Below are 55,711 nucleotides of genomic sequence, written 5' to 3' on the forward strand. Positions count from 1 at the left end.
TCGGAAAGGGCGAGAAGAAAGAGCCTGCGCTGGAGATCGAGGCTCATCAGGCCAGGTGCGGTGTTGAAGGCGACCAGCCCGTCATGCAGCTCCTCGCGGCGATAGAGGCCGCGAAAGTCGGTCGTGTTGTGCGTGACGAGCACACAGCCGTCATCGACGGCGCGCCGGGTCACCATATGGTCCTTGGCGCCGACGAGGCCCAGCCAGCGCACATGGCTCGACTCGGGGAAACGCGGTTCGCGCGCCAGTTTCGCAAGCTCTGGGCTCAGGCATTCGTCGATCAGGAATTTCACGAAACGGCCGGCAGATCGTCGAGACGGATCGTGCGTGTCGACTTCGCCGCCGTGCTGCGCCACGCCGGCTTGACCGGCGGACGGCCACGCCGCGGATAGGCGAGCGCATAGTCGGCCGCGAGCCTGATCCGGTCGAGAGTCAGTTGCGGATAGGCGGCACGGATCGTCTCGGGAGTATCGCCATTGGCGAGCATGTCGGCAACATCATGAACAAGCACGCGTGTTCCCACAAAGGCCGGCTGACCGCTAAGTACCGCTGGATCGCGCGCCACCATGGCCTTGGCTTTCCTCAGCCGGCTGAGGCCGGTCCTTACCCCGGCAGTGATCGGCTTCAGGTCGACCTTAAGCGGATCGTCCGCGACTACGGGCGCAGCATCATCGGCAATGGCGTGCTCAACGATCCGCCGCCGCGCGGCCGGCGTCAGCGTCTCCGCCGTCAGCCAGGCGAGGCGTAGGCCGACGAGACCCGCTCCGATGATGACGCGGCTGCCGCGGCGTGTCTCGACACGGCCGCGTAGCAATCCGGCATCGATGATGCGATGCACCTGCTTGAGCGGCACCTGCGTTACCGCCGCCGCCTCATTGGCGGTGAGCACTTCGGTACTAAACCCTGGCATGACAATAATCCTTCCACGTTCATGGAAGATATATAGTCACTCTGCCGTCCGCAGTCCAGCGAAGCTTTGCGGCAGGCGGCCGGCGCCGGCGCGAGGCCTGGAGGCAGAGGGGGGAGGGGAGATTCCTGACGGGCTTGGAGGTTCGGGGAGAGGCCCCGGGCCGCCCGTCATGGAGAACCTGACCATGGCAAAGAACGCCATTCAGAAGATCGCGATGAACGCCGCGGAGAATATTCCCTATGACAAGCTAATGCTGTCGCAAAAGAATGTTCGGCGCATCAAGGACGGCGTGTCGATCGAGCAGCTGGCCGAAGACATCGGACGGCGAAAGCTCATCCAGAGCCTGAACGTCCGTCCCGTGCTCGACGGCGAGGGCGAGGAGACCGGCATGTTTGAGGTGCCCGCCGGCGGGCGGCGTTATCTGGCGCTCGGCATCCTCATCAAGCAAAAGCGCCTGGCCAAGAACGAGCCAATCCCCTGCATCGTCAACCGCAGGCAGGAGACCTCGGCCGAAGAGGACTCGCTTGCCGAAAACCTGCGGCGCGCCGACCTGCACCCACTCGACCAGTTCCGGGCCTTCAAGACGCTCCGCGATCAGGGCCTCGATCCGGAGGAGATCGGCGCCCGCTTTTTCGTATCGCCGGCGACGGTGAGGCAGCGCCTGCGGCTGGCATCGGTGTCACTGAGGCTGCTCGATCTTTACGAGAAGGACGAAATCCGGCTCGAACAGATCATGGCGTTTTCGATCTCGGACGATCACGCGCGCCAGGAGCAGGTCTGGGAACGGATATCCGGCTCGCACACGCAGGAACCCTATTACATCAGGCGCCTGCTGACGGAGACGACGGTCCGGGCGGATGATCGCCGGGCCGTCTATGTCGGCGCCGAGGCCTATGAGGCGGCCGGCGGCGTCATCCTGCGCGACCTGTTCGACCAGGATTCCGGCGGCTGGTTCCAGGATGCCGCACTTCTTGAGCAGCTTGTCTTCGACAGGCTGACGGCCGACGCCGAGGCGATCCGCGCCGAAGGCTGGAAATGGGTCGAGGCGGCAATCAGCTTTCCCTATGGCCACACCTCCGGCATGCGGCGCATCTACGCCGAGGCGCAGGAGCTCAGCGCCGAGGAGATCGAACGCTACGACGCGCTAAAGGCCGAATACGACAAGCTGGATGCGGACTATGCCAAGGCCGAGGATGCTGACGAAGCAATCGAGGCGAAGCTCGAGCAGCTGGGTGCCGATCTCGATGCGATCGACGACCGGCCTCAAAGCTACGATCCCGCCCAGAAGGCCATTGCCGGAGTGTTCGTGACGCTTGCCGCGGACGGCAAGCTCCAGGTCGACGCCGGTTTCGTGCGCTCCGAGGACGAGCCGGGGACCGAAGCCGGCGACGTCGATGAGGGCGAGGAAGGGGGCGCCGACGGCGGAACCCGATCCAATGGCGACGACGATGGCGATGGTGTTGTCGTCAACGGCAAGCCGGTGAACGACGCCTCTGGCGACGACGGCGAGGACGATGGCATCAAGCCACTGCCCGATCGGCTCGTCTTCGACCTGACCGCGCAGCGGACGCTGGCACTGCGCAACGCGCTCGCCCGTGACTTCGACATCGCCTTCGTCGCCGCACTCCATGCCTGCGTCCTGCAGGTCTTCTATCGCTTCGCGCCGGACACGTGCCTGGAGATCAGCCTGAAGAGCGGCAGCTTCAGCCAGGCCGACGGTCTTGCCGAGACATCCTGGGCGAAGGAGATCGCCGAGCGCCACGAAGCCTGGGATCGCGATCTGCCCGATGAGGCGGATGGCCTGTGGAACTTCCTTCTCGGCCTCGACGAAGCAAGCCGCAAGGCGCTGTTCGCGCACTGCGTCTCGCTGACCCTCAATGCGGTGGTCGAACCCTGGAACAGGCGACCGAAGGCGCTCAAGCATGCAGACGTGCTTGGCCGTTCCCTCCAGTTCGGCATGGTCGACGCCGGCTGGACGCCTAGGGTCGAGTTCCTCGGGCGGCTCACCAAGGCGCGGATTCTACAGGCAGTCCATGAAGCTCGTGGCGCAGACTCCGCGCAGCTGATCGACCACATGAAGAAGGACATCATGGCGCGTGAGGCCGCGCGTCTTCTCGAAGGGTCGAACTGGCTGCCCGAGCCGCTGCGTCTTGAGGTCGATGAAGTGGCTACCGATGCCGGCGACGCGGTCGCCGGCGATATGTCGGACGAGGCGGCTCGCGACGGCGATGCCGCCGAGCTGCCGGCCTTTCTCGCCGACGATGCGGATCCGTCCTCCGATGAGCCGGTGACCATCGACGGCGACGAGGCGGACCACCTCCAGGCCGCTGAATAGTCGGCCTCACGCTCGCACCGGGCCCGGCACTCGCGCCGGGCCCTTTTTCGTTTTCCGCATGGAGAAATCCACATGTCCGCACATATCGTGTACGAATCCGCCCCATTGGGGAGCGTTATCCGGTACCGCTCCGGCGCGGCGAAGCCGCCGCCTCGCTTCACCAAAAAGCTCGCCGCTTGGGAGAGCCGCAACGGCGTCGGTCGCCTGGTCAGGAAGGAACCGCCGCGCGAGCGCGCGACCTATAGCTCGCCGGCTTACTTCACCCTGCATGAGGGCGATTTCGGGCAGGGCGGCATCATCGTCGTCTCGGTCAGGCGCACATGGTCCGTTGAAAGCGACCTGCGTTTCGAGGTCATGGAGCGTTCCATGATCGGCATGGTCCGCGTCCTGCAGGAACTCGGGGACAGCCCGGAACTGCTCTATCTCGCCAAGGATCGCGAGGCGGCCGAACGCTGGCTCGCCAGCAATTCGTACAGCCGAGCCTATCTCGAAGAGGTCTCGGCCGATGAGGTCGGCGCCGACGTCATTGAGGGCCGCGCGGCCGCCTGATCGCCTCACCGCATAGAACCACCCTGACGAACGGGCCCGGGATCGCGCGAGCGATCGCGGGCCTGTTCCATTTCATGGAGATCGACATGTTCGACTGGAACAGAAGCTGCTCCTATGACGAGCAGCACAAGAGACGTTTCCACGCGACAGCCCGTTCACGGCTGAAGAAACTCGCCGCCGAACTAAACCTGCCCTCGGGCTGCTTTGACCTGCGCTCGAACAAGGCGGGCATAGCGGTTTCCGATGAAATTATCCTGCACCACGACCGTGCCTACATCCAGGTCGGCCAGTTCGGTTTGTCCTCAGGTCACGGCATCCTGATCCGGACCTGCAAGGGGCGCATGGACTATACCGGCGGAGCCAATCACTTCGTCGCGCTCGACATGCTCGACGACATTCCGGCCCTCGCCGCCGCCTCCGCGCCATCACTGGGGTTGGTCGAGACGGTTCGCGTTCCTCCGAACGGCGCGCCGCCTGAACCCTGCAAAAGCCATCACCGCCGGTGCACGCACCGGCCGCAGGGTCGGCCCGTCGCCAGCCACAACACCACCAAACAGTTGCGACGACGCGGTTCATGCCGCGCGTGGCCGACCCGCGTTTAGGAGAACCCCATGACCGCACATCCACCCTTCAGGAAGGTGCTCGACGGCGTCGCCACCCGCGAGCAGATGTTCCAACTGTTCAGCCGACACAAGGACACTCCCGGCATCGATCCGCTTTCCGGCACTCCCTATTCAGGCGAGTGGTTCCAGATCACCGCGTCAGAAGACCACTTCATGCTCGATTTGCTGCCGCCGGTGTTCAAGCGCACCGGCATGTTCGGCATGTCGGAGTTCAAGGCCGGCAACGTGACCAGCGTATTCTTCGCGATCCGGATCCGGGGCCGCGAACGCTGTTTTCATGGCTTTTGCGACCTCACGGATCGGCAATCCCCGGACACAAGATGCGCACCGCAATCATCGCCCACGAGACCGGCGCGAGCGACAGCATGTCCGCGCGGAAAAGCTCGAGGCGATCTGGAACGCGACGCATCCCGACTTCAGGGGGATCGGCGGCGAGATCAATCCCCACACCTGGCCCGCGGACCACCGTGGCAAACGCGTCGTTCTCGTCAACAACGGTGGCCACGAACGATCCTGAAACTGCTCGAAGACCTGTCGGACGACGAGATCGACAGCCGCTTGCCGGCAACTCGCGCACGAGGCGCCAGGAGGGGAGGAGACAACGATGCGGCCCCCCGTAAACACCCGCCAGGGGCCGGCAAGGACACCTATGGCGTACTCGACCTACACCGCAAGCCTCGGTGCCCCAGATCGCCGCCAATACCGGCGCACGCCCCCAGGAGCGCTAACGGTCGCCGATCTCGTACGTCCCGGCGACACGGTCGCCACCTCCTACAGCACCGGCGGGGTCGTCATCGAGATGGAAGAGCACTTCTATGCGGCGCCGACGGGCGAGACGCTGTCACACTTCACGATTGTCTATGTGCCGCCCGATCGAACTACAAGGTACTGCGATTCCGATCGTCGCTGGATCAACGAATGTGTCGCCATCGGCGACCGCATCCTAATGCTGTTCGAGGCCAACACGGACGAGGTCTTCGTCCTCAGCCGTGCCCGACCGTCCCAACCTCCGCGATCCAGAACCATCCCAGCCGATGGGCCTTTCCAACGTAGAGTTCGAGCGCTGGCTGCCGAAGGCGATCGCGGCAGTCGAGAAGGCCAGGGCGATTATCGAAGAACGCCGCGACCCGCCGGATGACTCGCCATAACAGCTAACATCCGACTTGATCTTCGTCAGCTCCCGCGCCGTTTCCGCGTCGATCGCAGCGAGATCGAGATTTCCCTAGATCGAACGCTGCCGCGCGGATTCGCCACGCTTCTTCTTCACCTCGACGATGAAGGGTCGGCTCTGCCGCTTCATTTATTGCACCACCTTCGGATGGGAATCGGTCCGTTGCGGGATCGGGTCACATCTACGCTGGCCAAGGCCTATCGTCCACCCAACGCAACCATCGACCGCGGTGCCGCCCTGGACGGAGGCCGATGCGAAAGCCAACTCTCCAGCGTCTCGCTCGCCGATGCAACGCGGGGTTCGGACAGCTCGAATGGCATGCCGAGTTCAACGCTGACAACGATCAGGCGCCCACTGTGCTTACGCGCGGATCTTCGCAAACCCACAGCATGGTCACCGAAAAAGACGATCGCTGGTCACCCCTCACCATACCGTCATGGTCCAAGACAACGGGGATCCTTGTCCAACGCATGTCTGAATTGATGGCCGCCAATCGATTCACGGCATTGATGGAAATCTGAGATGTCGTTCCCAGCCTATGGAAGGGCCGGCATCTCCCCGTCACCGACCCGCCAGGTCCACGCACCCATCTCCGGCCGGTTCGCGACCATATCCTGCAACGAAGCCTCGAATGTTTCGTCCGCACCGGCGGGGACGACAAAGAGCGCGATCGGCTGCTGCCTGTTCTGGAGCAAAGCGTTGGCGATCGGCTGGTCGGTTTGCAGGTCGTAGCGCAATCCCTTCACGCTCTTCTCGTGAAGGCGGGCGAGCGCGTCGACCAGCCGCTTCTCCGGAACCGTCTCGTAAGGAATCCAGTTCTCGGATACCACCATCAACGCGACCTCCTCGACAATGGCGAGGCCGGCCGGGTTCAATCCGAAGGTCGCGATCACTATCAGATGTGAGCTGGAATCCGCTTCCCACAGCGACAATTCTTTCTCGAAGCGCCCCTGCAAGCGGCGGTGCAATGCATCGTCGATCATGAAGGGAAAACCGGGCAAATGTCTGATGACGAGTTTCTGACCCGATCTGGCGGGCATGATTTCCTTCACCTCGCCGACCAGAACCAGTAGCTTTCGTGGGCCGGATTTCGGCGGGAGCGCCATGCCGAGAACCGCGTTGCGACGATGTTCGATCGCTTGCCTGTTCTCGGCGCGAAACGGCTCGGGCACAAACAGGATATCCGCGAGCGGCCCGCCCCTCACCGTCATTTGCCCGGCAGCCTCGAGCAGATGCCAGCGGACATTCCACCAATGTCGCTTGCCAGCCCATCGGGATGTCCAGACCGTCAATTCGGCCTCGTGCCACAGATAATGGAGGAGGCCACGCAGCGACATCCTCCTGGGGTCGGCGGCTACACTGGCGGAGCTCTGGCCAGCAGGCGCGGACGCTGCCCGGCTCCCCGTCTTCGACAGGCTGAAATCGAGTTTCAAAGCCGCCAAGCCGCTTTGCGGATCGAGCTGTATCGCGCTGCCCATCAAGGCGCCCAGGCCGGACAGTTCGTAAGGCGATTCATATGAATCACAGGATGGATCATGCCCGCCGCCGCTCAGCGGCATGCGCTTGACCAGGTGAAGGTCGCCGATGCGGGCGATGTACATCGGGCAGCCCGGCTCGCGGCACAGGCATAGCGGACGCTCGGTGCGGGCATAGGCGTTCGCCAGCGCCGCCTGCAGGTCAGGCGCTCCCTCCTCGTAGACCTCACTGCCAATTCTGAACCGTCGCATCACCTCCGCAGCTCCAGGTCGCCGCCGCATCCCTGTCCGCGCATCAAGTCATGGCTTTGCGCAGAGCGCAACCCGTTTGGTGCATCGCGCCAGAGGCAAAGGGGAGCCGGAAGGAGTGCGGCCCGGCTGGCGCGGAGAGAGTGCCGGCGCGGGCGCCACTCCCTCTCGCAAAGGACATCTCCATGAACATTGTTTCGACCACATCTGCCGTTGCCCGGACGGCCGCTCCCCTCGGCGCGCCGACGCAGGCCCCCATCAACAACGCCCAGGCGATCTATCAGGCGGCAATGCGGCTTCTGCCGTTCCTAGAGCAGGGCAAGCCTGTCACCACCGCCGCGCTGCGCACGGCCATGACGACAAGTTTTGGCGGCAGCGACGCGCAAGGGTTTTGGGTCTGGAAGGACGCCTATGAGGCGCTCGAAGTCGCCCAGGTGCTGTTTCTGCGCCGGTTCGGCCCTGCGATCCTGTCCCGGTCCACCACGCCGCAGGCAACGCTGGCGATGATCAAGCGCCTCGCCGAACTTCTTCCCACCCATACGCGACGGTGCGACGAGAGCCAGGCCATGCAGCAGCTCTCCACGCCCTTGCCGCTGGCCTTCGTCACAGCGCACGCTGCGGCGATCGCATCTTGCGACCTCGTTCTCGAACCCTCGGCCGGCACCGGTCTGCTCGCCGTCCATGCCGAGATGGCGCGCGCCTCGATCGCCCTCAACGAGCTTGCCGCGACGCGGGCCGATCTCCTCGGCCTGCTGTTTGCGCGCATGCCCGTCTCTCGGCGCGACGCTGCCCATATCGACGATCATCTCGAACCTGCGATCAAGCCGTCCGTCGTCTTGATGAATCCGCCCTTCACCGTCGGCGCCTATGTCGACGGCCATGTCACCGATGCGGCATGGCGGCACCTCTCCTCCGCATTCGCACGCCTGCGTTCGGGCGGGCGCCTGGTCGCCATCACCGGCACCGGGCTGTCTCCCGAGAACCCGAAATGGCGGCGCGCCTTTGAGCGGCTGCGGCAGCAGGGCACCGTCATCTTCACCGCTGCGATCGACGGCCGTGTCTATGCCCGCCATGGCACCACCACTGAGACCCGCCTGACGGTAATCGACAAGGTGCCGGCCACTGACCCGACCGGCTGCGTCCGGTCACCCGGCAAGGCCGCTGACGTCGAGACGCTGCTCTCCTGGATCACGGATCTGCCGCCCCGCACACCGGGCGGCTTTCCGGATTCGATCGGCGCTCTGTCGCACGGGATCCTGAGGAAGGCAGCAGCGCACATGGCCGCCCGATGCGCGGCGAGAGCGGCACCCGTTGCTGGGTCAAAGGCTGCTCCAAAGGCAATTCAATCGGTCCGTCCGATTGCGCCGGCGAAGCCCGCTGGCCAGGTCATGGCAAATAGTATGCCTGCCGTTCCCCTTGCTTATGAGCTGCGCGACTGGATGCCAGAGGAGGGCGGCCGACTCACCGACACGATCTACGAGCCCTATGCGCTCCAGTCGATCCACGTCCCCCGCGCCAAACCGCATCCGACGCCGCTCGTGCAGTCGGCCGCAATGGCCGCCGTCGCGCCACCAAAACCTTCCTATCGGCCGCTTCTTCCTGACGCGATCATCGACAAGTGCCTGCTGTCGGACGCCCAGCTTGAAAGCGTCATTTATGCCGGCGAAGCCCATTGCGGCCATCTCGCCGGGACCTGGACGATCTACGAGACCTGCGACGTCGTCTCGGCCGCACCAGAAGGTGCTGCGAACGCTGTGCGCTTCCGCCGTGGATGGTTTTTGGGTGACGGAACCGGCTGCGGCAAGGGCCGGCAGGTCGCCGGCATCATCCTCGACAATTGGCTGCAGGGCCGCCGCCGTGCGATCTGGATTTCCAAGTCGGATAAATTGCTGGAAGACGCCCAGCGCGATTGGGCAGCACTCGGCCAGGAAAAACTCCTCGTCCAGCCGCTGTCGCGCTATCGGCAGGGCACACCGATCCGCCTTGCCGAAGGCATCCTGTTCACGACCTACGCAACCCTGCGCTCACAGGAACGGGAGGGCAAGAAATCGCGGATCGCTCAGATCCTCGACTGGGTTGGCCAAGAGGCGGGGAGGGCCGAAGGCCCGACAGGGACTGGAGAGAAGCCGGCGAGGAGGGACGAAGGCCCGACGGGGAACAGAGAAAACTGGGCGGGAAGGACCGAAGGCCCGACGGCGATTAAAGAAAGCCAGACAGGGCTTGGAGAAAACCAGTCGGGGGCCAAAAAATCTTTCGATGGCGTCATCGTCTTTGACGAGGCGCACGCCATGGCCAATGCCGCTGGCGGCAAAAGCGAGCGTGGCGACGTCGCGCCCTCGCAGCAGGGCAGGGCGGGACTGCGGCTGCAGCACGCGCTGCCCGATGCCCGCATTGTCTACGTCTCCGCGACCGGTGCGACCGCCGTCGAGAACCTCGCCTATGCGCAACGTCTCGGCATCTGGGGCAGCGAGGATTTTCCATTCGCCAACCGTGCCGAATTCGTCGCCGCGATCGAGGACGGCGGTGTCGCGGCGATGGAAGTGCTCGCCCGCGATCTCAAGTCGCTCGGCCTCTATACAGCGCGTTCGCTTTCCTATGACGGTGTCGAATACGACCTGCTCGAGCACGCGCTGACCGAGGAGCAGATCCGCATCTACAACGCCTATGCCGACGCCTTCCAGGTCATTCACAACAACCTGACCGCCGCACTCGAGGCGACCAACATCACCAGCGAGTCCGGCACGCTGAACCGCAACGCAAAATCGGCGGCGCGCTCGGCCTTTGAAAGTACCAAGCAACGTTTTTTCTCGCATTTGATCACCTCGATGATGACGCCGACTCTGATCGGCGCGATTGAGCAGGATCGGCTCGAAGGTCATTCGGCAGTCGTGCAGATCGTTTCGACCGGCGAGGCGCTGATGGAACGACGCCTTGCCGAGATCCCGACCGAGGAATGGTCGGACCTGCATGTCGACGTCACGCCGCGGGAGTATGTCGGCGGGTACTTGATGCATTCCTTCCCCATCCAGCTGTTCGAGGAATACTCGGACGCCGAAGGCAATGTGTATTCGCGGCCTGTGCACGACGAAGATGGCAACCCGGTCCAGTGCCGCGAGGCAGCTCGGCGGCGCGACGAGATGGTCGAGCGGCTTGCGTCGTTGCCGCCGGTCGGCAGTGCCCTTGACCAGATCATCCATCACTTTGGCACCGACACGGTTGCCGAGGTGACCGGCCGCTCGCGCCGCATCGTCAAGAAATCCGGCCGCGACCGTATCGACCGGCTGGCCGTGGAAAACCGCCCCGGCTCGGCCAATCTGGCCGAGACCCAGAGTTTCATGGATGACGACAAGCGCGTTCTGGTCTTCTCCGACGCCGGCGGCACTGGCCGCTCCTACCACGCTGATCTCGGTGTCAGGAACCAGAGGCTGCGCAAGCACTATCTGCTCGAGGCCGGCTGGCGCGCCGACAACGCCATCCAGGGTCTCGGTCGGACCCATCGCACAAATCAGAAGCAACCGCCGCTGTTCCGGCCCATGGCCGCCAATGTAAAGGCCGGCAAGCGCTTCCTGGCGACGATCGCACGCCGGCTCGACACGCTGGGCGCGATCACGCGCGGTCAGCGCCAGACCGGCGGGGCAGGGCTGTTCCGTGCCGAAGACAATCTCGAAAGCGCCTACGCCCGAGCGGCGCTGCGGCAGTTCTATCATCTGCTGCACCAGGGCAAGATCGAGGGCTGCTCGCTCACGACCTTCGAGACGGTGACCGGGCTGTCGCTGACGAGTGACGACGGCGGATTGCGGGACGAGCTGCCGCCAATCACGACCTGGCTCAATCGCCTGCTGGCGTTGCGCATCGAAACCCAGAACCTGCTGTTCGAGGTGTTCGAGCAACTGATGGCAGCAAAGATCGAAGGCGCCATCGCCGCCGGCAATTATGACAAGGGTCTGGAGACGATCACGGCGGAGAGCATCGTCGTCACTGATCGTAGGACCGTCTATACCCATCCGGTCTCCGGCGCGCAGTCGCACGTGCTCACCGTCGCGCGCAAGGACCGCATCCGGCCGCTCGGGCTGGTCGACGCGCTGGCCATTGCCAATGCGGAGCCCCAATCGGTTCTGCTGGTCAACACACGTTCGAGCCGCGCGGCAATACAGCTGCCGACCGCGAGCCTGATGCTCGATGACGGCGCGATAGAGCACCGCGTGCGCTTGCTGCGGCCGACGGACGAGCTGCGCTTCGGTCTCGACGCCCTTGCCGAAACACACTGGCAGCCGGCCGACCGGAAACTGTTCTGCGAGCTTTGGCAGGCAGAAATCGACGCCGTCCCGGAGTTCACCACCAGCACTTTCCACATCATGACGGGTCTGCTGCTGCCGATCTGGCGTCGGCTGCCGGACGACGACTGTCGAGTCTATCGTATGCAGACCGATGCCGGCGAACGCATCATCGGCCGCCACATCGCGCCGACGCTGGTCGCGACCATGTTGCGCAATCTCGGGGTCGACCATGTTCCGACACTCGCTCCGGACGAGGCATGGACCGGCTTGATCGAGGGGCGGATCGGGTTGCAGCTTGCCGACGGCCTGATTCTGCGCCGCAGTCGGGTCATGAACGACTATCGTGTCGAATTGATCGGCTTCACCGACGCGATGGTCCCTCGGCTGAAGGCGCTGGGACTGATCTCCGAGATCATCTCCTGGAAGCTGCGGCTGTTCATCCCGACAAGCGACGAAGGCTCCGCCATCCTCGCCGCGCTCCTCGACCGCCATACGCTGGTTGGCGTCACCGACCGTACAGCAGCGGCCTGAGGGGGAGGCGGTCATGTCCGGCTCGGCATCCGAGCTGGCACGCCGCCTTGGCGAACACGCCGAGGCCGTGTGCCGCGAATATCTCTCCAACGGCCATCGCTCCGGCAATTACTGGATGGTCGGTGATGCCCGCAACACGACCGGCCGCTCCATGCATGTTCGGCTCAAGACCAGTACCAAGGGCCCTGCGGGTAAGTGGGTCGATGAGGCGACCTCCGAATTTGGCGATCTGCTCGATGTCATCCGCGAAAGTTGCGGCCTCGTCGACTTCCGTGACATCGCGGATGAAGCGCGTCGCTTCCTCTCCATGCCGCTGCCACCGCCCCAGCTCCCTGGCCGCCAGCCAGCCGCGAAACGCGGCTCTCCCGACGCCGCGCGGCGTCTGTGCGCCATGTCCCAGCCGATCGCCGGCACGCTGGCCGAACGATACCTCGCCAGTCGCGGCATTCTGCTCTCCACGCATGAGCGCGCGCTGCGCTTCCATCCCGGCTGCTACTACCGGGATCTCGTGACGGGCGAGACGCAGACTCTTCCTGCGCTGATTGCCGCTGTGACCAGCCTCGACGGGCAGATCACCGGCCTGCAACGCACTTACCTCTCCCCTGGGCTCGACCCGAGCGGCAAGGTCGGCAAGGCGCAACTCGCGGATCCACGCCGCTCGCTGGGGGATCTCCTTGGCAACGGCATCTGGCTAGGCCACCAGCCCGGTGCGCCCGTCCCGGTCATGGCCGCGGGCGAGGGGTTCGAGACGATGGCGTCGCTTAAGGCGGTGATGCCGGTGCTGCCGGTGGCCGCCGCCACCTCGGCCAATCACCTTGCCGGCTTGAGGCTTCCGCCCGGCTGCCGCCGCCTCTACATCGCGGCCGATGCCGACGCCGCCGGCCGGCACGGCATCGAGCGTCTCAGCCAGCGCGCAGGCGAGGCCGGGATCCTCGCCCTGGCGTTGCGGCCGCAGCTCGGCGATTTCAACGACGATCTGCGTCATCTCGGCCCGGCCCATCTCGCCACATGGCTCAGCGATCAGCTCCTCCCGGAGGATGCCCGTCTCTTCCTGCCGGCCGGATGAACGGGTCGGGCTGGCAGGCGGGCAGGGGCGGCATCACCGGAAGCCTTGCAGGCATCGCGGTCCGCCGGAGAGCCACGCCGGCGGCCTGCCCGAGAGGCGACCCCTGCCACCCCCCGGACGCGGCCGGGATGCGCTGTCAGGCCGCGATAGGCGCGGCCACAACCGATGGAGACACGCCATGACCTACGAGCTTCCTTTCGACGAGGCCTATGAGCCCTACCACGCCTCCTCGCCGACCGATCGTGTCATCCTCGAACTGCAGATGTACGGTCATCGCCCGCATCAGGACGAACCCGATCCTCGGCCACTTCCCGACGACGAGGTGATCCGGGCTGGCCTCGCCGGGATCGTCGAGAGCTTCGCCGGCATGCTCGGCGATACCAGGCTCGAACCCGATCTTGACGACCTGCTCTGGTCCTTCGCAAACGTCTTCCACCGCGCAGCCGAGCGCGTCGCCCGCAACCTCGACCGCAATGAGGAGGCGCAGCGTTCGAGCCAGCAGGAGCAGGACGGCTCGGAGGTGAAGTCCGTCGAGCTGGAGCGGCTGACTGCGGAAGGCATCACCTATATCGAGCGCCGCAACGTGCTCGAAATCATGCGCGATGAGGCTGCCGACCTCTACGAGGCACAAACCGGATCGGCATGGCGGCCGCGCACTGGCTCCAAGGTCTCCCACCAGGCGATGACCGCTTCGGTGATCGACAGCCGCGACTTTCTCGCCGCCCGCCGCCACGCCGAAACCGAGGTGCTCGTTCCTGCCGGCACCAAGATTGCCTTCGCCGGTGGTCTCGACTGCAACGATCACGACCGGATCTGGAACGCGCTCGACAAGGCCCGCGAGAAGCATCCCGACATGGTCCTGCTCCACGGCGGCAGCCCGCGTGGCGCCGAACGCATCGCCGCCTGCTGGGCCGAGAACCGCAAGGTCACCCAGATCGCCTTCAAGCCGGACTGGACCCGACACGCCAAGGCGGCTCCGTTCCGCCGCAACGATCAGCTTCTCTCGGTGGTGCCCTACGGCCTGATCGTCTTTCCCGGTTCCGGCATCACCGAGAACCTGGCCGACAAGGCGCGTCGGCTCGGCATCCCCGTGTGGCGGTTCGCGGAGGACGGCGCGTGAGCGCCGTTTTCTTGCAAATCAAGAAAATCCAGATAATATGGAGATCGATAAGGAGTCCAGCCATGCGCCAGTTCACGACGGGGGATCTCAACAAGCAGGTTGGCGACGTCACCGACGTTGCCAGCCGCGAACCCGTTATTCTTACCAAGCACCGCAAACCCCGGTTCGTGTTGATGAGTTACGAGCACTACGAACGGATGCGCATCGGCGGCGATCCCCGCCGCGCATACCATGTCTCCGAGATGCCGGAGGAACAGACGGAACTCTTCGTCGCCGAGATCGACCGACTGGCGCGCGGGGAAGGATACGATGAGCGGTAGATTTCTGCCTGGTCAGGTGATCTCCTACCCGTATCTCTGGGCATGGCAACACGAGCGCGGCGAAACGGAAGGCCGCAAGAGCCGGCCGACCTGCGTGGTCATTGCTGTCCGCGGCGCAAGAGACGGCCTGACCCATCTCGCGCTCCTGGCGATAACCACCCAGCCACCGCCCGCAGACCGGGTCGGTTTGGAAGTCTCCGCTATCGAGTGCCGCCGCGCCGGTCTGAGCGATCTCAAGCGCTGCTGGATCGTGGTTGACGAATACAACTACGATATTGCCGAACGCTCCTGGTACATCGAATCCGACGGTAAACCCCTCGGTCGTTTCAGCAAGGCATTCATGATGAAGATCGCAGGCGCCTTTATCGAAGCGCGCAGCGAGGGCCGCCGCGTCAGCCGTCTGGATTGACGTTCTCTTTTCGCGGCAGGGAGCATACCTCGGATCGGATCAGTCCGCCGTTTCCGCATGCCTGTACGCCGGTCGCAGGAACAGGAATGGCTTCGTCACGCAAATCCGGTGTCATGCTGCATTGCACCGACGTATGTCCATTCCAGCACAGGTACGCACCATGGCCGCCGCCGCAAATAGGAAGATATCCGTCTCGATGCGGTTTCGCGACAATGATCTCACGATCATCGACCGCGGCGCGCAGCTGCTCGGCCTGTCGCGCACGGAGTTCATGCGGCGCGCAGCACTCCACGAGGCGCAGGCCGCCATCCTCAACGAAACCGTCATCCGCGTCTTCCCGGAAGCCTATGACGCCTTAGTGCAGGCGATCTCACCCCCCGCCGCTGCGTCCCCGCCGAAGGCGGCCGAGCGGTTGCGCCGGTCCTCGCCCTGGGACCGCTAGAGCGGCGGACTTTCATGTGAGTCCATACCCTGCGGCTGCGAAGTAATTTCTGCATTCTGTTGGAGAGAAGAGATTGCAGATATCGCCAATGGCCTGCCACAGGGCGTCGATGGTTCTGATGGCCTTTGCGCGCAGGTGCGCCTTGAGCTTGGCGAATGCCATTTCGATGGGATTGAGATCTGGGCTGTAGGGCGGCAGGAAGAGCAGCCATGCGCCTCTGGCCCGGATCGCTGCCTCGGCGGCCGGGCTCTTGTGGGCAGCGAGATTGTCGAGGATGACGACATCGCCCTTTGCCAGCGTCGGAGCGAGCTGCGTTTCGACATAGGTTTCGAAGATGCGCCGGTTCATCGGCGTGTCGATAACAAAAGGGGCCGTGAGCCCATGACAGCGCAACCCGGCGATGAAGGTCTGCGTCTTCCAATGCCCGAACGGTGCCTTTGAGCGCAGCCGTTGGCCCTTTAGGCAGCGGCCGCGCAGAGGTGTCATCTTCGTAGTGGTTCCGGTTTCGTCGATGAACACCAGCCGATGTGGCTCAAGCCGCATCCGCGGCTGGCGCCTGGTCTGCCACTCCTGCCGCGCCTTGCTGACGTCGGGACGATCTTGCTCGCTGGCCAGCAGCGTTTTTTTTGAAGCGATAGCCATTCCTGATGAGCCAGCGCGAGATCGAGGCAGGAGCGACCTGGACGTCTGTAGCAGCGGCCAGCTCGGCGGCAAGCTCCGGCATGGTGATGTCATCCTTCTCGGCCACACGGCCAAGCAGGAACGCACGATGCGGGTCGAGCTTGGAATGGCGGCGGCCACCGCTGGCCTTGGGCGCCAGGCTCTCGGTCTTTCGATAGTTCCTCATCAGGATCACGACAAACGAAACCGACACCCCAAAATGTGCCGCCGCCGCACGCCGCGAGTGGCCAGCCTCGACAAACCGCACAACACGTTCACGCAAATCGAGCGAATAGGGCTTGGGCATGGCAAATCACCTCCTACAGGAAGTGAATCATGAACCACGCCTCACTGGAATCCCTCGCGATTCAAACTGAACGTCCGACGCTCTAGGTGGCGCTTTCAGGCATCGAACTCCTCAACGACGCGCACCGCCTCGGCAGCTTCGATTGCAGCAAAGCCGCGCTCGACGCCTGGCTGGCCGGCTTCGCCCGAACGAACCAGGCCCGCGGGTTTACCCGCGTCCAGATCGTTCACGACCAGGACGCAGTCGTCGGCTATTACGGCCTCGCGCCAGGCGTGATCCAGCCAAACAGCGCACCGCGCGCCATCCGCACCGGCCGGCGGCCGCCGCAGGGATTCATTCCCGCGCGACAATCAGTCATCGATCGCCCGCACCACCACCGCGCGGCCCACCACGATGTCGGCGCCGGCGACGCAGCGATGCAGCGCGTCCTTGACCGGGCCGCTGCCGACGCCTTGCCCGGCATCGCGGTGGTCGAGGGCGAGTTGTCCGATCAACAGGGTCGGATCGTGCCGGAGGCGTTACGCGCGTGGAGCTAGTGGCTTTTGTCGGCCAGCCAGAAGCTCACTCCTGGATCGAGCGCATGAGCACCAGCGGCAGGGTCCGGGCGCGCCGGCCTACGGCCGGCCGGGCTCTAGTCGCGGCGCCTCGCCGCTCCCCGGGCCGGCTTTCGCCGTCTCGGCCTTCGGGTGACGATCCCTCTCGCAGGGGCGAGCAGGGCTATCGCATATGAGTGATGGCATTGATGAGATAGTCGTCGTTCCAGGCGCATTTCTTGATGCGATGGCTGATGGGAACTTTGGCAGCATCGGCGGCCTGAAGGATGTTTCTGGCGAGGCGATTGAGAAGGGCCGTGTTGGCGGGGGCATTGTCCTTGCGGGCACGGCTGAGATCCTCATCGAGATGGACATCGAGCATCCAATGCAGGCCGTTCTCGATCTGCCAATGAGCTCTAGTGAGGTCGAGCGCCCGCTGCGGCGACATGAGCGTGGAGGCCATGAACAGGCGCATCAACGGCTTGGCCTGATCGCGTCGGCTGGTGATGCGGATGAAGGCCAGGTGGCCGGGCATCAGCGGCTCGGCCGCCGCCACGATCTCGGCCTGCCGCCACTCGTTGCGGCCGTGGCTGGTCTCGGTCCGCTCGGCAATGGAAGGGGTGGCGTCGGCCAGTTGCAGGTTGGCACGGCGCAGCCAATGACGACGGTTGCCCTTCAGTGCAAGCAGGTAATCGCCACCTCTTTGGGTAATGGCCGCAGCCATGCGGGTGTGGCAGTGGAGCGCGTCGGCGGTGACCAATCTGCCCGTAAGATCAATGAGTTCGACGACTTTGAGCGCGGCCTCGACTTCGTTCTCACCATCGCTCGGCGAGACTGCCGCCAGGCACAGCCGGGTCTCGGCGGCGAAGGCCGACACCGTCAACGGCGGACTGGCTGCCAAGCCCTTCTCGTAGGCTCGCCGCAAAGCCTTGCCGTCAAGCGACACCACCTCGGGCGTCTCTCGGCTGGCTCGGGCGAAAGCTGCGGCAAAGGCAGCAAAGGCGCGACCAAAGGCCTCCGGGTCGAGCAGACGCAGCAGCCGCGAGAAGGTGTCGTGGCTGGGAGCTGCGTCATAGTCGATCAGCCGCGACAGCGCCTGCTTGCGCTCCTGCGCGAACAGGGCAAATTCCGTCGCATTGCTGGCGCCGCACAGGCTTGCTGCGATCATCATCACGATCAGGTCGCCAAGCCGGTGCGTGGCGTTGGGCGCGCGTGGATCAGGCACCGCGCCAAAGTAGCTCTCAAGGCAGGAAATGGCAGTCGCTCCTTCGCTCAACGGCCTCTCCAAAGAATCCTTTCTCAGCCTAAACTCAACCCCAAAATCGCCATATGCGATTCCCCTGCAGGGGCGAGGGAGAGGGCGGCCGGCGCGGGGCGGGGGGCGCTAGAGAGAAGGGAAAGTCACGATGTCGATGATATTCATAGGTGGATCACGCGAGATATTCGAGCTGCCGGAACCTGCCATCGCTCGCATCGGCGCGATCGTCGCTGCAGAGCACGGCGTGCTGATTGGCGACGCGCCCGGAGCCGATGCCGAGGCGCAGGGCCTGCTCGCTGGCTACGGGTACGAACATGTCGGGGTCTTCCATGCGGGCAAGGAACCCCGCAACAATCTGGGCGACTGGGCTGCCTACCATGTTCCTGCTCCTGAGGGCGCCGAAGGATACTGGGTCCACGCCGCCAAGGACCGGGAGATGGCGCGGCGCGCCGACTTTGGCATGATGGTCTGGGACGGCGCATCACCCGGTACGGCCGTCAACGTATTTCGGCTCGCCATCGCGAACAAGCCGTGCGTCATTTACGATTTGGCCAGGGGCAGCATGGCGACGACGTACAATGTGGAAGACTGGTGCGCCATGCTGCGCCATGTCGATCCGGACATTCGCCGCCAGGCCGAAGCCCGCATGACGCCGGACGAGCGTCTGGCGTTGCCAGGATGATGTACGGGCGGTTTCCCCGACAGCCCGGTGGGTCCGATCTCCGATATGCTTGATCCGGCTCCGCGCCCCAACTCCACTTGTATGAACGGCCGGGGCCAACCCTACTTCGAATCCGGCCCACGCGCAGAGCCGCGGGGCATTGTGCAGCATGATCATCTTGACCCGTCTCGCATCTGAAGCGGGTACAAGCGTGCCGAACATCCTGGCTTGCTTGGTCATCCAACCTGGCTGCGAGGCATCGCCACCGTGGGGCGTGAAGTTCGCTGCCAGTCGGCTCCGATCTCGAAACCGCTGTGCCGCCATGCCAAACGCGCAAGGCGGTTCACGCGCCATGCTGCTGTTCGACGTGTTAGCGATGCCGACGACATGACCCGAGGGACTGCAGCCTGTTCGTGCGATCCGGCAGCGTTGCGTCGGCCAAGCGATGGCGGCCTGAGTTCTTTTCCATCTGCCGCATCCGGGGCCATTCCCGTTTCATGTCGCCTTTGTAGACGACCGCCTGCTTTGTGCGGTCAACCCCCGTTGGGGGTACACTCGGCGAATATTCAGGAAAATTCGATTTCTGTTTTGTCTGCGGACAGGCGAAGGGCCTGCCCGCTATTTTTCGGCAAATAGAATTTTCCAGAATTTTCGCCGAGATGACCGCAGCAGGACGGCCCTCTCCTTTGGCGCCATCGGGAATGGTCCCGATGCAACCGAAGGAGAACTACCATGGCCACCACGATCGCAAACCTCACCACCAAGGCCGACGGCTCGATGGAAGGCGTCTTCGCTACGCTCCGGGTCAATGCCCCGATCACCCTGATCCCGAACACCAACAAGTCGCGCGAGGACGCGCCCGACTACCGGATCGTCAACAAGCGCACGGGCTTCGAGATCGGAGCCGGCTGGCACCGCACCTCCCAGCGTTCGGGCGAGGAATACCTCTCGGTCAAGCTGGAAGCCCCTGAGATCGGCGTCATCTTCGGCAACCTCGCACCCGCCCCGGGCGGCGAGGAGAACAAGAAGGTCATCCTCTGGAACAACCCCCAGTGAGGCATCGGTGGCCGGCCCCGCAAGGGGCCGGCTCCCCACCGGCAAAAGGAGGTTGCAATGAGCCGCTACACTATCACTGTCACTGGCACCGTCACCGGAAAGGGCCACTCCGATCCAGACGCTGTCATCGGCTACGACCCACCGCTTCGGACCTACTTCCTGCAAGCGTTCCCGCACCAGGAACCGACGAGCCCCGTCTTTGGCTTGGCACCCGCGATCGCGCGTTCGAAGCGCTTGACGATCTTCGCCATGCAGCCATCTCACACGGCTACGACTTCATGCCGTTGTCGCCCAAACTGGCGGCAAAGCTGGTCGGCGACAAAGCGGCAGCCAGTGCGCTTCCGGACCGGGACGACTTCCTTGGTCAACTGCTGAAACACCTCAACCAATCCAAGTAGGCAAACATCTCAGGGCCCGCGACGAAGTATCGTCGCGGGCCCTTTTTTTCGCACATAGCAAGAGCCACGAACATCACCTGTCGCAACAGGCGATAGCGGCTCCATACCGTCGGTCATTCCTTCGGCAGTTTGTGCTTATGAATGCGGATATAATCCTGCACAGCCTTTCGCAGCAGTTCGGTCATGCTGTGGCCGTTGCTGATCGCCAGCAGCTTGAAATGGCGCTGCTCCGCAGCCGTCAGGTAATACCCGCAGCGGATCATCTCCTCGTCGCGAATCTTCTTGCCGGCTATCGGATCCTTTTTCTGACCCTGCCGCAGCAGCTTGCGAAAGTCAGGGCTTGCACCCGATGCCGGCTCGGGCGTCTGCGACATCGCCGATCCGACATTCGGCTCCAGCTTCTGCGCCTCGATCTTCGGCGATGAAATGAACATGCTCGGCAGTGCCGGCGGCTGCGTGGAAATCGCCTTCATCATGCGGGCTTTCTTGTCGTGACCGGGTTTCGGTGCGGTTTCTTCACTCATGCCGCGTTCCTTGTGGCTTCGATGAAGGTTTGCAGAAGGTCGTCGAAGACCCCTTCGCTCTCGGCAATCGCCTTCGCATCAGGCACCCCATGGCTGTAAAGGGTCTGCCCGGTCTGAAGATCGCGGTAGGCAACACGATTGTGCAGGACGTGTTCTGCAATCGGCGTGCCGTTGGCCTGGATGATGGCGCGCAGTTCGGTCAGGGCTCGCGCCCTGCCATCGATGATGGTCTGCTTGGTCAGCACGAATATCGCAGGCAGCGGTCTACCCCGGCTCTCGACCGCCAGCGGGATGTAGTGGTCAGTGATCTGGATGGCGGCGGTCACATCGTCGAGGGCAAAATAGACCGGCACGACAACAATGTCGGCGGCGTAGAGCCCGGCCATGAGGTTGTCATTTGTGGTGCCTTCCGTATCGATCAATACGACGGAGCGCTCACCGTTGTGAATGGCTGCGGCGTCAAGGACTTCCTGCGGGGTCATCGCGCTCACCAGTTGCAGCCTGTCAGGACGATTGCCAGCCTCACCCAGCATCTGGAACCAGCGGTTCATGTTCTGCCGCCGGTCGCCGTCGACAAGAGTGACCGAATAGCCCCGATGCAGCGCGACGGATGCGAGGGCGCGCAGCATCGTCGATTTGCCAGTGCCGCCCTTGGGGATCGCAGCGGAGATGATCATGGCGGCCTCCTTCCGGCGTGGGCTCCCTGTGTCCATGTTAACAAGGACATAAGTCATCATGGACACAGGGAACGATATCACGGTCAAAACATGGTGACATAGTCAACGGGGAAGACTGGTTTGGCAACCCAGGCGCGCACCGATAAGGGCTCGTTCAGGGTGCAGTCACCAACGCGGCGGTTGCCATCTTCATGCGAGGAATGATCTGCCGGGCTGACCGGAGTGCAGACCGCCCTGATGTTTCCATGTTAACATGGAAACAAGTCTTCAACGCCACATCACAACAAATCACGATGGAGACATTGCGACGCTTGAGTCGGGCTGTGCCGTCGACAACTGCGCTGGTGAGAAAACACGCCCTCAATCATTTCTGCTTCTTGCTGGCAGGATAGCCTATTTTGTGATACACACAAAATAGGCGGCGCAGCCCTGGCGGGCCTTAGCGCCCGCAACGGGCTTGAGAGATGGATGCAGACGCCCAGAAAGCCGCGGTGAAGAGTGCGTCACGACGCTATGGCGAGGTGACGCACATCCGGTTTTCGGCTGACGAGCTGGCCAGCCTCAAAGCCATTGCGGAGCGGGACGGCGTGACCGTCAGCGAAGTCGTGCGGCGTCTTGTGCGGGCAGAGGCCGGGCATCTGCCTATCGCGTCAGAGGCGTTGCGGCCGGCGATCGTGGAGATGACTGATCAGCTGCGGCGCGTCGGCGTCAATTTCAATCAAGCCGTGCGTGCCATGAACGACGGCCGCATTCCTTCTGACGAGAATCTTGAGCAGGCGCTGATCGCCGTGGGAGACCTGGTGCGGCATTTTCGCGAGGAACTGAAGGCGATGACTGGCGGGTCACGCAAGGCGAGGGAGGCCAGGCCATGAGCGGTCGTCTTGCTGGCTACGCCGAAATCGAACGCTATCTGCGGGGCGAGTCGGGAGCGAAGCGCGAGGACCTGGACAACGACGAGTCTCTGACGAGCGCCCGACGCGAGGCCGGTGAATTCCAGGCGATGAACAGTCATGAGCGGGCCGGCGGCGGCGGACGCCTCGGGCAAGGACAAGCAGGCTCGATGGGAGGTGGCGGCAGGAACGCCCCTCGTTCGTCGCCGGGAGGGACAGGAGTGGCGGGGAGCTCCATGTCGAGCAGGGCACCGAAGTCCACTGCTGCTGCGAGTTTGCCCAGGGCCGCTAGCGCCCCGATCATGGTCTATGGCGCCACGCTCGCCGGTTTCCGGCCGGAAGAGGAGGAGGAAGACTGGAAGCGGCGCGGCGGCGGCGGCCGTGGTACCGATCGCGCGAGCGCTACAGGACGAGCGGCGCGGGCGGGCTATCGGGCGCGCGCCGTGGCGGCACGGGCAGCCTATGCGGCGGGTGCGCAGCCTGCCGTGTTTAAGGTCATGCCCAATCCTCCGTCGACCAAGGAAGCCGCCGCCCGGCTGCTCAATTACATCGGTAAGCGCGACGACGAAAAAGGCGAGAAACACGACATCGAGATTTTCGACGAGGATGGGCAGGTGCTTGCGACAGGTGCCGCACGAAAGGCGTTCCTGGAGACGTTTTGCGAAACGTTCGAACCGCCCTTGGAAAATACCAATTTTATCGAAGCTCGTTTCGACCTCGCCGGCGAGGTCAGCGATGCCGCCTTGAGCGAGGCGTTGAACAAGGCCTTCGGTGCAAAACCGTTCCTCTATGCGCAGGATGGACAGACGGTGCAGGTATACGCGCACACCGATGAGCGGGCCGGACCGCTCGCCAAGGTGCTGGCCGGCGGTCGGGAAAATTCGCGCAGCAAGGCGCTCGACAAGATCGAGGCGCGCTTGTCCGAAGCAATGGGCGCGGCGGGGCTGGTAGCCAAGGCAGAGGTAACGGCGGCCGTGAGCCGTGAACCTAAAGCGAAATATTTCCTGCAGAAGTTCATCCGCACCAACAGCCACGTCCGCCACGCAAATGGCGAGCCCGTGCCTGGGGTGAAGAGTTCCACCAAGGCTGCGGCTGCGGTGTACGAACAATGGCGCCCGCAGTTTTCGGGGCGTGAACGCCGCAATGCCTATCACCTGCTTTTCTCGGCAAGAGCCGGCACCGATGCCAACGCCGTCATGGCCGCGGCGCGCGGCGTGCTCGAGGAGCGAGCGCCAGGATACAAGTTCGTCCTGGCGCATCACAACGACACCAAGCACGTCCATATCCATGCAATGGTGCAGGCACGGTCAGCCGACGGCGAGCGCCTGAAATTCTACAAGCCGGATCTCGCAGCCTGGCGCGAGACCTTTGCGGAAAAAGCACGCGAGAACGGCATTGCGATGGTGGCGACGCGGCGCATGGACCATGCGATGACGCGTCCGTTCACGAAGGAGCATGCCGGGGCTTATAGCCGCGCCCAGAGCGATCCGCGCTATCAGGTCAGCGCCAGGACGATCGAGCGAGTGGAGGCCAAGCGGCAACGCCGTTTGGATGGACAATCCCTAGTCGTGAACGGCGATGCAATCGCTGCCGCATGGCAAAAGACTGTGACGACGATGCGGACCGCGGGCATAGTCGGTCAGGCTCTCACGGCAGCGGAGTCGATCGGCAACAATTTTCTGCGGTTCCGTCGCGATCGGACAGGGGAGGGACAGCAGCCAGGTCCTGCCGCGGGTCGCGGAGCTGATCAATCGGGGCAAAAGTCTTTCCTGTCCCATCCCGGTATGAGAGAATTGAATGCACTGATAGGAGATTTGGACATGGCGCAGACCCCCTTGGAAATGCGGCGTCAGATGGCCCGCGTCAATCAGGCTCTGGACAACATGCGCGAGACGCTGCCGCCGGCGCATCAAGGACAGTTCGAACAGTATCGTGAAGAGGTGAACGACAAGATGCACGACCGTCTCGCGCGGCTGCAATTCGAGCGGCAGCAGCGTCGTGGTGGTGGCGGTGGCGAGCCGATCCCCGAGCGCGAGCCGCGAGGGCGAGACCTTCCAACTCGGGACGATCCCCGCGAGCCGGAGCAGCCGCGCACCGGCACCGAGCAGGAGAAGGTGGCAGCCAAGCAGAAGGACGCCAACAAACAGAAGGCACGGCAGTCGGAAGAGCAGGACCGCAAGACCCAGCGCTCAAATGATAACGATTACGAGCGCTGAGCCGAGCTCACTGCCGCCTGCGGCTAAAGAGACCGAGAGTGTTAGTGACCTCATGTGCCGAGGCCCATTTGGCGCCTACGAGGTTCAGGATGATGGCCACGCAGATCTCACGCCGCGCATGATCTTGAAATCTGCTTCGTGCCGCATTGCTGGATGGACTGAAGCTAAGGCTGGGACAGGCTGGTTTCAGGTCGGTCCAGGTAACCGCAGCGCCATTGGATCGATCGGTGACGGGCTCAAAGCCCGGTCGTAAGTTTGCTGATGGGTTAGGGTCCGGACTCATAACCGTCGGTCGACTGCGCTGGCGGCTCTGGTTGCCGTTAGTCGCGGGCGCTGAGCGGGGCTCGATAGGATCAACCGAACCTGCGATACTCAAGGCAATCTATTGGAGTGATGATGCGCATCGTAACCCGTCTCACTGATCGGCTTAAACTGCAGCATCCGATCATCAGCGCGCCGATGGCATTCGCATCGGGCGGGGAACTCGCAGGTGCGGTCAGTTCAGCCGGAGGGCTTGGGCTTATCGGCGGCGGCTATGGCGACGCTGATTGGCTGACGCGAGAGTTCGAGCGATCTGGCAACCGACCTGTCGGCTGCGGCTTCATAACTTGGTCACTCGCCAGGAACCCGCGCCTACTCGATAAGGCCCTGGAGCGGCGACCAAGTGCGATTTTCCTATCCTTTGGCGACCCGGCGCCTTTTTCGCCGGCAATACGGGCCGCCGGGGTCCCCTTGATCTGCCAGGTCCAGAGCCTCGACGACGCGCGCCGCGCTCTTGATGCCGGAGCCGACATTGTCGTCGCCCAAGGCGCGGAAGCCGGCGGTCACGGTGAGAAGCGAGCGACATTCACATTTGTTCCGGAGGTCGCGAACTTGGTACGGCGACGGGCGCCGGACACGCTCATCTGCGCGGCCGGCGGCATCGCCGATGGTCGTGGGCTTGCAGCGGCGCTGATGCTTGGCGCTGATGGCGTCGTGATGGGATCACGTTTCTGGGCCTCGTTGGAGGCTCTCGTTCATCCAAATCTGCACCAGGCTGCCCTTGCCGCGACCGGAGACGACACGGTTCGAACCTCGGTGATGGACCTAGCGCGCCGCCTGGATTGGCCATCGCGGTTTTCACTGCGCGTTCGGAAGAATGCTTTTACGGAAGCCTGGCACGGCAATGAGGTCCATCTGCTTGCCGACATTGACGCGCAGTCCGCTGCCTACCGGGAAGCGTGGGCAAGCGGCGATCCCACAATAGCCGCGATCATGATTGGTGAGGCCGCCGGCCTCATCCACGACATCGAGCCGGCGAGTGACATACTCCTTCGCACCGTTTCTGAAGCGATCACCCTGCTTCAGGGCGCAAGTTCGCTTCTGTTTGTCGAGGACAACTGTCACAGCCAGTAACTGACCGTAGCGGCTAGGCAGACGGCAGCGAGGAAGTTCGTGGCCGATCGATCGTATCTGGTGGCGATGCGGCGGAAATCCTTGAGCCGTCCGAACATGCGCTCGATGGCGTTGCGATCACGGTAGAGGAACGGGGAGAAGCAGTTCTTCCAGCGCCGGTTGGCTTCGGCGGAATGTTCGGCATCGCCCCTTTAGCCTAGACCTGTGGCGAATGGCATTGGTATCATAGTCCTTGTCGGCGTGCAGGATCGGGCTCTCGGGCATCTGCTCCAGAAGCAAATCTCCGGCGCTGCAATCGGCGACCTGGCCACCGGTCAAGAGGAAAGCGATCGGGCGGCACAGGCCATCGGTCAGGGCGTGGATCTTCGTGGTTCGCCCACCGCGCGACCGGCCGATCGCCTGATTTTGCTCCCCCCTTTGCCGCCAGAAGCGCAGCGATGCGCCTTCACGGCCGAAGAGTCGATCAGGACCTCAGCCGGAGGACCGCCAGCCGAGGCCAGGGCGTGGAAGATGTCGACCCAAACGCCTTTGGCAGCCCATCGGACAAAGCGATTGTAGAGCGTCTTTCTCGGCCCGTAGACTTGCGGGGCATCGACCCAGCGGCCGCCGGACTTGAGGACATGGACGATGCCGCCAATCGCTCGGCGGTCATCGATTCTTGGCTTGCCGCGCGTGTCGGTTGGCAGCAGCGCCTGCGGCCGCGAAACCTGCTCCCTCCGTCAGCCAGAAATAATCGCCATTCATCTGTGGCCTCCCTTTGGAGACCGTGACTCATAAAATCACCGTCAGTGGATCCCTTGATGGGTCCCGATCCTAGCCTGAAAAATTCATGGGGGTTGGTGGATGTGGCGCAAGCCGTTGAAATGACGTAGGATTTGGTTGCTTAAGCCGATCCGAACCATTTCCCGGAGACCACACCCACCATGAACGATCTTGCGCTGCCGCTGAGCGGTTTGTCATCAGTCGGCGGCAAGTCCGTCGTCGCCCGTTTCGACGGCGGCATGCTGTCGTCCAACAGCGGCGTTCTGGCCTTGGCCGAGGTGGAAAAGCGGTTGCGGGTGGCCGAGCGTCTGGCGCGTTGCATCGACGATCCGCGCTGCCCGGACCAGGTCGTCCACAGCCTGGCGGACATGATCGGCTTTCGCATGAAGATGATCGCCGCCGGCTACGAGGACGGCAACGACGCCAACCGGCTGCGCTGCGATCCGGTCTTCAAGATGGCCCAGGATGCGCTGCCGTCGGGTCGGGATCTGGCGTCGCAATCGACGCTGTGCCGGCTGGAGAACCTACCCGGCGTGCGGGAGCTGGTCGCGATGGGACGGGCGATGGTCGATCTCTATTGCGCCTCGTTCCGGCAGGTGCCGAAGCGGATCGTACTCGACATTGACGACACCTTCGACGCTGTGCACGGAGGCCAACAGCTTCGCCTGTTCAATGCCCACCATGCGAGTACGGCTTCCAGCCGATCGTCGTGTTCGATGGTGCGGGACGGTTCGTCAGCGCGATCCTGCGACCGGCCAAGCGGCCGAGTGGGGCTGAGATCCGCCCCCACCTGCGCCGTCTGGTGCGGGCGATCCGGATCAACTGGCCGAACATTCGAATCCTGCTCCGCGGCGATAGCCATTATTGCAACCCGCAGGTCATCGACTGGTGCCGCGCCAACGACGTCGACTTCATCTTTGGCCTCGCGCCCACCACGACCCTGCGCAAGCATGTCGCGGATCTGGAGGCCAGCACGACGGCGCGCTTCGAAGCGTCGGCCAAGACAGGCAAGGTCCGCAGGTTCAAGGAGTTCGTTGACGGCGCCGCTAGTTGGAGCCGCGTCGAGCGCATCATCGCGCGGGTCGAGGTCGGCGCCCAAGGTGGCGATATCGCTTCGTCGTCACCAACCTTGCCGGTGGGAAGGCCAAGGCGCTCTACGAGGATGTCTACTGCCGGCGCGGCGCGGCCGAGAACCACATCAAGTCGTGGAAGACGCATCTTGCCGCCGACCGCACATCCTGCACCAGAGCGACGGCCAACCAGTTCCGGCTATTCCTGCATGCCGGTGCTTACTGGTTGATGTGGGGCTTGCGGGCCGCGATGCCTAGGCGCTCGAGCTTTGCCGTCGCCCAATTCGACACGCTGCGATTGCGCCTCATCAAAATCGCTGCGCGGGTGGTCGAGATGAAATCGCAAATCCGCCTGCACCTGCCGACATCGTGCCCCGACCAGCGCATCCTGCGCATCGTCCTCGATCGCATCCCCCAACTCGCGACATACGATGGGGGCAGACGCCCCGAAACGAACCCGTCGACCGCAACCTGCAAACCCCCGCCTGCCATCACGACGGAGCAATCCCGGCGCCTGACGAGGCGCGTGGAAAAGCACCGCAACGGCGACCACAACGTCGCTTCAGGCGTCAAAAGCTTATCGCTGTGCATCAAGGCGGCTAGGTAGGTGTGGCCCGGCTTCGTTGAATCCGCTGCGGGCCAGCTCTCTGATAGAAATCGGCGCCGTCGTCCCAGGCTTTCCATGGGCATCGTTTCCCGCGCGGAATGAAGGTCTCCTTCCCGAAGGCGGCAATTCCTAACTCGGTGCGATGCCCGATTTGCGGTCAGGCTGCATCCGCCTTTTCTTCCAGACCAAGTAATCGCTTCGGCCAGAGCGCCGGCGGTGTAGAATTGTCTTGCGCTATCCCTAGCAAATGCGCTCATGCTGCTATTCCTCCACGGGCACCTGCGCCGGGAGGGCACCTCTAAACGCGACCGATAGACCGAGGGGAGGGCTCAACCCAATGAGCAGGGTGGCGCCCGCAGATGCGACTCCAGCTTCGTCGGCGACATTTGCGCCGCTCGAGAATGCAACTTTCCGATCGATCTGGCTTGCTACGCAGGTGTCCAGCTTTGGCTGGCTAATTCAAACTGTCGCCATCAGTTGGCTGATGGCGACCATTTCGACTTCCGACGTGATGGTCGCCTTGGTGCAGGCTTCGACGACGTTGCCTACATTCATCCTGTCGATCATCGCCGGAGCCCTGGCTGATAATTTCAGCCGCCGCAACCTGATGTTCGCTGGCTGGTCCGTGATAGCGCTGTCCTCGGCGATGCTGACGGTTCTTGCAGGCTTGGGAATTTTCAATCCATGGATGGTTCTTGCATTCAGCTGTTTGGCCGGAGCGGGCGCCGCTTTCACCGATCCCGCTTGGCACGCGTCGGTCGGCGACATCTTACGAAAACGCGAAGTTCCAGCCGCGGTTACGCTCATCTCGGTTGGATATAACGCTGTTCGAAGCGTCGGTCCGGCGCTTGGTGGCATTGTCGTTGCCTCCTTTGGACCTTTGACAGCTTTCGCTGTGGCGACGCTGACCTATCTAGCGCTGCTGTGGACCATAGGGCGCCGCAAATGGGATGTTCGCTCGTCCCCCCTCCCGCGCGAGCCATTGACCACGGCCATTCATGACGGAGCGCGCTTCACGGCGCTATCGGCGGAGATCAAGGCGGCAATCGCGCGTGGCGCGCTTTTTGGCCTGACCAGCATCTCCATACTCGCGCTCCTGCCTGTCGTTGCCCGCGATCAATTAGGCGGAGGACCGATCGTTTATGGCATCCTGATGGCTGGCTTCGGGACCGGCGCCTTGTGCGTCGGCATCTGCAACAATGTTTTGAGACGGTCGCTCTCCCAGGAGCGACTGACAATACTGGCATGCATTGCTTGCGCGGCGTGTTGTCTATCTCTTGCTCTCACGTCTTCAGTGGCAGTGGCGGCTATTGCGCTGGCGCTCGGCGGCGCGGGATGGGTTGTCACCTGGACGGGGCTCGACGTAAGCGTTCAATTGGCAAGCCCAAGGTGGGTCGTTGGTCGCACGCTCTCGATCTATTATGCCCTTTCGTCGGGTGGTATCGCGGCCGGCAGTTGGCTATGGGGTACGGTGGCTGAGAACTATTCGCTTGCCTCAGCCCTGGAGATTTCAGCTGCTGCGCTACTGATGGTCGCGGCCACCGGGTTCCTGTTGCCGATCCGTCAATGGCAAGACTCCGATCAGGATCCTTTTGGCTTCGAGACACCGCAACTCGCTCTCGACCTGAAGCCGAGAAGCGGCCCGATCGTCATCAAGATCGAGTACTCAATACCGGAGGCAAACGTCGAAGCTTTCCTCGATCAGATGCAGGAACGACGGCGAGTGCAAAGCCGTGTCGGCGCCAGGCACTGGAACCTCCAGCGCGATCTTCAGGATTCCTCGCTTTGGACAGAAACCTTCCGCACGCCGACCTGGATGGACTATCTGCGCCTTAACCATCGCCTCACAGCGGCGGACAAGGAATTGGACCAACGTCTGCTCGAATTGAACATGGGTGGAAACCCACCTCTTACTAAACTTTCGATTGAGCGGCCGACCGGGGCAACCCGCAAGCGGGATCAACCGACGCGATTTTTCTTCCGCCGGTGATCGCAGGCTGTTGTTAATAGAGCTTCAAGGGTGAGGGTAGATGACCGGCTTGGTAAGATTTGAGAGGCCAGTTGTGATTCAGATTGGCCGCTATACAGAACGCACCGTGTTCGATGTTAATGATGCGGCCTCCATCCTGCTGCGGGATCTTGCTGGTCGTCAGACGGAGAAGCACAGGGCAGCTATGGACGCCTGTCTGAAGGTTATACGAGGTGAGCTTCATCCACCCGCCGCCCGCAGGGCTTTCGTCGCGGTCGCGCGCGAAGCAAAGATTCTACGCTGCGATTGACTGGAGTGCTCAAGCGGCACCGCCCGGCAACTGGCGGCTGATACGGAAGGCCTGAGGCATGACGTTGCCGCTCTTCTATCTGACACGAGCAGGGCGCAGCAGTTCCTACCCGTCGACTACATCGGGCAAGGTGTCTTCGACGACGCTCAAATTTCGGTCGAAAGCTTCTTTGTCGGATGCGTGGGCCCGGAGAGAGCGCACATTGTTCAGGATCGCCGCCACCGCCGCTTCTTTATCGGGTGCTATCCTTGTCGTGACCGCTTTAGCCGCCAACGCGGAAAAATCTATGGCTGCATAAACTGGTACGGCTACAGCGTCTGTTGATTTCAGCCGTTCTTTTACGATTGCGCGCCGGCCCTGCGGCAGAGCCATACGACCCGCTTTTGCGGCAAATGTCGCGCCGCGCCGCAGGCGCGTCTGCAAGAGGCCTGAGCGGTACGCCGGTGCTTTCGGCACAATAGTTGGGAGCGCAGTAGATTGAACCGCCGCAGAGGAGTCCAACGCACGGCTTTTCGTGCGCGAAGCGTCGGTATAGGCGGGCAGGGGCATGAACGCGCGTTTGGCGAGCTGGCCGTCGGCGAAATAGAAATTGCGCGTGCCGAGGATTGGCAGTTCGCCACGCGGCAAAATGATGACCTTGTTCTTGTCGAGCGTGCGGATTTCATCCGGCCGCATCAGGGGCCGCCGCACTTCCTTTCGGTGGACCGAGCGCGTGTAATAAGTGTCGAACAACGTTGCCTTGGTGCGCGTCACGTCCTTTTGCACGTCCGACGTTTCGCCGAGCTGCTCGGAAACGTAGCGCAGATCGTCTGCGTCCTGCGCACCGAAAAAGATCTGCACGCGAGCGGCGTTGATGAGCGTCTTTCGCCCGTCCTGGCGATAGATCTCGTCTACAGCCTTCAGCGACTGCACGAAAAACCACATGGAAACCCCGTTGCCGCCCAGGACGCTCGCCATTTCGGTCACGTTCTCGAGCTTGCCGAGGTTCTGGAACTCGTCGAGCAGCACAAGCACCGGACGCTCGTCCGGACGCGGCATGGTTTCCGACATGAAGTTCATCATCTGCGTAATCAGGACGTTGAACAACGGTCCAAGCGACGTAATCTGCTCGCGCCGCACGTCGAGATAAAGAGAAATCCGATCACGCTTGAGCTTGCGAATATCGAATGTGCTGCGCGACGTAGCTCGCATCAGGCGCTCGTTGAGAAAGGGCGCCATGCCGGTCCGTACGCCGGCGTAGATTCCGGAAAACTGCCGCTCAGACATCTCGAAATATGGCAGCAGGGTCTGCAGCGTAAAATGCGAGCATTCGCGGCGGCGTTCCTCGCGTAGCGAGCCGATGAACTCCAGGAGCGGCTGCTCGGCGCCGTTCATGATCTCGAGGATGGTGGCGAAGGTCTTCTTCTCGTTCGGGATCGTAGGCGATTCCATGACGAAGGACGCGATGCCGGTAAAAAGGAGGCGGGCGTCGTTGACCCAATAGGGATCTGCGTTGGATGGGGGCCGCGGAAACAGCGCCCCAGCGATGTTGCGAAGGTCGATGTCGCGCTGAGCTGAGTCCAGCGAAATGAAGTCCATCGGATTGTAGCAGGCGGTATTGCCGTCGGGGTCTGCCGGCGCGAAACGCACCACGCGGCTGATGGTGGAACGGTAGCCGGCGGTCGCCGCATAGGTCTCGCCGCGCAGATCGAGAACCACGAGCGAATGCGGCCAGGTCAAGGCGTTCGGGATGATGAGAGACGTGCCTTTACCCGAGCGCGGCGGCCCTATGACGAAGCCGCCGATATCATCGCCATCAATCCACAATTTCTTGCCGCCGATCAGTTTGCGCTGCGTCAAGCGGATATTGCCTGAGCGCTGATCGCGGCTGGGCGACAAAATTTCGGCCAGCCTGCCGCCGGCTCGACCGACGAAGACGCCGCCCACTTTCGTCAGGCCGGTTTTTGATACGTCGCTCATGGTCATGAAGCGAGAGTCATTGCGCTTTCTTGGACGCATGAGAAACAAGCTGACCAGTGGCAAGAGAAACCCCAATGCTCCTGCCGCAACGGCGTATTGTATCCGGCCAAAATTCCTCGCCATCGTGTCCGCCCAAGCCTGACGAACGACCGGCAAGGGATTGGCGTTCAGCTGGTCGAACAGGACGTGGGAGCCCGTCTGGTACCAATCCGTCGCGGCATAGGCGACGGTGAAGACCAGGGCGCCCAGGGCCATCGCCATGAGCACCATGAAAATTGCTGTTGCGACTTTCTGCATGGATGGGCCCCGCTAGATCGTCTCCGCCTTGGTGAACTTGATCTCGCTGATGCCACGCCGTCCGCCTTCGGTGCGGACCATCTGCACGACCACCGGAATGACCTCGCGCAGGTAGTCGAGGATTTCGCTTCGTGCGAGGCCCGAGCTGCCCTGCATGACCATGAGCGCCAGGCGCTCGTAGGCGGACCGGGCGGAATTGGCATGAACGGTGGTGAGCGAACCCGGGTGGCCGGTGTTGATCGCCTGGAGGAACGCGAAGGTTTCAGCGCCGCGCAACTCGCCCAACAGCAGACGGTCGGGCCGCATGCGAAGCGAGGCCTCGAGCAGCTGTTGCGCGGAGACCTTGGCAAGCCCCTGGTCGCCCTTCGAGGCTATCAGGGTAACGTTGTTGGGGGCCGGCAGCCTCAGTTCGCGGGTGTCTTCGATTGTGATGATCCGTTCATGGGCTGGGATCTCCTTCAGGAGGGCATTCAAAAACGTCGTCTTGCCTGTCGACGTACCGCCTGAAACAACGATCGAGACGCGGTTGCGTACCGCATACTGCAGGAACTCCATCGGCGAAGTGTCGTGCAGCATTTCGACAAGTCGCTTTTCTTCGGCTGACAGCGCAAGTCCGCTGCCCATCGCCGTGTTCTCGAATGCGCCGAGATCGTTGTAGGCATCAAGGCTCATATCTATGATGACCTGCTTGCGGATCGAAATCGCCCCGCCTTCGGGAGCCGCCGGCGGCAAGATGCATTGGATGCGCTCGCCCGAGGGAAGAGCGGCCGACAGGACCGGCTTTTCTTCGTTGATGACCTGGTTGGTCGCCGAGGCGACGCCGGTCGAGATATGCCTAATCCAGCCGGGTGTGACCTCTCGCTTGACGACGTGCTCCATCTCTTTCGCGCCGAGGCGTTCGATGAACAATTCACCCGGCCTGTTGATCGCAATCTCGGACACCGCATCTTCGTTCAAATAGGGCCATATCGGCTCCAGATGAGCGCGCAGGACCGGGGCTCTCGCCCATGGGTCGGGGAGGGGATGCACGGCATTCATTTCACCGCGCTCCGATAGCCGGGATAGAAATGATCCTTCGGCGTGCCGTATAGAGGCGTCGGATCGATCGCCGTCTTCGGCCGCCCGCCTGCCTTCAGGCGTGCAACTTCTTCCTGGACAGGATCGGCGTACAAATCCGAGAAATCGAGATCTCGGCGCACCAGCACGACAACCGATGTGCCCTGGTCGACGTAGACCGTCGGGCCAATGTTCTGCGTATCACGAAACGCCTCTTGCGCGAGTTGCTGCAGGGCGGTCGATGATTTGTCGAAGGCGATGCTACGCGCGTCGCGCTGCGAGCCATTGCCACCATAAGTTACGGTCGTGGTCTCACCTGTTACGGGATCGATTGTCGACACCTGGCGCTGTTGGCCATCTTGCCCGCTATCGACAAGCGAGGACAGATATTCAGAGACTCCGCCAACGACGGAAAGCATGATGGCGTTGCCGTACCGTGCAACCCAGTGCGTATCGACACGGCCGCCCATGCCGCCGCGGCCGAGCGCGTCGGCACCAGGCGATTTGATGTCGACGGAAATGCCATCCGAGCGGATTACCCTGCTCCAGACGATGAAAACACGCTTTTGACCACGCGCAAGCCCCGAGCGGTATTCTCCGGTCAGGCGCGAGCCCTTCGGAATGAGGATCCGCCTGCCGTCGAGAGAGAAGACATCCTCACGCACAACAGCGCGCACCGCGCCGGGAAGGTCAGTGTTGATCGCGGTTTCCAAATAGCCGCGAATGATCGTGCCTTCAGGGATCAACGCATCGGTGCGTCGGAAGACCCTGGCTTTGACGATGCCGGAAGAACTTGCCTCAGACTGCGCCAGGAATGCCTTGTTGGGATCACTGTCGGCGCCGGGGACCGGAATGATCTGACCGTCGGGCGCGATCTCGACCTGCGCCGCCTGGGCGCCGGCATCCGTCGAGCCGGTTTGATCATTCGTCACCATCTGGTTCGAGCGCAGGCGTTCCCACACCGCTTTTTCGCGCTCGGCGGCCTCTGCGTTACGGCGAGCCTCTTCCTCTGCCGCGGCTTCGCGGCGGGCTTCTTCCGCCTCGGCCTTGCGGCGAGCCTCCTCTGCCGCCATTTGCGCCTCCAGCGCGCGCCGCTGCGCGTCAAGGTCGGCACCCTCCTGCACGGTCTGATCGACATTGGCAGCCTGTTGCGCGCCGCTCTGGTCGGCGGCCGGTGGCGGCACCACGATCTGCTCGATGGTGCCGTCGGCAGGTTGAGGCGGGTCGTTCAACGCCGGCGGGCGGAATTCGGGCGGATTGAAGTTTTCCTCGCCATCGCTGCTAACATCACGCGATACCGGCTCCCGGGGCCAGTTAAGCCATATCAGCGCGCCTACCAACACTACGCCGAGGCCGACCAGGGCGATCCTGGTGCCCACGCCCGCACCGCGGCGCGCGAGCGTCGGGCTGCCGTCCAGTTGGTTATAATCGATCTGGGTCATCACCGCCCTCCGCTGGATCCGAACAGGGTGGAACCGCCTGTCAGTTTCGTTGGACCGTAGACTTGCTCGACGGGATCGATGGCGTTGGGTCGCGCCCGGTTGTAGAGGCAGAGCGTCTTGCCATCGGCCCGCAAGGTGAATTGCTGCGCGACCTTGTCGATGACTGTGTATTTGCCCTGCGTGCGAACGTTGACCAGCGACTCATTGCGCTTGTCGTCGACAACGAAGATCGCCGGAATATCGTCCTTGAACTCCAGAAACACCTTGGTGCCGTCGTCGAATACGGTGCGCGGCTTCAAGCTGTCGTCACCCTTGTAGGCATAGTCGTAATTGAGATCGGCATAGTTCAGGTCCTTCAAATCCGGATCGGCGGCGCTCTCTTTGGCCTGTGAGAGCAGGCGCGCGTTGATATCCTCGTCCGGGTATTTGAACCGGACCTGGAACGATGCCCGGTCACGGCTATTGTCGGTTGCCTGCAGCAGCAAGGAATAGACGCGCCGGTTGGTGACCACGTTGACGTTGGTCCACGCATCGCGCTCCAGCGGCTTTACGAACAGAAATCGCGATCCGCGTTTGGGGATGATCGACCAGCCTTTCGTGTCGCCAGCCGACACGGTTTCGATGACTTCTGTCGGGCTGAGCTCGACCATCGTGGAAATGCCAAGGGCGGCGCGCACCGACGTCACGTCGTCGTTGTTGAAGGTGACATATCGGATCCGGCCGTCGCGTGCGGCCGCGCCGTGCATCGTGCCGAGCAGAAGGGTGGCCGACAGGGCGAGGCTCACGCGCCATCTCATTGCAGGCTCCCCGCGGCCGGCGCCGATTCCTGGTCGCGGCGGTAATCCGTAACCTGAAATCCCAACGGGTTGTCGAAACGCCATTCGTTCTTGAGCGGCGTTGAGGTGTAGCGGAATTTTATGACCGCCACCCAATTGTCGGCGGTGGACGAGTTGTCCCGCCGCGTCGTCGTGGCAAAGCGCACCGAGGCTGTATTGCGATTGAGCAGGGAAACTGACTTGATCTCGACCGAGACAGTGACATTGCGGCCAAAAATCTTGTCCAGCGAGTGCGGATTTGCAGGCGTGAAAAGCCATGTCAAATCCTTGGACGCGGCGTCGGTCGAATAGAGCTGTGCCAGGTCGTAATTCTGTTTCAGTTCTCGCGAATCGTAGGTTTCGCGGGCCCTGATGTAACGCACAAGATTGGCCGCCGTGACGGCCTCGTTCTGCGATAAATCTCCAGGCTTCAGCGCGCGCATGATCTCGAGGTAGCCCGTCGATTTGTCGACCTCGACAACGTACGGTTCGAACTGCCGGAGTGGCAGGATCAGCACGAGCGCCAGCAGCGACAGCACCGCAACCAGTCCCGAAATGCCGCTGACGATCCAGGCCAATGTACGCGATCGACGCATTGACCTGTGCGTGTCGTCTTCCCAAGTCGCGCCCGCCCTGTAATAGCGCTTGTCGACGAGTTCGCTGCTGCGGTCAGCAGCTGCTTCTACTGGATTTGACAATTTACCATTGCCTCGTTTGCGCGACACATCCTGATCCAGGCCGCGATCGGTGATCGTTCTTGTGTTCTAGGCCAGAGGCCTGGAGTTATCGCGCGCACCTTGCTGGATGGCGGACCGGGTTGCGGCATCCGCCCTAGCTGCTCGCGAAGATCGAAAACTGTTTGCCGCGAGCTGCCGGGCCCCCCGAGCGGCGCGGCCGGCGGCCCATCGCGCGCCGGAATAGCGCACAGCGTTTCTGCCGAAGTTTCTATACGGGTTGTATGCGCCCACGGTGCTGAGATATCCGCCGCCATTCAGGATCGAAGCAATCGACGGTATCTGCATGAGAACGTAGATCCCGATGATCGTCACCAGCACCAAGGGCAGCACCAGCGACATTTTGCTGTCCATGGTCGCTCCGCCGGACGTGGCGGTGTTCAGCGCCGCGTTGACGAGCGAGAAGTAGAAGCCGAGAAAGCCGTAAATCAGGATTTGCTGGATCATCAGAAAGGTGGTCAGCGAAAGGAAGCCTTCGCTCATGCGCGAGGACCAGCGGTAAAGCCAAAGAATGATCCATATCGGCGCCAAGGCCAGCGTAATGAACAACATCACCTTGGCGGCGATGATCGCCGCAATGGCGAGTGCTGCGAAGATGATGGCAGACAGCAGGACGAGCAGCGACAAGAGCGCGCCAAAAATGTCATAGAAGGATCCGCTGTAGACCTGATTGGCTACGTCCTGCGCCCCTTGGTAGAGGTTGTCGATCAGCGCTGGAATTGCTGCCTGGTCGCTAAGCTGATTGCCGGTGGCCCGCGACACGGCGCCGACGATTACCTTACCGACCTCATCTGGAATGGTTTGAACAAGCTGGTATATCGTCGCGGAAAACGTGCCCCATCCGGTCAGCAGCAGATAGATGATGACGGCGCGGCCCAGGCGATAGGCCGCTTCGATTGGCGAAATCGACTCTCGCCCGCTCAGGATCGAATAGCCCCACCACGCGATATAGAGGGTCAGCATCAGGGTGAAGACGTTGCCCATCGCATTGCCCAACTGCATATAGACGGTGCGAACGAAGTCCTCGCCGATGTTGTCAATGCCACCGAGGATGCTTGCGGCGAGACCGTTCATGGATCCTCGTCAATGATGCTGGCGAACGGCGTTGAATTGACCGGCTTCAGCGCGCCGCATTCGTCGGCGTGGATATACGACAAAGCCCCGCACGGCGCTTTCAGTTCGCGATTTGCGCATCCAAAAAGCCCTGCGCCGAGCCCAATCACAACGCATATGCGCAGGACTCGCCGCGACAAGCGCTCAGCCTCCGCTCTTGCCGAATTCCGCGAACGGATTGACGGTGCGCGGTGTCATCATCTTCTGCACCTGGCTCTGGCGAAGAAGATCTCCCTTCAGCTTCTCATTAAGGGCAGCGACCGCGCCGTTCTGGACGCCGATCAGTTCGTTGACGGCGCGCGCGTTTTCCAGCTGCATTCGTGTGTTCTGGTCCACCGAACCCTTGACGTCCTGCGACTGCCCGATCTGCCCGCTCGCTGACTGCAGAGACTGTTGGCGCTGGGTAACGCCCTGCGAAGCCTGCGAGGTCAATGCGCTTAGCAGCGAGGCCACATTGACGCTGCCGCCATAGGCGGTGTTGACGGCGCTGGTCTCCTTGCCGGCAATCTGCTGGAGCTGCTTCACCAGTTGTAGGCCATTGATGACCGCGCCGGCGATTTTCTGGATTTCGGGCGACAGGCCACCAAACGAAAGCGCACCGCCGTTCAGGATCGATCCGAACGACGGCGCCTGGGCAATCGACATGTTGCCGCCGAGGCCCATTTGTCCGATGCCAAGCGAACCGTCACGACTGCCGCTGAGAGCCTGCAGGATCTCCTCGCTCTTTTTCAGAATATCCTTGTTGGAGTCCATGATGGAGTTGGTGTTGTCCGCATTCTTGCGGGCGACATCGAGATTGGCGCCATCAATGACGGCAATCTGTGCGTGGGCCGTGCTTGCCCAAAGCGCCAGACTGGCGGCAATCGCGAATTTCTTCATGTCAGCCTCCTATTGCTGTAGCGAATCGATCACGCTGGCAGCGCCAGCAGGGTCAGTGGTGATGATCATCGAGCGGCTGTCGGCTGAGCTTGTTCCCGCGTTCTCAACCGCGCATGGTGGCCATCGGCCGCGATCGATCTTCAACCGTTCCAGTTCCGCGGGATCACAAGAGAACGGGTTTGGAGAGCCGCTCTTCGGCCGTTGCACCAGCTTGGACGACTGCGATGCCTGAACGTTCTGCAACGAGAGAAGTTGGGCCAGCAACGCCGTGAAATCCCCCGCCTGGGCGAGGTACTGGTTGGTGACATCGGCGTTGATCCCACGAGCCGACGAGTTCAGCTCCCAGGCGTCCTTGTATTCGGTCACCTGGCCAACGTTGCCCGCTAGCGCGTCGATTGCAGCGGCGTTGGCGCCCATCTGCGATGAGCTTGCATCAAGGCCGCCAGCCGCCTTCCTGACCGTGCCTATGGCCGCGTCCTGGGCAAAGCCGCCTGCGCCGTCGGCCGTTACGATCGAGAAGGGTGGTGGCGCGGCGGCCGGAGCGTTGCCGCTCGACACATAGTCGTTGAAGTAGCTGTTCCAGCGGCCGACACCGCCGGCCCATTGGTTTTGCTCGCCTGCGTTCGATCCGTTGTAGAAGGAAGCGAGACAGCTGTAATTCGTCGCTCCGCATTGCTTCACGCCCATTCCGAGATATTTGACACCGCCTTCGACATTCTGCTCGTTCACGTCGCGGTCAAGTCCCATGGACTTGCCGGTGCCCTTGGTCAGCTGCATGACGCCTTTGACGCCGGTGTGGCTCCCGGCGCATGTGTCGAAGCGCGATTCCTGATAGGCAACGGAAAGCGCCAGGCCTTCGGGAACGCCGTATTTTTGCGCATAGTAGCGGATTAGCTTTACGTTGCCCGCGTCGCGCTGCAATGCGTCGGCCGGCGACCGGCGAAACATCTGTGAGCGGTATTTGTTCGAATAAGTGCAGACGACGCTTTTCTTCTTGTCGGTTTCGTCGTTCTTGGCTTCATCCGACTTCTTGCTGTGCTGCTCGTCCTCTTGCCGCTTGTCGAGGTTCAAATCGTCGATCACCGCGATCTGAGCGATAGCCACGCTCATGCTTTCCGCCGTCGCGAGAGCCACGGCCAGACAAGCGCTGCTAAGCCGCTTCGTCATGCTCGTTCTCCCATCCGCAGAAGTATGGCAGCCACATTTCCGGCTCGTCGCCGAAGGTCTCCCGCAGCCGTGCGCATTCCTTGCTGTTGGCTTCGTTCGAGGACAAGACCTTGATAAGATCGGGCATCGCCGACAAATCGAGCTTGGCGACGATCGAGTCGCTGTCGTGCTTGACGAGGAAGGTGCGTGTTTCCTTCGCGGTTCGGCGCACGAACTCGAATTCCTTCGCTGTCAGCGAGAAGCGCTCCATGTAGGACTCCTTGCTCGCCTTCGGGTTGGGGAAGAAAATGTTGGTCTTCGTTTGCTCGATCAGCGACGACGAGATGGAGGAACTGACGACGTCTTCCGCCGTCTGCGTGCCAAAGCCGACCACGCCGTTGCGGCGACGAATGGTCTTCAGCGTCTCGTTGATGAAAGCGGCGAAAACCTCGTCGTCCAGCAGCTTCCAGCCTTCATCGAGGAAGAGCATGATCGGCGAGCCATCGATGACTTCCTCAAGGCGGTGGAAGATGTAGAGCAACGCCGCCGAGCGCAGCTTTCTGTCGCCCAGGATCCTGGTCATGTCGAAGCCGACGACGGGTTTCGAGAAATCGATGAGATCGACGGGATTGTTGAAAAGCCAGCCTTTGTCCTTCGGGTCGAGCCAGGGCTGTATCCGCGCCGCCAGATCGTTCATGCCAGGCATGAGGGAGCCGCGCAGCACTTCCGGCAGCAGGTCGAAGGTCCGCTGTTCACGCGGGACCTTGTAGATCATGTCGACGGCTGCATTGATGACGCGCATCTCCGCCACGTCCAGCGCGCCGCCTTCCGGCGTTAGAATGTAGATGAGCAGATCTTCCAGGAAAGAACGGTTTTCTGCGGTGTCCTCGAGCTGCAATGGCGCGAACCCGGTGGGCTGGGAAGGCTCCATCACCTCGTAGCGCCCGCCCAGCGCTCGAACGAAAATTTCAGCGCCGCGCATATAGTCGAAATAAACGCATCGCGGCCGCGGCATGATGCGCATGGCCTGTGCCATCAGGAACGACAGCACGACGGTCTTGCCCGAGCCGGTCGGGCCGAACACCGTGAAGTGGCCGACATCGTGAACGTGGAAATTGAAATAGTAGGCCGTCTGGCTGGTCGTTTCGAGCAAAGCGATGGGGCGTTTCCAATGCAGCCGCTCACGTTGGCCGGACGGGAAATTGTGTCCGGAGAAAAGACCGGCGAAGTTAAGTGACGAGATCAACGCACGTCGCGCGATGTAGCTGAAATTTCCCGGTAATTGCGCCCAGAACGCCAATTCCGTGTTCAGCGTCTCGCGAACCGGCACGATCGACATGCGCGAAAGCTCGGCGGTGATGTCGGATAGCGCACGGTTGAGGCCAGTCATGTCGGGCGCCAATGCCATGACGCTCATGTGATGTTGTCCGAAGACGACTTCGCCGCCGGCCAGCTTGTCGGCGCCGTCGTGGACGGACTCCTCGACCGTCGTGCCCGCCTCGTCCGAGCCCTCGACCTGGTTGGCGATCGTGTTGATCCTGCGCATCGCGGTTACACGGTCTTCGATCGCGAAACTCTGCGTCAGGACAAACTCATGTGGCAGGCGCAACAGACCGTCCAATGAGCCCGGAGCGGTGAACGGTGGGTATTCCTTGATCGATACCATGGCGCCGAGTTTGGCGGCGTCCGGCCCGCGAAGTTCCAGCGCGGATTTTCCGAAAAACAGCTGTCGTGTCGCCAGCACATCGCCAAGGCTCATGCGCGGCAAAGGCATTTCCACGTCGACGCCGCCGGCGAGGATCTTCGCCAAAAATTCCGCCGGCTCGGAAAAGAAGCTGTCGCGGCGCTTCACGACGCCGAGAAGACGCGCACCATAAGCCGTGAAATCCTTGACGACGCCCTCGAGAACGTCATGCAGTTCGGCCATCGCCTCTTCGCGGGTTTCTTCGCCCGCGGTGCTGATGCGGAACGCATTGAGCGCCTTGTCCACCCAGCCGACGCGGCCGACCATCGGTCGGCGTATGACTGCCAGATACGCTTCGTTGACGAACAGGTTTTTCGCCCCAAGCTCATCCATGTAGCGGGCGTCGAGCTCGGCCACGAAAGGATTGTCAAAGTCGCCTTCAATCTCCGGTGTGACCTGGCGGCGGATGATCGTTGTGTAGACCGCGAAGCGAGAGGTCGAGAGATTGCGGAAAGTCGTGTTGCGGTTGAACATGCGGCTGTTCAGCTCGGCCTGGTCCATCGTCTGGAACGGCAGGCCACTGAGTTGGATGACGCCGACAAGAAAGCCGCTCGTCGTCACGATCAGATTGTCATCGACATGGCGAAGGTACGGGATGTGCATCGCCGCGGGCTTTTCACGGCGGCGCTCACGGCCAAATTTCAGGTCGGCATCGAGGCTCATGGCGAATAGCTCCTGGCGCCCCAAAAAGTAAGGTTCGCCACCGCTCCGCGTTTGGAGACGCACCGCTCGAAAATATGAAACATGTAGGGGTCGCGCTGGCACAGATATGCGCTAACCAGATGCACCACGCCGAACACGCCAATGCCGAGCATGAAGCTGCTCGTGGCAATGAAGCCGATCACCGCCAGGATCCCGTTCAGTGCAAAGACCTCATAGCGCACCCCCCATTTCATCGGGGGGCGCGTTAGTGGCAGACTGACCGGCTCGACATAGACTTCCTCATCATCCATGCCTCAGCTGCCTCCGGCGGTCGCGCGAACCGCATCCACCAGCTGGGCAGCGCCGAAGATCAGAGCGATGCCAATGATGATGGAAAAGGCCATCATCCACGCCAGTCGGCCAGTCATGGCGAGGAAGCCGAGAAAACAGACCGCGATGATGGCGAATGAACGCGCTATGTTGCCCTGCAGAACTCCGACGAACCACTCCAGCACATTTTCGACCGGTGCCGCCGACTGGGCATACGCAGTGGCTGGCGCGAGAGCTATTCCGACCGCCGAGGCCAAGGCCAGTTTCAGGGCAAATTTGCCCGCTTTCCTGTATTCCACCCTTGGCTCCTTTCAGTTGCCGAAATCCATGACATGACCTTCCTGCCAAGCGTCCTCGCTTGCTGGCGGTGCGGCCGCGAGCGTTTCGGATTTGGCCGGGGCAGACTTCTTCACGACACCGCCGAACTTCCAGCGGTTCAGTATTTTCACGATGTATTCCGCCGTCTCCGGATTCACCGGAATGCCCTGCGCCTTGTAGACTCTGTTGGGCCCGGCGTTGTAAGCCGCCAGCATCAGCAGCGGATCCTGGAACTCGTCATAGAGTGACTTCAGATGGCGGAGGCCAGCCCGTACATTTGCCTCTGTGTCGCAACGGTCGCTCACGCCGAGATCGGCCGCCGTGCCTGGCATCAGCTGCATGATCCCTAGGGCTCCGGCCTTCGACGGACCCTGACTGGCGCCGAGATCGCTTTCGGCCCATGCAATTGCCTCGGCCAGATCGGCGTCGAACCCTTCCTCTTGCGCGATTGAACGCACAAGTTGGGAGACCTCAGCACGATTTCCGGTCGTACACGCCCCCGGCCTTTGCGCCCCGACCGCGGCAACGGCTTGCGCCGGTGTTGCAAAGGCAACGCGGTCTGATGCCAGGTCCTGGCCGTGCGCATTGAACGGCATCGTGGCGCCACACAGGGTGAGCAGGAGAGCGAATCGAGCGTTCATAGTGTCGCCAAAATTTAACACTTTACTATGGCTACACGCAGCCCTAGTAAAGTGTCAACACTGTATGTAATCGCAAGGACGGATTTCGATGAGACAGACGGCCCTTTGCATGGTTTTGCTGCTTCAGGGCACCGCGGCTTATGCTGCCGGCGCCGACGCCCCGAGTGCCTTTGCCCAGCCGTCGGAGCACTACCTGCTCCAGTTTGCCAAGCCGGGCGAGAAGGTGTTCGTCTATGAACGCTATGATGCAAAAGGCGCGCTCTTTCAGCGCGATGCGGCCGCCCTTATCTCGCCGGTTAAGGTGCCGTCGGCGACCGAGCGCGTCATCAACGGCGTGACGTATCGACTGCGCGGCCTCGCGGCCTGCCCAAAACCGAAGATTACCTATAAGACGCAGCAATGGGACTGCACGGAGGCCGCGCGGGACTATGAAGGGGCAATCTACAACGATCGTGCATCTGTCGTGCTTTGCAAAACACTTGTGCTGCAAAGCAGGAAGGGTGAACCCGATGCGGTGTCATGTTTCTCGCTCGTGGGTGCGGGCAGTGCAAACGACCCGTACAACGTCGCCTACGACGATGACGAAATGGTTTTTTTCGACATGGCGGCAATCGGACGTAACAAGGACGGCAAGTCGCTGCGCCCCGATCTCGAGCATTCCGCCGACCTCGGTGGACAGTTCCAGGAATGAAGCAGGCGAGCTTCGCAGTGCTGGCCGCATTTGGTTTGTGCGCTTCGGCCCAGGCCCAGGAGGCATCCGAGTCTGCCGTGCCAACGCCCTTCGCGGTATCGAAATCGGCTCAACTGCTGACCGGAGATACCTGGCGTGACGGAGATCACCTTTTCCGCCTCTATGGCGTCCAGTCATGTCTTCGAGGCACGTCAGCTGAAGAGCCAAATGGTAACAAAATCGATTGCGGGAACACCTCGCTGGCGCACCTGGCTGCCCTGTTCGATAGCGCCGCGGTTACATGCCAGCCAATCGGCTATGCCCTCGACAAGGCGGTTTTTGTCGTGTGCGGTGCGCAGCTCAATGGCGAAACAATCGACGTTGGCACAGCGCTCATAGCGACCGGATACGCGTTTGCCGCAACGACAGCAAAGGGCAAAGCCGTCAATGAGAACTACCTCGTCGCGGAAATCAACGCTAAGATGAAACGTGCAGGTTTGTGGGGCACGACGTTTGAGCATCCTGTGCAACTGCTGCTGAGCCAAGTATCGAAGAGACAACAATGAAGCATGACGATGAAGCGCACAGATATTATTATCCCGTCGAAGGACGCGGTGACGGTGCTATTGGTGGAGCCGCTGCATTCATCGCGATCATATTGGTGCCGGCAGGACTCTATGCGGCCTGGAATACCGTGGTCTCATGGATTTCGACGATCTTTTCTTAGGGCTGCAGTTTCGTGAAGGAACCGAGCAACGCGCGCCAATCGTCGACATCAATCTCGCACCAGCCATGAGCCGTCAGCCGTTGGAAGTAAGCAGCCTTCATTTTCATTTCCGCGATAGTGGCTACTGGAGCAGTGGCAGCACGCCTTCGCACAGCGGCCTCCTCCGCCATGGCCGCGTCCAGTCTCTCACCCAGCACGATCGCGTCCGGCCCTTCGGCCCCCATCCATCGCTTGCCGATAAGTTCAAGCGTGGCGACGCTTTGACGATGTTCCGCAATCAGTTTCGCGACGCCTTCAGCCGCTGCCATCTTTCCATCGCTGCAGACCTGTTGAAGAGGCATCGTCATCGCCCTGGCGTTCTTCGGTTACATACTGGTACCTCTCGAAATGAGGAAAAAGGGGCGACACCATCCCTTTTTTGAAGCGACGAATTCTGCGAGATAGGGGCGGGGGGCGCCTGCGTAAAGGAACTGGCTTCCGATGTTTCGTGCCCTGGTGGTCGAAGACCAGACACTAATGCGTCTGGCACTGATGAACGAAGTGCAAGCGAGCTTCGAAAAATGCGTCGTCCTGGGTGCTGAGACGCTGACGATCGCCACTGCCGAGCTTCAAAACAATTATTTTGATCTGGTCGTCATCGATCCTGGCTTGCCTGGCTTTGATCCCACCTCACAGGGGGATCGCGTCGCAGTCGTTGACAAGATCATCGAGGCTTCACCCAGTGCAATTCATATTGTCATCACCGGTTCCGATAACCGTTGCGAGGCAGATGGCTTTCGGCAAATTGGCGCTGCCGCTTATCTCGGCAAGACCGGTCTTGCGCCCGGCGTGTTCAGCGACGTGCTGGACGATATTTCCACCAAGGGGTTCTCCTTGCGCCTTTCGCGGGTTGTCATGACCAAACCCGATTACCGATTTTCAGCCCTTACACCGCGCGAGCAGGAGGCCATCGACATGATGGCGCACCGTGCACCCGGCGTGAAACGCACGGAGATCTTTTCTCTCATGGCCGATCGCCTTGCCATTGAGCCCGGCTCGGCCGAGAAATACTACAAGCAGGCTCGCGCCAAGCTCATGCGGCAAGGCCATCGGCTCCCGCGGGGGCTGTGAGCCAATGGCGCCCATGATCGTCCATGGAATCAAGGTTCCTGTCGCACCACAGGATGTTTCGCCGGTTATCTGGCGAGCGCTTCAAAGCCAGAGCTATGAGGCTAAGGAGGCGAAGTGGATCTTCAGGGCGGTCAAGGCGCGCGATCGCGTACTGGAGCTAGGGTCGGGTATCGGCATCATCACCGCACTGATCGCGAAAATCCCCGGCGTTCAGGTATGGGCTTTTGAAGCAAATCCCGCAACGGCGGAGCTAGCGAAACGCGTGATAGCGGCGAACGATCTCGACAATGTCACATATTCCCAGGGTATCCTCACAGCCGGCCCGCCGCGGTCCTTCACCTTCTACGTTCGCCGCGACCTTTGGATGTCTTCCACGGACAAAGACCAAGGACCCTACGAGCGCGAACTTTCGATCGTCTCGGCCGACGTCGATCGTTTCATCACCGATCATCGAATAAACGCCCTCGTCATGGACATTGAAGGTGCTGAGAAAGAACTTCTGCAGGATGCCGAGCTGCCCGGGGTTGAGCGCATCTTTCTTGAGCTGCACGACCATCTCTATGGCCTTGACGGCATCCGAGACATCACGCTTGCACTGGCAGAAAAGGGATTTGCCTACGATCCGCGGGGCTCCCGAGGACCTTGCGTGCTCTTCGCCAAGAACGATGGACCCCGCGAATACGAGGATGTGGAAGATGTTGCGTAATGCTCTCGCCGTTATATTTGCCGTGGCCCTTCCGCTCGCCAGCGCCGCCGAGGAAATTCCGCTCGATCCCAACGAAGTGTCGGTTCAAGACGCCAGCGGCAAGACTGTCGCCGTTTTTTCAGTAAAGCAGCTGCGGGCAGACTTTCCACAACAGACCTATGACACGCGTACGCCTTGGACGAGCGACAACGAGAAAATCGAATATCGTGGGCCGCTGCTTGCAAATGTGCTTGCCAAGGCCGGAGTCACCGCCGTGCAGGAGGTCAAAGTTGTCGCCTATGACAACTTCGTTTCCGACATTCATATGGACGAAATCCGGTCTTATAATCCGATCCTGGCGATCGAACGTCGTTGCAACGAGAGTGACAAGGCCGGCTCGCATTGCCCGCCGGGCCAGGATTTCCGCCCGATCAGCATGGTAGAGAAAGGCCCCATCTTCATTGTTTGGCCCTTCGACCAATTGCCTGTTTCATATGTTCCCGCAAGAAACTCGATCTGGGTGTTTTTCCCAGTCATCCTGCGCGCCACGCAATGAAGTTCTTAAACGGCCGTTTGCTCACTGTTCTGCCGTATCTCGGTATGGCTGCAGCGCTTGGGCTGAGTGCGTGGACATTCATGCAATCGAACCGCTACCGTCAGGAGACGGATGCCATCCTCAATCAGACTTTCGAGATTCAGTGGCGCGCGGCACAGATTCGCGAGCGCCTTATACGAGTCTATGGCTATCTTCGCATTGCCGACGAGACGGGCAAGCTTGATGCGGACATCGATCGACAAATGGCGTTGGTGAACGTCAACGTCGCGCAGTTGGAAAACCTGCCCTATCTGAACCGCTTTTTTCCCGACCACGATGCCGAACTCCTGGGCCGAATTGGCCTAACCCTCGAACAGAAAATTGCCCCTCTTGTGTCAGCGCGTACAAACTACACCCAAGCCATTGCCGACATGGCCAAGCTGGAACAGTCAATTTACGAGATTTCCAGCTCTACCGTTGATCACAGTGCCACCTTGCAGCAGACCGCCAGCATCGACATTGCGGCCTCGCGCAACTGGTTCACCTTTGCCATCGCACTTGGCCTGGGTGCCACCTTTTATCTCGTTATCCATCAGCGCTATGCTTTGGCCAATCGCCGTGACCAGCATATGCGCTCGTTCGCTTCGCTCTTTGCGCATATGACCCGATCGCGGGTTACAGCCTTGAGGCTGTTCCTTGAGCACGCACAACCAGACAAGCAACCGAGCGGCGAAATGCTTGAGGCTGCGCGCAGTGCTGCTACTGAACTGGAATCGATCACCAACAGTGTCCTTCAGATCGCCTATGCGCCACAGGATTCCAGCACCGTGGCGCTCGGCCCACTCCTCGAGGATCTCGCGCACGATCGCAGCAGTTTGGTGCAAGTTTTGGTCGATCCTAAAGCACGTCTGCAACCTGTTCCGGCGACGCCGTTACGGTTGGTCGTTAATGAGCTGATAGAAAACGCTCTTGCCGCTCTATCCGGCACCAGAGACGCCCCAATTCTCATCTCCGCGACAGTCAAGCGACGTCCCTTCCTCCTGCGCAATTACCTCGTACTAGATGTGGCGGACACCGGCGCAGGCATGTCGCCTGCAATCGTTGTGAAGGCAACTACACCTTTCTTTTCAACGCGAGCTGGAAATCATACTGGCCTTGGACTGACCGCATGTTCCCAGATGGTCTCGACGCTGAAAGGAAGGCTCATCATCAACAGCGCTCCCGGTGCCGGCACAACCGTAGAGATCAGGATTCCGGTGCATTCGACTGCCGCCACGTCATGGCAGTCGTTCCTCAGGCGCGGGCGAAAAAAGGTACACACGTGGCGCGCCTAATTGTCAGCTCTGCTCCATTTTCACCTGAATTGCACCGGTATGCGCTATTACGGCGAAAACCTGCCAGGCATTCTGTCTAGCGCAGCTTAGACGGATGATGACGCTGGAAGTTCACGGCACTCTGAAATGAGAACCTACGCCTCCGGGTGCGTCAGAAACAGTGGATCAGCTGACGGCGGGACCTTATCGGAAAAGAGGAAGGTCGCTGGATCAAGTTTCAACGCCTTGGCGATCGCGGCAATCGTGTCGACGCTGATATTGCCGCTTGCGCGTTCCAATTTCATGAATGTCGCCTCCGCCACGCCGATGAGCTCGGCCATCTCATAGCGGAGCAAAGTGCGTCGTTTTCGCTCAATGTCGATGATGTGCGCCAGACGCTTGCGGATCGCATTTTCGTCCAACTGATGCGCCCATTGGGTAAGTTTTTTTCCGCCCGCGAGCAGGTCTGCAACTGACACATGCAAGCCGCTTGCCATGATTTGCAACGTGGTCAGGGTGACATTGTTTTTCTGTCGCACGGTCTGGATGTAGGTTCGATACGCCAGTTTTTCGCCCTCGGCGGTCCGAAACAGCTCGGCCATGTGCATGTGGGATAGGCCACGTCTGGCTCTCTCCCGCTCGAGCGCCAGAGCAATGTTGGCGCGCAACGGGTTGTTGACCAGGCCCGCGTCGTCTCGTTTCATAAATCGATGTAGTCGCACAACCTGCCTTCTCGATCTGTCCTTTTTCGCGCGGATGATCCATAGTAAAGTATCAGAAACCGCAGCGAGGAAAAGGCTATGATCGTACTGAAATATCTCTTGGTGGGTGCCGCCGCCGTCGCGGGCGCCGCGGCTCTTCCATCCCAATCACAGGCATCGGAATGGGGCTGTCAGGTCCTCCTCTGCCTGTCCGGTGACTGGCAGGGCACTCCTTCTTGCCACCCGCCAACCTACAAGTTGATTGCGGCGATGAAAGCGCCGGGTTTTAACTGGCCGACCTGTCCACAAGCCAACTCCAGCGCCGCGAGATTCGAGAAGTATGAGGATTGTCCAGCTGGCTGGCAAGCAGCTGGCAGCTACGACTCCGATCGGCCAGGAATGATGCAAGAACGGAACATCTGTCGTATCAGCTCCGACAGGCTCACGCTGCCCGTCACTTTCACGAATAGTCGTCTCGGCCAAGACCATGACAACGGATCTCGACAGGCCCAGATCGAAATCAACGGTAGGTTGGTGACGGCAAAAATCCAGATCACGGGCAACGATAGAGGGCATTCCCTTGGTAATGGCCCCACCTACTACACCATCTCTCGGCCGGTGCGCGGAAAGCCCTGGTTCATCGAGTATGACGACGCGAACGGCATGCGCCAGAAAAGCTGGTTCAATCTCAACATGCCATAAGCCAGGCGATCACGCAGGATGAGTCGCCATGAGGATCACAAGGCGTGTCTGTCCGGTTCATTCACCCCGACGCCAGCGATAGCTTCGAGACAGCAATACGGTACTGGATCAGGGAAGGGTAATAAGTGTTGAAGGCGCTGCTCCTGTCGACTGCGATAATGGGCCCATGGGCAGGCTTGGCGGTGGCTAGCCAGAGCGAGAAGCCGCGATCGAGCGCGGACAATCCGATGTGGCCCGCTTCACTGAAATGGGACTGCAAGACCGCCGCCAAAATCGTGTGTGAGCGTGACGGCAGTTGCACAGTGGCCGAGGACCATACTAGGTTTGTGCTGAACTATGGCAGCAACGAAGCTGAGTTCCCGGCCAGCAATGTCAGGATCAAACGGCACTATCAACAGACCGTGCAGGCAAGCCCTTTGCAGCAGGAAGTTAAAGTCGAACTGGCTGACAATCGCGTTCTTTGGCTGACGGCCGTGGATGCCAGCCGCACTTATTCGGAAGCCTGGGTCGGCGCAATGAGCGAGTTGAAGGGCGGCGCGGTACTCATGGAATCCGAGGGCGTCTATTGTATGCCGCACAAGTGAGTGAGCCGAGAGGGAAGGCGAGCGAAAACCGATATGTTCTGACCTCGGGCGCCAGCCACCGGCGTTTCAGAAAAGTCCGGCATAACCGTCTTCCCGGTCTAGTTTCATCAGACGATCAGCCGTCGACTCCTGCGCAGCGGCGTCCTGACCCATCACGGCCAGCGCAGCGAACAGCCCAACAGATTTCCTCATCCAAGTCCCCTCACGCCAAGGACCAAGAACGTTTTGCCTTGCCTGACGAGAGCTGGGTGAGGATGGTCAGGAGGTCTTGCATGACTAACCTGTCAACAATGAAACGAACGTTCCATGGCACGGTGCTCGAGCGCATCGTGGTGGTGGGGCTGGGCGGCCTGCCCCTGACCGCAACGATCGACAATCTGCCGGAAGCGTATCCGGGCGGACAAGTCGCGCGAGGCGGGCGCCTGGGCCTGCTCGGCAATCGCGACATCATGGATACGCCGTTCAACCTAGGCAGCTACACGGCGCAAACGATCGAGGATCAGGGCGCACGCAGGGTGGACGACGTGATGATCAATGATCCTTGGTACGGAGCACCCATTCAACCGGCGGGATATTGGATTCCTTCTACATTCGCGGCTTTCCGATCAATGAAGGAAATTTTGGCGAGGTCGCGTTCGATGGTGTGTTCGGGGTCGCGCCGACCTATCGCTTGTTCACCGATTATATCGAGCGATCGAGGTTCTCAAAGGACCGGTGGCGCTCCTTTATGGCATCGCGCCGAACAGCAGTCTCGGGGGGTACGACCAATATCATCCCCAGCGCGCGGGCCGAGGTCGATCTGACACGGTCGAGCCCCCAGGGCGGCGGGCATCTCGATGTGAGCGGGCGTTTCGGCGCCGAGCGGCAGTTCGGGGCCCGATTCAACGGCAGCTATCACGGCGGCGACGCCGATCAACGACCAAAAGCGCGACGTGCCGGTGGTGACAATCTGCGGCGCGGGCCGCACCGGGCAACGGAGCGCCGATCGCCACGATCAAGCCTGGCCGGTCTGCCCTCGCGGTTTGCCGCCAATCGGATGTTATAGCTAATGCTAATGACGCGTCAGCACGCCGATTTTCTCACCGGTCCGGGAAAATCGGAAGATAATTCCTTATCTCTATAGATTCGTCGAATATCGTCCGATCCCGACTTGGTAAGCGGCCATCCCCTTGGTGGAACAGGAGATCGACGAAGTGGCAAGAAAGCGATGAGCTGCAATTTCTAGCGACGGCCGCGCTAGGGACGGGCCTCCAGCACCATGTTGAACGGCGTCTCCGTGGCGCGACGGAATCGCTTGAAGCCGCCGCCGGTCACCACCTTGCGTAGCCTCGCCTCGCCGGCCTGGGCGCCAAGCCCGAGCCCGACTTCCTGCGACAGGGACGCGGGCGTGCACACGAACGTGGAAGCGGCATAGTAAACGCGTCCGACGGGATTGAGGTTCGCCGCTAGATGATTATGCGCGAACGGCTCGACGATCATCCACGTGCCATCCGGCTTGAGCGACCCGTGGACATGGGTGGCGGCGCCCGCCGGGTCGCCCATGTCGTGAAGGCAATCGAAAAAAGCGACGAGGTCATAGGTGCCGGGATAGGTCTTGGCGGCCGCGACCTCGAAGCGCGTGTTGGCGCCGACGCCGGCTTCCTCGGCGGCCTTGCGGGCGCGCTCGATCGAAGGGGCGTGATAATCGAAGCCGACGAAGCGCGAATTGGGGAAAGCACGTGCCATGAGCACCGTCGATGCGCCATGACCGCATCCGACATCCGCGACATCCACGCCGCGTTCGAGCTTCTCGACTACGCCCTCCAGGGCCGGCAGCCAGGAGTCGATCAGATTGGCATTATAGCCTGGACGGAAGAACCGTTCCGTACCGCGAAACAGACACGCGCTATGATCGTGCCATGCAACGCCCTTACCGGACTGGAATGCCTGCCTCACCTTTTCTTCGTCGAGCCACAGCGCGGATAGGAACTCGAATGCGCCAGCCATGAAGGCCGGGCTATTTTCATCGGCGAACACCAGCTCCTGCTCGGCGTTGAGATAGAACTGGTCGTTGGCTTCATCGTAGTCGACGTAGCCCGCCGCCGCCTGCCCGGAAAGCCATTCCCTTACAAGGCGCTCCTGGGTACCGGTGCGTGTCGAAAGTTCGGCGGCCGTCATCTTGCCGCCTTCGCGCAATGCCTTGAACAGGCCGAGTCTGTCGCCCAGCAAGACAGCCGCGCCCGTAGCGATCGCACCGAGATCGCCGACCATTTTCCCCAAGAATGCGTCCAACTTTTCCTGACTCGCTTCAGACATCGGAATCTCCCTTTGGGCTCGATCTCTCCCAGTAAAAGCCTCACAAGGGGAGAAGAATGGCGAAATTGGAGCCCGGGCCCATTCTTTGGCGTCCACGCGCGGGCCGACCACCATAATGGCGGGTTCGGCCGAAAGCAGCTTCTTCGCCGCTGCCTCGACTTGGTCGATCGATGAGGGCGGCGCGGCACTGGTGTAGCCGATGCCAAGACCCGACAAGCGTGGCTGCAATCGAACTGGAGGAATCCAGATTGTTGGTAGCATAGGTGCCGATCAGATATTTCTTGCTCGCTTTTAGCTCGGCCTCTGTCGGCCCTGTTTCCGCCAACTCCCTGATCACGTGGCGTATCAGCCCGAGCGTCTCGGCCGCCCTGTCGGCGCGCGTCGCCGTGGTCACGACAAGCGCATTGGAATGCTGGTGGTCTTTCAGGCTGGAATGGATACCGTAAGCAAGGCCGCGCTTTTCGCGCACTTCCTGGAACAGACGTGAGGTAAATGGCGAGCCTCTGAGTATTTTGCTTATCAGCTGTGCGGCTTAGAGTTCCGAGTCGCTGCGTCCGATGCCGGGAAAAACAAGCTGCAGCGAAGTCTGCGGCGGGTCGTAGGCGACCAATTACGCCGGCCGAGCTCGGGGCGACATCGGCCACCGGCGCGATCGCCTGCTTCTGAGGCAAATCGCCGACCGAGTCGTGGGGCCTTTCACTCAGGCCTTTGGCATCAATGTCGCCGACGACCGCTACGTGCAGCCCGTCACCGACGAAAGCGGCCTTGTGGAGGGCGCCTAGATCGACCGGCGTTATGCCGGCGAGGCTCTCCTTGGTGCCCCTCGTCCGGCCTCGAATAAGGATGCGTGCCGTAGATTCTGCGCCGCTTGGCGCGGATGCGGTCGACGGGCTCCTGGTCGAAGCGGGGGCTGTTAGGCGCGAGCCTGAGCAGATCGAAGGCGGCGTCCTTCCGTTCGGGCAGCATGCGCATCTGCCATAAATGCCGTCGCGCTGCGCGTCGAAGCTCATCTCGGCCCCGGCATGGTCAACCGTCGCCTGGAAGGCATCACTGTCGAGATCGCCGGCGCCCTCGTCGAACAGGCCGGTCATCAAATTGGCCAGTCCCTCCTTGTCAGCCGAGTCCTGCGTGGTGCCGCCGTCGAAGACGAAGCGGATGGCTCCGGTTGTGGTGACGGGACGGACGATAAGCAAGGTTCGGGGCGAAGTGATTTGTTCCGCGGCGGCGGTATGTTTTGGTGAGGTGATCATGCGACGTCTTCTTTCGTCGGGCACGCGTTTGCGGATGATGGTGCATGTACCGTGCCAAATGAGAAAACCATTTATACGCAGTCTGGTAGATCTGACCCTGCTACGTTGCGTATCCGACATTGTCGGAAATTGGACAGCGCCGAACGCGAAGCGGCTCGGGGCTTGTGACGATGCTTGCGCGTGCTGCTGCGGAGGGGGATATGAATGCGCTTCGAACTGGCGCGAGGCCTTCGAGGATGCCGGATTACTTAGCAAGGAGAAGTTGCTGGCGGACGACCGCCCATCCGAACCGTTTGGACGAGAATCACCCCTTAAACGGGTTCCTCATTCGGCACTCTCGCTGCGGCCACAGCCTAAGTTGCACCGACAAGGCGCGCCTGGAGCAGATCAATCTTGGCGCGGCCGTACGTTTGCCGCTCGGAGAGATGATGGCGTTGCGGACTGCGGCGATGTCCTTTTCGACCCTGTTTGCAAAGGAGCCGACGAGGCTTGCCTTCGCGCCGTCCAGCCGAGTGTCCAGTTTTGCGGCCGCCTTTGATCGGATCATCTGCTGAAAGTCGTCGATCAGCGTTCGCGCGATGACCGAGGTCAGGAACATTGCTCTCGATTGCCCCGATCAGTACAGCGTCCGATTTGGACAGGTCGTCACGCGCCAGCGTCATGAGCCTGGCGATGCTTCGTGCCGAAGGCGTGCGGGCAAGTGCGCTTTGATCGGTCCTTTCAGCAAGGCGTCTGCGCCGCGCCCATTCAGAGACGACGCCGATCTGGCCACGAAAGCCTTTGTTGCGCATTTCGCGCCAAGTCATGTGCTTGACCTGGCGGCATCGTCTTCGTCGAAATCGTTGCGTCCATTTCCATCCTGTTCCCTGGTTTCTGGCCTTTACGGCTTCTCTGCTAGCCGCTTGACGGTGACCGGAAAACTTATCCGCCCGGTGCCGTCCATCAGTCGATTATGAGTCCCCATAATCAAGTCCGATATCCAAGATCGGCGCGCTATGGGTCAGCCAGCCGATGGAGACCAGATCGACGCCCGTCGCAGCAATCTGCGCAGCCATATCGAGCGTAATCCGGCCCGATGCTTCGGTGACCACCCGCCCGGCAACCATCGCCACCGCGTGGCGCAACTCATCGACCGACATGTTGTCGAGCAGGATAGCGTCGGGGACGAAGCCAAGTGCCTCCTCCAACTGGATCAGCGTATCGACCTCCACTTCGATTTTGACGAGATGACCTACGCTTGCTCGCGCCAGCCA

55 protein-coding genes and 4 pseudogenes are annotated in these 55,711 nt (G+C 61.7%); 31 read left to right on the plus strand and 28 right to left on the minus strand.

Features of this window, described 5'->3' with window-relative positions:
* Both NKH99_RS28650 and NKH99_RS28655 read right to left on the minus strand, forming a co-directional pair.
* Window positions 1-293 (minus strand): DUF5615 family PIN-like protein (locus NKH99_RS28650; RefSeq protein ID WP_353017086.1); only part of this gene is annotated, 293 nt, incomplete at its 3' end.
* Window positions 290-910, minus strand: a complete 621-nt coding sequence (locus tag NKH99_RS28655; protein ID WP_352718567.1) for a DUF433 domain-containing protein — start codon at window positions 908-910, stop codon at window positions 290-292. The genes NKH99_RS28650 and NKH99_RS28655, both read right to left, overlap by 4 nt.
* 184 nt (window positions 911-1,094) lie before the next feature.
* Here NKH99_RS28655 and NKH99_RS28660 point away from each other — a divergent pair, with 184 nt between their 5' ends.
* The 4 genes and pseudogenes from NKH99_RS28660 to NKH99_RS28675 all read left to right on the plus strand — a co-directional run.
* The gene (locus NKH99_RS28660) at window positions 1,095-3,245 is read left to right on the plus strand and encodes a ParB/RepB/Spo0J family partition protein (RefSeq protein WP_353017088.1); all 2,151 of its coding nucleotides are present in this window, start codon (window positions 1,095-1,097) and stop codon (window positions 3,243-3,245) included.
* A gap of 72 nt (window positions 3,246-3,317) precedes the next feature.
* Window positions 3,318-3,794 carry a UCP036055 family protein gene (locus NKH99_RS28665; RefSeq protein ID WP_353017090.1) on the plus strand — a complete coding sequence of 159 codons (477 nt, stop codon included), beginning with the start codon at window positions 3,318-3,320 and terminating at the stop codon, window positions 3,792-3,794.
* A gap of 74 nt (window positions 3,795-3,868) precedes the next feature.
* A complete protein-coding gene (locus tag NKH99_RS28670) occupies window positions 3,869-4,396 on the plus strand; it encodes a hypothetical protein (RefSeq protein ID WP_353017091.1) in 528 nt (175 codons plus the stop codon).
* Between the two features lie 66 nt (window positions 4,397-4,462).
* Window positions 4,463-4,672 (plus strand): annotated as a pseudogene (locus tag NKH99_RS28675) (DUF1419 domain-containing protein); the annotation flags it as partial.
* Between the two features lie 37 nt (window positions 4,673-4,709).
* Here the strand turns inward: NKH99_RS28675 and NKH99_RS28680 are convergent.
* Entirely contained in the window at window positions 4,710-4,922 is a 213-nt protein-coding gene (locus NKH99_RS28680) for a hypothetical protein (RefSeq protein ID WP_353017135.1), read from the minus strand.
* Window positions 4,923-5,021: 99 nt separating this feature from the next.
* Between NKH99_RS28680 and NKH99_RS28685 the strand changes: the two genes are divergently transcribed.
* Complete coding sequence (locus NKH99_RS28685) at window positions 5,022-5,555, plus strand: hypothetical protein (protein ID WP_353017138.1); 534 nt, start codon at window positions 5,022-5,024, stop codon at window positions 5,553-5,555.
* Between the two features lie 569 nt (window positions 5,556-6,124).
* Here NKH99_RS28685 and NKH99_RS28690 read toward each other — a convergent pair.
* Complete coding sequence (locus tag NKH99_RS28690; RefSeq protein WP_353017093.1) at window positions 6,125-7,315, minus strand: DUF1173 domain-containing protein; 1,191 nt, start codon at window positions 7,313-7,315, stop codon at window positions 6,125-6,127.
* A 182-nt stretch (window positions 7,316-7,497) separates the two neighbouring features.
* Here NKH99_RS28690 and NKH99_RS28695 point away from each other — a divergent pair, with 182 nt between their 5' ends.
* From NKH99_RS28695 to NKH99_RS28720, 6 genes are all read left to right on the plus strand, one after another.
* The gene (locus tag NKH99_RS28695; protein ID WP_353017096.1) at window positions 7,498-12,120 is read left to right on the plus strand and encodes a strawberry notch-like NTP hydrolase domain-containing protein; all 4,623 of its coding nucleotides are present in this window, start codon (window positions 7,498-7,500) and stop codon (window positions 12,118-12,120) included.
* 13 nt (window positions 12,121-12,133) lie between these two features.
* A complete protein-coding gene (locus NKH99_RS28700) occupies window positions 12,134-13,186 on the plus strand; it encodes a DUF7146 domain-containing protein (protein WP_353017098.1) in 1,053 nt (350 codons plus the stop codon).
* A gap of 178 nt (window positions 13,187-13,364) precedes the next feature.
* A complete protein-coding gene (locus NKH99_RS28705; protein WP_352453906.1) occupies window positions 13,365-14,306 on the plus strand; it encodes a DUF2493 domain-containing protein in 942 nt (313 codons plus the stop codon).
* A 62-nt stretch (window positions 14,307-14,368) separates the two neighbouring features.
* Complete coding sequence (locus NKH99_RS28710) at window positions 14,369-14,626, plus strand: type II toxin-antitoxin system prevent-host-death family antitoxin (protein WP_352818921.1); 258 nt, start codon at window positions 14,369-14,371, stop codon at window positions 14,624-14,626.
* Complete coding sequence (locus NKH99_RS28715; RefSeq protein WP_352818918.1) at window positions 14,616-15,035, plus strand: hypothetical protein; 420 nt, start codon at window positions 14,616-14,618, stop codon at window positions 15,033-15,035. Before NKH99_RS28710 ends, NKH99_RS28715 begins: the two co-directional genes overlap by 11 nt.
* Window positions 15,036-15,168: 133 nt before the next feature.
* On the plus strand, window positions 15,169-15,477 hold the full coding sequence (locus NKH99_RS28720) for a type II toxin-antitoxin system TacA family antitoxin (RefSeq protein WP_352453933.1): 309 nt from the start codon (window positions 15,169-15,171) through the stop codon (window positions 15,475-15,477).
* Window positions 15,478-15,489: 12 nt separating this feature from the next.
* Here the strand turns inward: NKH99_RS28720 and NKH99_RS28725 are convergent.
* Window positions 15,490-16,444 (minus strand): IS630 family transposase gene (locus tag NKH99_RS28725; RefSeq protein WP_353017101.1). Its coding sequence is split into 2 segments (ribosomal slippage): window positions 15,490-16,126 and window positions 16,125-16,444, totalling 957 coding nucleotides; the frame shifts between segments, so codons are not numbered across the junction.
* An 86-nt stretch (window positions 16,445-16,530) separates the two neighbouring features.
* Here NKH99_RS28725 and NKH99_RS28730 point away from each other — a divergent pair.
* Entirely contained in the window at window positions 16,531-16,980 is a 450-nt protein-coding gene (locus tag NKH99_RS28730; RefSeq protein WP_352453817.1) for an N-acetyltransferase, read from the plus strand.
* A gap of 181 nt (window positions 16,981-17,161) precedes the next feature.
* Here the strand turns inward: NKH99_RS28730 and NKH99_RS28735 are convergent, their stop codons facing one another.
* Entirely contained in the window at window positions 17,162-18,253 is a 1,092-nt protein-coding gene (locus NKH99_RS28735; protein WP_352458930.1) for an ISAs1 family transposase, read from the minus strand.
* 130 nt (window positions 18,254-18,383) lie between these two features.
* On the opposite strand from NKH99_RS28735, the gene NKH99_RS28740 reads away from it, so the two are divergent.
* Entirely contained in the window at window positions 18,384-18,917 is a 534-nt protein-coding gene (locus tag NKH99_RS28740) for a hypothetical protein (protein ID WP_353017103.1), read from the plus strand.
* 711 nt (window positions 18,918-19,628) lie between these two features.
* Window positions 19,629-19,952 (plus strand): DUF736 domain-containing protein, encoded by a 324-nt coding sequence (locus NKH99_RS28745; protein WP_023803002.1) that lies wholly within the window; start codon window positions 19,629-19,631, stop codon window positions 19,950-19,952.
* 511 nt (window positions 19,953-20,463) lie between these two features.
* Here NKH99_RS28745 and NKH99_RS28750 read toward each other — a convergent pair.
* On the minus strand, window positions 20,464-20,874 hold the full coding sequence (locus tag NKH99_RS28750) for a hypothetical protein (RefSeq protein ID WP_352453813.1): 411 nt from the start codon (window positions 20,872-20,874) through the stop codon (window positions 20,464-20,466).
* Complete coding sequence (locus NKH99_RS28755; RefSeq protein ID WP_352818909.1) at window positions 20,871-21,551, minus strand: nucleotide-binding protein; 681 nt, start codon at window positions 21,549-21,551, stop codon at window positions 20,871-20,873. The genes NKH99_RS28750 and NKH99_RS28755 overlap by 4 nt, the downstream gene beginning before the upstream one ends.
* A 464-nt stretch (window positions 21,552-22,015) precedes the next feature.
* On the opposite strand from NKH99_RS28755, the gene NKH99_RS28760 reads away from it, so the two are divergent.
* The 3 genes from NKH99_RS28760 (at window position 22,016) to NKH99_RS28770 (ending at window position 26,052) form a co-directional block, all read left to right on the plus strand.
* Window positions 22,016-22,423: a plasmid mobilization protein gene (locus tag NKH99_RS28760; protein WP_352708966.1), complete on the plus strand. Its 408-nt coding sequence runs from the start codon at window positions 22,016-22,018 to the stop codon at window positions 22,421-22,423.
* Window positions 22,420-24,657: a relaxase/mobilization nuclease domain-containing protein gene (locus tag NKH99_RS28765; protein WP_353017105.1), complete on the plus strand. Its 2,238-nt coding sequence runs from the start codon at window positions 22,420-22,422 to the stop codon at window positions 24,655-24,657. The genes NKH99_RS28760 and NKH99_RS28765 overlap by 4 nt, the downstream gene beginning before the upstream one ends.
* 396 nt (window positions 24,658-25,053) lie before the next feature.
* Window positions 25,054-26,052 carry an NAD(P)H-dependent flavin oxidoreductase gene (locus NKH99_RS28770; RefSeq protein ID WP_353017107.1) on the plus strand — a complete coding sequence of 333 codons (999 nt, stop codon included), beginning with the start codon at window positions 25,054-25,056 and terminating at the stop codon, window positions 26,050-26,052.
* Here the strand turns inward: NKH99_RS28770 and NKH99_RS28775 are convergent.
* A pseudogene (locus NKH99_RS28775) lies at window positions 26,040-26,796 on the minus strand (IS5 family transposase). The gene NKH99_RS28770 and the pseudogene NKH99_RS28775 overlap by 13 nt on opposite strands.
* A 179-nt stretch (window positions 26,797-26,975) precedes the next feature.
* Here NKH99_RS28775 and NKH99_RS28780 point away from each other — a divergent pair.
* From NKH99_RS28780 to NKH99_RS28790, 3 genes and pseudogenes are all read left to right on the plus strand, one after another.
* Window positions 26,976-28,305, plus strand: a pseudogene (locus tag NKH99_RS28780) (IS1380 family transposase); the annotation flags it as partial.
* A 523-nt stretch (window positions 28,306-28,828) separates the two neighbouring features.
* Complete coding sequence (locus NKH99_RS28785) at window positions 28,829-30,481, plus strand: MFS transporter (RefSeq protein ID WP_031195547.1); 1,653 nt, start codon at window positions 28,829-28,831, stop codon at window positions 30,479-30,481.
* 40 nt (window positions 30,482-30,521) lie between these two features.
* The gene (locus NKH99_RS28790; protein WP_352453430.1) at window positions 30,522-30,770 is read left to right on the plus strand and encodes a DUF982 domain-containing protein; all 249 of its coding nucleotides are present in this window, start codon (window positions 30,522-30,524) and stop codon (window positions 30,768-30,770) included.
* A gap of 105 nt (window positions 30,771-30,875) precedes the next feature.
* Here NKH99_RS28790 and NKH99_RS28795 read toward each other — a convergent pair whose 3' ends face one another.
* From NKH99_RS28795 to NKH99_RS28850, 12 genes are all read right to left on the minus strand, one after another.
* Window positions 30,876-33,026 (minus strand): type IV secretory system conjugative DNA transfer family protein, encoded by a 2,151-nt coding sequence (locus NKH99_RS28795; RefSeq protein WP_353017109.1) that lies wholly within the window; start codon window positions 33,024-33,026, stop codon window positions 30,876-30,878.
* Between the two features lie 12 nt (window positions 33,027-33,038).
* Complete coding sequence (gene virB11 / locus NKH99_RS28800) at window positions 33,039-34,064, minus strand: P-type DNA transfer ATPase VirB11 (protein ID WP_353017112.1); 1,026 nt, start codon at window positions 34,062-34,064, stop codon at window positions 33,039-33,041.
* Window positions 34,061-35,524 carry a type IV secretion system protein VirB10 gene (gene virB10, locus NKH99_RS28805; protein ID WP_353017114.1) on the minus strand — a complete coding sequence of 488 codons (1,464 nt, stop codon included), beginning with the start codon at window positions 35,522-35,524 and terminating at the stop codon, window positions 34,061-34,063. The genes virB11 and virB10 overlap by 4 nt, the downstream gene beginning before the upstream one ends.
* Complete coding sequence (locus NKH99_RS28810) at window positions 35,524-36,321, minus strand: TrbG/VirB9 family P-type conjugative transfer protein (RefSeq protein ID WP_352453434.1); 798 nt, start codon at window positions 36,319-36,321, stop codon at window positions 35,524-35,526. Before NKH99_RS28810 ends, virB10 begins: the two co-directional genes overlap by 1 nt.
* Complete coding sequence (locus NKH99_RS28815) at window positions 36,318-37,037, minus strand: VirB8 family type IV secretion system protein (RefSeq protein ID WP_352453435.1); 720 nt, start codon at window positions 37,035-37,037, stop codon at window positions 36,318-36,320. The genes NKH99_RS28810 and NKH99_RS28815 overlap by 4 nt, the downstream gene beginning before the upstream one ends.
* A 66-nt stretch (window positions 37,038-37,103) precedes the next feature.
* A complete protein-coding gene (locus NKH99_RS28820; protein WP_353017116.1) occupies window positions 37,104-38,057 on the minus strand; it encodes a TrbL/VirB6 family protein in 954 nt (317 codons plus the stop codon).
* A gap of 273 nt (window positions 38,058-38,330) precedes the next feature.
* On the minus strand, window positions 38,331-39,065 hold the full coding sequence (locus NKH99_RS28825) for a type IV secretion system protein (RefSeq protein ID WP_023785080.1): 735 nt from the start codon (window positions 39,063-39,065) through the stop codon (window positions 38,331-38,333).
* A 9-nt stretch (window positions 39,066-39,074) separates the two neighbouring features.
* The gene (locus NKH99_RS28830) at window positions 39,075-40,232 is read right to left on the minus strand and encodes a transglycosylase SLT domain-containing protein (RefSeq protein WP_353017119.1); all 1,158 of its coding nucleotides are present in this window, start codon (window positions 40,230-40,232) and stop codon (window positions 39,075-39,077) included.
* On the minus strand, window positions 40,216-42,618 hold the full coding sequence (locus tag NKH99_RS28835; protein ID WP_353017120.1) for a VirB4 family type IV secretion/conjugal transfer ATPase: 2,403 nt from the start codon (window positions 42,616-42,618) through the stop codon (window positions 40,216-40,218). The genes NKH99_RS28830 and NKH99_RS28835 overlap by 17 nt, the downstream gene beginning before the upstream one ends.
* Window positions 42,615-42,908, minus strand: a complete 294-nt coding sequence (locus NKH99_RS28840; RefSeq protein ID WP_352829608.1) for a VirB3 family type IV secretion system protein — start codon at window positions 42,906-42,908, stop codon at window positions 42,615-42,617. The genes NKH99_RS28835 and NKH99_RS28840 overlap by 4 nt, the downstream gene beginning before the upstream one ends.
* A 3-nt stretch (window positions 42,909-42,911) precedes the next feature.
* Window positions 42,912-43,226, minus strand: coding sequence for a TrbC/VirB2 family type IV secretion system protein (locus NKH99_RS28845; protein WP_023720448.1), 315 nt, complete (start codon window positions 43,224-43,226; stop codon window positions 42,912-42,914).
* Between the two features lie 12 nt (window positions 43,227-43,238).
* The gene (locus NKH99_RS28850) at window positions 43,239-43,907 is read right to left on the minus strand and encodes a lytic transglycosylase domain-containing protein (protein WP_353017123.1); all 669 of its coding nucleotides are present in this window, start codon (window positions 43,905-43,907) and stop codon (window positions 43,239-43,241) included.
* Between the two features lie 67 nt (window positions 43,908-43,974).
* On the opposite strand from NKH99_RS28850, the gene NKH99_RS28855 reads away from it, so the two are divergent.
* The 3 genes from NKH99_RS28855 to NKH99_RS28865 are packed head-to-tail and all read left to right on the plus strand — an operon-like array spanning window position 43,975 to window position 45,283.
* Window positions 43,975-44,577 carry a hypothetical protein gene (locus NKH99_RS28855; RefSeq protein ID WP_353017125.1) on the plus strand — a complete coding sequence of 201 codons (603 nt, stop codon included), beginning with the start codon at window positions 43,975-43,977 and terminating at the stop codon, window positions 44,575-44,577.
* Window positions 44,574-45,122: a thermonuclease family protein gene (locus NKH99_RS28860; RefSeq protein WP_352453444.1), complete on the plus strand. Its 549-nt coding sequence runs from the start codon at window positions 44,574-44,576 to the stop codon at window positions 45,120-45,122. Before NKH99_RS28855 ends, NKH99_RS28860 begins: the two co-directional genes overlap by 4 nt.
* On the plus strand, window positions 45,119-45,283 hold the full coding sequence (locus NKH99_RS28865) for a hypothetical protein (protein ID WP_352453445.1): 165 nt from the start codon (window positions 45,119-45,121) through the stop codon (window positions 45,281-45,283). The genes NKH99_RS28860 and NKH99_RS28865 overlap by 4 nt, the downstream gene beginning before the upstream one ends.
* On the opposite strand, the gene NKH99_RS28870 is transcribed toward NKH99_RS28865, so the two are convergent.
* Complete coding sequence (locus NKH99_RS28870) at window positions 45,280-45,630, minus strand: hypothetical protein (protein ID WP_352496339.1); 351 nt, start codon at window positions 45,628-45,630, stop codon at window positions 45,280-45,282. The two genes, NKH99_RS28865 and NKH99_RS28870, sit on opposite strands and share 4 nt — an antisense overlap.
* Before the next feature lie 133 nt (window positions 45,631-45,763).
* Between NKH99_RS28870 and NKH99_RS28875 the strand changes: the two genes are divergently transcribed.
* From NKH99_RS28875 to NKH99_RS28890, 4 genes are read left to right on the plus strand one after another with little or no spacing between them, the layout of a single operon-like run.
* Entirely contained in the window at window positions 45,764-46,393 is a 630-nt protein-coding gene (locus NKH99_RS28875) for a response regulator (protein ID WP_352453447.1), read from the plus strand.
* A gap of 4 nt (window positions 46,394-46,397) precedes the next feature.
* A complete protein-coding gene (locus NKH99_RS28880) occupies window positions 46,398-47,099 on the plus strand; it encodes an FkbM family methyltransferase (RefSeq protein ID WP_352453448.1) in 702 nt (233 codons plus the stop codon).
* Window positions 47,089-47,634: a putative pterin-binding protein gene (locus NKH99_RS28885; protein WP_352453449.1), complete on the plus strand. Its 546-nt coding sequence runs from the start codon at window positions 47,089-47,091 to the stop codon at window positions 47,632-47,634. The genes NKH99_RS28880 and NKH99_RS28885 overlap by 11 nt, the downstream gene beginning before the upstream one ends.
* Window positions 47,631-48,947, plus strand: coding sequence for a sensor histidine kinase (locus NKH99_RS28890; RefSeq protein WP_353017128.1), 1,317 nt, complete (start codon window positions 47,631-47,633; stop codon window positions 48,945-48,947). Before NKH99_RS28885 ends, NKH99_RS28890 begins: the two co-directional genes overlap by 4 nt.
* 134 nt (window positions 48,948-49,081) lie before the next feature.
* On the opposite strand, the gene NKH99_RS28895 is transcribed toward NKH99_RS28890, so the two are convergent.
* Window positions 49,082-49,630: a helix-turn-helix domain-containing protein gene (locus NKH99_RS28895; RefSeq protein ID WP_353017130.1), complete on the minus strand. Its 549-nt coding sequence runs from the start codon at window positions 49,628-49,630 to the stop codon at window positions 49,082-49,084.
* 96 nt (window positions 49,631-49,726) lie between these two features.
* Here NKH99_RS28895 and NKH99_RS28900 point away from each other — a divergent pair, with 96 nt between their 5' ends.
* Both NKH99_RS28900 and NKH99_RS28905 read left to right on the plus strand, forming a co-directional pair.
* Complete coding sequence (locus NKH99_RS28900) at window positions 49,727-50,329, plus strand: hypothetical protein (protein WP_352496338.1); 603 nt, start codon at window positions 49,727-49,729, stop codon at window positions 50,327-50,329.
* Window positions 50,330-50,454: 125 nt separating this feature from the next.
* Window positions 50,455-50,913 carry a hypothetical protein gene (locus tag NKH99_RS28905; RefSeq protein WP_031195338.1) on the plus strand — a complete coding sequence of 153 codons (459 nt, stop codon included), beginning with the start codon at window positions 50,455-50,457 and terminating at the stop codon, window positions 50,911-50,913.
* A gap of 66 nt (window positions 50,914-50,979) precedes the next feature.
* Here NKH99_RS28905 and NKH99_RS28910 read toward each other — a convergent pair whose 3' ends face one another.
* On the minus strand, window positions 50,980-51,105 hold the full coding sequence (locus NKH99_RS28910; protein WP_023722890.1) for a hypothetical protein: 126 nt from the start codon (window positions 51,103-51,105) through the stop codon (window positions 50,980-50,982).
* Between the two features lie 382 nt (window positions 51,106-51,487).
* Between NKH99_RS28910 and NKH99_RS32825 the strand changes: the two genes are divergently transcribed.
* Window positions 51,488-51,958, plus strand: a complete 471-nt coding sequence (locus NKH99_RS32825) for a hypothetical protein (protein WP_502900118.1) — start codon at window positions 51,488-51,490, stop codon at window positions 51,956-51,958.
* Between the two features lie 191 nt (window positions 51,959-52,149).
* Here NKH99_RS32825 and NKH99_RS28920 read toward each other — a convergent pair whose 3' ends face one another.
* Window positions 52,150-53,208 (minus strand): class I SAM-dependent methyltransferase, encoded by a 1,059-nt coding sequence (locus NKH99_RS28920; protein ID WP_352452600.1) that lies wholly within the window; start codon window positions 53,206-53,208, stop codon window positions 52,150-52,152.
* A gap of 40 nt (window positions 53,209-53,248) precedes the next feature.
* Window positions 53,249-53,677: an insulinase family protein gene (locus NKH99_RS28925; RefSeq protein ID WP_352452599.1), complete on the minus strand. Its 429-nt coding sequence runs from the start codon at window positions 53,675-53,677 to the stop codon at window positions 53,249-53,251.
* A 553-nt stretch (window positions 53,678-54,230) separates the two neighbouring features.
* Here NKH99_RS28925 and NKH99_RS28930 point away from each other — a divergent pair.
* Window positions 54,231-54,449 carry a hypothetical protein gene (locus tag NKH99_RS28930; protein WP_352452598.1) on the plus strand — a complete coding sequence of 73 codons (219 nt, stop codon included), beginning with the start codon at window positions 54,231-54,233 and terminating at the stop codon, window positions 54,447-54,449.
* 362 nt (window positions 54,450-54,811) lie between these two features.
* Here the strand turns inward: NKH99_RS28930 and NKH99_RS28935 are convergent, their stop codons facing one another.
* Entirely contained in the window at window positions 54,812-55,264 is a 453-nt protein-coding gene (locus tag NKH99_RS28935; RefSeq protein ID WP_353017133.1) for a hypothetical protein, read from the minus strand.
* 144 nt (window positions 55,265-55,408) lie between these two features.
* Window positions 55,409-55,705: pseudogene (locus NKH99_RS28940) on the minus strand (beta/alpha barrel domain-containing protein); the annotation flags it as partial.
* Window positions 55,706-55,711: the final 6 nt, after the last annotated feature.

The organism is Mesorhizobium sp. M0854 (genome assembly GCF_040319815.1).
In the GTDB taxonomy this organism is placed as follows: Bacteria; Pseudomonadota; Alphaproteobacteria; order Rhizobiales; family Rhizobiaceae; genus Mesorhizobium.

Bases quoted from the DNA above. Each gene is read 5' to 3' on its own strand.
- NKH99_RS28655 (WP_352718567.1), bottom strand. From the start codon at position 910: ATGCCAGGGTTTAGTACCGAAGTGCTCACCGCCAATGAGGCGGCGGCG.
- NKH99_RS28660 (WP_353017088.1), top strand. From the start codon at position 1,095: ATGGCAAAGAACGCCATTCAGAAGATCGCGATGAACGCCGCGGAGAAT.
- NKH99_RS28665 (WP_353017090.1), top strand. From the start codon at position 3,318: ATGTCCGCACATATCGTGTACGAATCCGCCCCATTGGGGAGCGTTATC.
- NKH99_RS28670 (WP_353017091.1), top strand. From the start codon at position 3,869: ATGGAGATCGACATGTTCGACTGGAACAGAAGCTGCTCCTATGACGAG.
- NKH99_RS28685 (WP_353017138.1), top strand. From the start codon at position 5,022: ATGCGGCCCCCCGTAAACACCCGCCAGGGGCCGGCAAGGACACCTATG.
- NKH99_RS28690 (WP_353017093.1), bottom strand. From the start codon at position 7,315: ATGCGACGGTTCAGAATTGGCAGTGAGGTCTACGAGGAGGGAGCGCCT.
- NKH99_RS28695 (WP_353017096.1), top strand. From the start codon at position 7,498: ATGAACATTGTTTCGACCACATCTGCCGTTGCCCGGACGGCCGCTCCC.
- NKH99_RS28700 (WP_353017098.1), top strand. From the start codon at position 12,134: ATGTCCGGCTCGGCATCCGAGCTGGCACGCCGCCTTGGCGAACACGCC.
- NKH99_RS28705 (WP_352453906.1), top strand. From the start codon at position 13,365: ATGACCTACGAGCTTCCTTTCGACGAGGCCTATGAGCCCTACCACGCC.
- NKH99_RS28710 (WP_352818921.1), top strand. From the start codon at position 14,369: ATGCGCCAGTTCACGACGGGGGATCTCAACAAGCAGGTTGGCGACGTC.
- NKH99_RS28715 (WP_352818918.1), top strand. From the start codon at position 14,616: ATGAGCGGTAGATTTCTGCCTGGTCAGGTGATCTCCTACCCGTATCTC.
- NKH99_RS28720 (WP_352453933.1), top strand. From the start codon at position 15,169: ATGTCCATTCCAGCACAGGTACGCACCATGGCCGCCGCCGCAAATAGG.
- NKH99_RS28740 (WP_353017103.1), top strand. From the start codon at position 18,384: ATGTCGATGATATTCATAGGTGGATCACGCGAGATATTCGAGCTGCCG.
- NKH99_RS28745 (WP_023803002.1), top strand. From the start codon at position 19,629: ATGGCCACCACGATCGCAAACCTCACCACCAAGGCCGACGGCTCGATG.
- NKH99_RS28750 (WP_352453813.1), bottom strand. From the start codon at position 20,874: ATGAGTGAAGAAACCGCACCGAAACCCGGTCACGACAAGAAAGCCCGC.
- NKH99_RS28755 (WP_352818909.1), bottom strand. From the start codon at position 21,551: ATGATCATCTCCGCTGCGATCCCCAAGGGCGGCACTGGCAAATCGACG.
- NKH99_RS28760 (WP_352708966.1), top strand. From the start codon at position 22,016: ATGGATGCAGACGCCCAGAAAGCCGCGGTGAAGAGTGCGTCACGACGC.
- NKH99_RS28765 (WP_353017105.1), top strand. From the start codon at position 22,420: ATGAGCGGTCGTCTTGCTGGCTACGCCGAAATCGAACGCTATCTGCGG.
- NKH99_RS28770 (WP_353017107.1), top strand. From the start codon at position 25,054: ATGCGCATCGTAACCCGTCTCACTGATCGGCTTAAACTGCAGCATCCG.
- NKH99_RS28785 (WP_031195547.1), top strand. From the start codon at position 28,829: ATGAGCAGGGTGGCGCCCGCAGATGCGACTCCAGCTTCGTCGGCGACA.
- NKH99_RS28790 (WP_352453430.1), top strand. From the start codon at position 30,522: ATGACCGGCTTGGTAAGATTTGAGAGGCCAGTTGTGATTCAGATTGGC.
- NKH99_RS28795 (WP_353017109.1), bottom strand. From the start codon at position 33,026: ATGCAGAAAGTCGCAACAGCAATTTTCATGGTGCTCATGGCGATGGCC.
- virB11 (WP_353017112.1), bottom strand. From the start codon at position 34,064: ATGAATGCCGTGCATCCCCTCCCCGACCCATGGGCGAGAGCCCCGGTC.
- virB10 (WP_353017114.1), bottom strand. From the start codon at position 35,524: ATGACCCAGATCGATTATAACCAACTGGACGGCAGCCCGACGCTCGCG.
- NKH99_RS28810 (WP_352453434.1), bottom strand. From the start codon at position 36,321: ATGAGATGGCGCGTGAGCCTCGCCCTGTCGGCCACCCTTCTGCTCGGC.
- NKH99_RS28820 (WP_353017116.1), bottom strand. From the start codon at position 38,057: ATGGGCAACGTCTTCACCCTGATGCTGACCCTCTATATCGCGTGGTGG.
- NKH99_RS28825 (WP_023785080.1), bottom strand. From the start codon at position 39,065: ATGAAGAAATTCGCGATTGCCGCCAGTCTGGCGCTTTGGGCAAGCACG.
- NKH99_RS28830 (WP_353017119.1), bottom strand. From the start codon at position 40,232: ATGACGAAGCGGCTTAGCAGCGCTTGTCTGGCCGTGGCTCTCGCGACG.
- NKH99_RS28835 (WP_353017120.1), bottom strand. From the start codon at position 42,618: ATGAGCCTCGATGCCGACCTGAAATTTGGCCGTGAGCGCCGCCGTGAA.
- NKH99_RS28840 (WP_352829608.1), bottom strand. From the start codon at position 42,908: ATGGATGATGAGGAAGTCTATGTCGAGCCGGTCAGTCTGCCACTAACG.
- NKH99_RS28855 (WP_353017125.1), top strand. From the start codon at position 43,975: ATGAGACAGACGGCCCTTTGCATGGTTTTGCTGCTTCAGGGCACCGCG.
- NKH99_RS28860 (WP_352453444.1), top strand. From the start codon at position 44,574: ATGAAGCAGGCGAGCTTCGCAGTGCTGGCCGCATTTGGTTTGTGCGCT.
- NKH99_RS28865 (WP_352453445.1), top strand. From the start codon at position 45,119: ATGAAGCATGACGATGAAGCGCACAGATATTATTATCCCGTCGAAGGA.
- NKH99_RS28870 (WP_352496339.1), bottom strand. From the start codon at position 45,630: ATGACGATGCCTCTTCAACAGGTCTGCAGCGATGGAAAGATGGCAGCG.
- NKH99_RS28875 (WP_352453447.1), top strand. From the start codon at position 45,764: ATGTTTCGTGCCCTGGTGGTCGAAGACCAGACACTAATGCGTCTGGCA.
- NKH99_RS28880 (WP_352453448.1), top strand. From the start codon at position 46,398: ATGGCGCCCATGATCGTCCATGGAATCAAGGTTCCTGTCGCACCACAG.
- NKH99_RS28885 (WP_352453449.1), top strand. From the start codon at position 47,089: ATGTTGCGTAATGCTCTCGCCGTTATATTTGCCGTGGCCCTTCCGCTC.
- NKH99_RS28890 (WP_353017128.1), top strand. From the start codon at position 47,631: ATGAAGTTCTTAAACGGCCGTTTGCTCACTGTTCTGCCGTATCTCGGT.
- NKH99_RS28895 (WP_353017130.1), bottom strand. From the start codon at position 49,630: ATGAAACGAGACGACGCGGGCCTGGTCAACAACCCGTTGCGCGCCAAC.
- NKH99_RS28900 (WP_352496338.1), top strand. From the start codon at position 49,727: ATGATCGTACTGAAATATCTCTTGGTGGGTGCCGCCGCCGTCGCGGGC.
- NKH99_RS28910 (WP_023722890.1), bottom strand. From the start codon at position 51,105: ATGAGGAAATCTGTTGGGCTGTTCGCTGCGCTGGCCGTGATGGGTCAG.
- NKH99_RS28920 (WP_352452600.1), bottom strand. From the start codon at position 53,208: ATGTCTGAAGCGAGTCAGGAAAAGTTGGACGCATTCTTGGGGAAAATG.
- NKH99_RS28930 (WP_352452598.1), top strand. From the start codon at position 54,231: ATGGTCAACCGTCGCCTGGAAGGCATCACTGTCGAGATCGCCGGCGCC.
- NKH99_RS28935 (WP_353017133.1), bottom strand. From the start codon at position 55,264: ATGACTTGGCGCGAAATGCGCAACAAAGGCTTTCGTGGCCAGATCGGC.